This window comes from Kushneria avicenniae, from assembly GCF_900112585.1.
Taxonomy (GTDB): domain Bacteria; phylum Pseudomonadota; class Gammaproteobacteria; order Pseudomonadales; family Halomonadaceae; genus Kushneria; species Kushneria avicenniae.
This window is the reverse complement of sequence record NZ_FOLY01000006.1, coordinates 57672-113724: the sequence shown is the minus strand read 5'-3', so window position 1 is coordinate 113724 and position 56053 is coordinate 57672. Positions and strand designations below refer to the sequence as shown.

The following is a 56053-nucleotide window of genomic DNA, read 5'->3' as shown; positions in this document are numbered from 1 at the left end:
CTCCTTTTCGACAGACAGTGTCACCTGAACATTGGTGATGTTGTCGTAGTGACGTTCGAGCTTGGCGAGCTTCTGATTGACGTGCTCGCGCAGTGCATCGGTCAGTTCGACGTGGTGCCCGGTAATGTTTACCTGCATGGCATGCTCCCTGAATCGAAACGGATAATCGGCAGTACTTTAATGGCTGCCGGACCTGCAAGCCTCTCCGGCTACTCTCAGATTGTAACGCTTTTCCCGTTGGCGCAAACCCTGAATCATGTCGTTATTTACCTGATGCCCCTCAGGGGACCAGCTCGGGTCAGGCCAGACGCTTGCGCTCGCTGGAGGAGGGGATGCCCATCGCCTCGCGGTATTTGGCCACGGTACGCCTGGCCACCATGATGCCGCTGTCGGCCAGAAGCTGTACCAGCCGGGCATCGGAAAGCGGGCGGCGCGGCGTTTCATCGCCGATGAGCTTGCGGATGCGAGCACGGATGGCCGTGCTGGCATGGGCGTCTCCCTCCTGACCGACATGGCTTGAAAAGAAATACTTGAGTTCCATGATGCCGCGCGGGGTGTGAATGTACTTGCGCGTGGTGACCCGGGAGATGGTCGATTCGTGCATATCCACGGCCTGGGCAATATCGGCCAGCACCATCGGTTTCAGCCCTTCATCGCCGTGTTCAATGAACCCTGACTGGCGTGCCATGATCTCCTGGCCCACCCGCAGCAGGGTGTCGTTACGACTCGACAGGCTCTTGAGCAGCCAGCGCGCCTCCTGAAGGTGCTGCTTGAGAAAGGTATTGTCCTCGCTTTTGTCGGCGCGACGTACCAGAGCGGCGTAGTCGGGCTGAATGCGAAGTCGCGGTAGCGCCTCCTGATTGAGCTCGACCTGCCAGCCGTCACGACCGTGATAGCGAAGAATCAGATCCGGGGTCACCAGATGCTGGTCCACGGATTCAAAGGCCTGACCCGGTCGCGGATCAAACGAGCGTATGGTGCGGATCACGTCATCAAGTGCCTCGTCGTCAAGGCTCAGGCGACGCTTGAGAAGGCGACGATCGTTTTGGCCCAGCGGCTCGAGAAACTGGCGGATCATGCGTCGGGTCTGGGCAAGCCAGGGCGTGTCGGCCGGCAGTTGCCCGAGTTGAAGAAGCAGGCATTCGCGCAGATCGCGGGCAAAGACGCCGGTCGGTTCACACTGCTGCAGGCGCGCCAGCATACGTTCCATCTCGGAGGCTGACAGATCGCTCAGACCCTGATGGCGAAGCCCGTCGACCAGGTCTTCCAGATCAGCACCGAGATAGCCGCTGGTGTCAAGCGCATCCAGCAGGGTGTCGACCATCAACTGCTCACGGGCGTCCATGTCCATCAGCAGGATCTGCTCGCGTACGTGTGACGCCAGATCAGTTGCCGGAGCGTTGTGCTCGATGCTCCAGAGATCGTCCGTGGCGCCGGAAGCGCCGCTGCCGTTGGTGTAGACATCCTCCCAGCGAGCGTCGAGGGGCAGCTCTTCGGGAATGCTCTCGGCCCAGTCTTCCAAAGGCTCCGACACTTCCGACGTTTCGATGCTCTGCTCTTCCTCGACATCCAGCAGCGGATTGCTTTCCAGCGCCATCTGCAGCTCCTGCTGCAGATCCAGCGTGGACAGCTGCAGCAGGTGAATGGCCTGCTGGAGCTGCGGTGTCATGGTGAGGTGAGTGCCCGTGCGCAGCTGCAAGGCGGGTTTCATCATGGAGGTAACGCCTGGTCGCCAACGTTTAACGTCACGCTATCCAGTCCGTGGCAACCTTGCAAGTGCTGAAGATAATTCAACTGCAAATATCATGCCATCGGTTAATAAACCAATGGTGTCAAAGGCGAAATTCATGCCCGAGGTAAACGTCACGGACATGCTGGTTGTTCAGCACCGCGTTGGCATCGCCTTCGGCAATGATCAGACCGTTGCCGACGATGTAGGCGTTATCACAGATATCGAGCGTTTCACGCACATTGTGGTCGGTGATTAAAACGCCAATTCCCCGAGTGCGCAGCTGGCGAATGATGCCCTTGATCTCGCCGACCGAAATGGGGTCAACGCCGGCAAAGGGTTCATCGAGCAGGATAAAGGCAGGCTCGATGGCCAGTGCTCGGGCGATTTCGACGCGTCGCCGCTCGCCGCCGGACAGGCTCATGCCCATATTGTCCCGGATATGGGTGATGCTGAACTCTTCAAGCAACTGATCGAGGCGCTCACGGCGCTGCTGGCGGTCGAGATCCTTGCGCGTTTCAAGAATGGCCATGATGTTGTCGGCCACCGAAAGCTTGCGAAAGATGGAGGCTTCCTGCGGCAGATAGCTGATGCCGGCATGGGCGCGCTTGTGCATCGGGCGACGGCTCAGATCAACATCGTCGATGGCAACGCGACCCGCGTCGGCCTGAATCAGCCCCACGATCATGTAAAACGAGGTGGTCTTGCCCGCGCCGTTGGGACCCAGAAGCCCGACGATTTCACCCTGCTGGATGGACAGGCTGATGTCCTGAACGACACGGCGCCCCTTGAAGCTTTTGGCCAGATGGGCTGCGTGAAGGGTCTTCATCAATTGCTGCTGCCCTGTTGGTCCTCGGGAGTGAGCTGCATGCGCACACGGCCACTTGAGCTGCTGCCGGCATCGCTGCTGCCCTGAGCGCTCTGGTTGCCGCGCGCGTTGACCTGACGCGAGTCGAGGAAATATTCCACGTAGCCACCGTTGAAAGTGTCGCCGTTTTGATGAAGCTCGGCGTTACCGATCAGCTCCACGCGTCGGTCTCCGGCGTGATAGATAATGGTATTGCCCCAGCCCTTGGCCAGCGGGTCGCTGGGCGCCGGCTGCTGTTCGATATAGGCGCGGCCATCGCTGCCGCCCTTTGCCGTCAGGCTCGAGAGGCCGCCGCTCTGACCGCGCTTTAGCTCGACCCGGCTGGAGCGCAGCTTCATGGTGCCCTGATCGACCTCGACGGTGCCGGTATAAACGGCGGTACCGGCGCGATTATCGATATTGAGCTCATCGGCGCCGATATTGATGGGTTTCTGGCGATCACTTTCCAGAGCCATGGCCTGCTGACCGAGCAGTGCCAGCAGCAGGGCAGAGGTACACAGCAGCACAGGGCGCATCATGGGAAATCCTTGTCGTCATTCATGTAGTAAAGGGCGGCAATTACCGGCGAATGGGCGGGTGAAAGCCCTGAACATTGCCTTCCAGCGTCATGCGGTCCTCATTGACCCAGCCGTCAAAGCGGTCGCCGCGGGTGCGCTGCTCGTTCCGGGTGAAGACGGCCTCGCTATCGCTCCACGCGTGCTGCGACGGTACGTCATAATGCAGCACATCCGTTTCAAGTTGCCACCCGTCCGCCGGCTGGCGCAGTATGGCGTTGCCGGCCAGCTCGAACGTATTGGCACCGGGGCCGAGCGTGGCGCGCTCACCATCGGCTGTCCAGCGATTGCCGTCATCGCCCAGCAGGGTGAAATGCGGTGTGACGGCGCGGGTAACGTCGTCTTCCGGCGTGTGGGATACGCGCGGGCTTTCCATGGTCTGCGCCGTGCGACCCTGCTCGTTAAAGCGGGTATAGGACACGCCTTCAAGATAATAATCCGGAACACCTGCTTCGCTGTCCGGCGCAGGGCCGGGGGCCATCAGGGTGTTGCGCTGGTCGATCAGCGTCAGGACACCACCAAGCGCCAGTACCAGCACCAGAATGCCAAGGCGCGTTCGTGTTCGCCCGCTCGGGAGTCTGTCGCGAAGAGCCATTTGCATGTCCTGTCGGATAAACGGTATGGCCTCAGGGCCACTCGTGGGCACCAATGATAGCCTGCCAGTCACCTCGTGCACTCAGCAGCCATTCACAGAGTTCGCGAACCGCACCGTGACCGCCGGGTATACGGGTGACCCTGTCGGCCCGCTGACGAATATAGTCCGGCGCATCCGCTACCGTCACGCCAAGGCCGGCATACATGATCGCACCCAGGTCGGGTAGATCATCGCCGCAATAGCAGACTTCCCGTGGCTTCAGAGCCAGCTCTGTCATCAGGGTTTCAAGGGCGACCTGTTTGTCGTCACGCCCCTGAATGACATGACGAATGCCCAGCTCCTGCGCGCGTCGATCAACGGCAGGAGAGATTCGACCGGTAATCAGGGCAACATCAATGCCGGCCTGCATGATCAGCTTGAGGCCGAGCCCGTCACGGACGTGAAATACCTTGTCACCATCATCGTGGGGCTGCGAGGCGTATCGAAGCCGGCCGTCGGTCAGTATGCCGTCCACGTCGAGCGCCAGCAGTCGAATGGGTCGGGCGCGTTCATTCAGGTCAGCGGTCATGTCATCTGAACGTATCATGGCGTGTGCTGTCGGATCTCCGATGGGATAGTCGATGCTTGAAGCTGATGCAGATGTCGTCTGCCCTGTTTCCATGCGGGCAGATTCTTTGTCGGTCTTTGATAGACGTCGTTGCTAGACAATGCCGCTTCTCAAAAGATCATGCATCTTGAGCAGTCCGGTGGGCCGATGCTGATGATCCACGATGACCAGTGCTGTAATGCGATGGTCCTCCATGATCCTGACCGCTTCTGCTGCAAGCGTGTTGGCTTCAATGGTCCGCCCGCCGTGGGTCATGACCTCTCTGATCATCAGCTGGCGAACATCGCCGTGACGATCAATGGTGCGGCGCAGATCACCATCGGTGTAGATTCCGACAAGACGACCGGTGTGGTCGGTGACACAGGTAAATCCGTGTCCCTTGCGGGTCATTTCTATTAGTGCCTCACTGAGAAGCGCGTTTTCACCGATGACCGGAAGCTCGCTGTCGGTATGCATCAGATCCTCCACCCGCAGCAGCAGGCGTTTGCCCAGCGTGCCGCCCGGATGAGAGAGGGCGAAATCCTCAGGGCTGAATCGACGCGCCTCGAGCAGGGCGATCGCCAGCGCATCGCCTAGCGCCAGCGCTGCCGTGGTCGAGGAGGTCGGGGCCAGATTCAGCGGACAGGCTTCCTGCGCCACGCTGACGTCGAGGTGGACATCGGCGTGTCTGGCAAGGCTTGAGGCCGGGTTGCCGGTCATGGCAATCAAGGTAGTGCCCATGCGTTTGAACAGCGGCAGAAGGGCGGTCAGTTCGGCCGTTTCGCCGGAGTTGGAAAGCGCCAGCACAAGATCGTTGCGCACCAGCATCCCCAGGTCGCCGTGGCTGGCTTCGCCGGCATGCACGAAAAAGGCGGGAGTGCCGGTGCTGGCCAGCGTAGCGGCCATCTTGCGACCGATATGGCCGGACTTGCCAACGCCGGTCACCACCACGCGCCCGTGACATTCAAGCATGTGCCGGCAGGCGCGAGAAAAGGGGTCATCGAGGCGCTCACGCAGCGCCTCGAGGGCATTTTGCTCAAGCTGGAGCGTGCGTCGGGCGCTGGCCAGAAAATCGTGATCGGTGTCGGGTGTCATCATGGCATCGGATTCTGACGCCGGATGCCCCCGGGCACAAGCATCACCGAGGCTCGCATCACGTATGGCCGCCGCCTTCAGGAGCCCCCGATGGCATCGTATCCATTCGCGTTTTTATGCCTTTATGGCAGTCGTCGGCCGCGGGCACTGGTGGGGTCGGGTATAATTCGGATACGATGTTCGCTAACTCCATATCCTTTTGTGTCTACTCAGGAGTTGTATGTCTGACTCAACACTGGTCAGCGTCGAGAATCTTCATTTCTCGCGAGCTGGCAGACCCATTTTTTCGGGCGTGGATCTGGAGATTCCAAAGGGGCGCATCACCGCCATCATGGGACCCAGCGGCACTGGCAAGACAACCATGCTCAAGCTGATCGCCGGGCAGCTTACGCCGGATTCGGGCAGTGTGCATGTCGGCAATGACAATGTGCATCGGCTGTCACGCCAGGCGCTGTTCCGGATGCGACGCCGCATGGGCATGCTGTTTCAAAGCGGGGCGCTCTTTTCGGATCTGAACGTTTTTGAAAACGTGGCCTTTCCGCTGCGAGTTCATACGGACCTGCCCGAGCACATGATCCGCGATCTGGTATTGATCAAGCTGCAGGCCGTGGGTCTTCGTGGCGCTCGTGACCTCATGCCTGCCGAGCTGTCGGGCGGGATGACCCGTCGCGTGGCACTGGCCCGTGCCATCGCGCTTGACCCGGATCTGATCATGTATGATGAGCCCTTTGTCGGTCAGGACCCCATTTCCATGGGAGTTCTGGTCACACTGATCCGACGGCTCAACAGCGCCTTCAACATGACGGCCATCGTGGTTTCCCACGATATCAAGGAGACCCTGTCGATTGCTGACCATGTCTACGTAATCGCCGATGGCAAGGTGATGGCGAGCGGGTCGCCGGACTCCCTGCGCGATGCCAGAGATCCCCGGGTCAGTCAGTTTATACAGGGCAAGCCTGATGGGCCGGTGCCCTTTCATTATCCCTCGAAGGATTTCTACGAGGATATTCTTGCGCCATCGGAGGTGTCGTGATGTCACCGTTGACGTCTCTGGGGCACAAAACGCTGAATACGCTCGAGTCGCTGGGTCGCAGCGCCATCTTTCTGGTGCAGGCGCTCTTTCATCTTCCCCGGGCCGAGGGGGTTCGGCTGTGGCTGCGGCAGATGTATTTCGTGGGCGTCATGTCGCTGCCCATTGTGGCCGTTTCGGGCCTGTTCATTGGTATGGTCATTGCCCTGCAGGGGTATCTGGTCCTGTCGGGATTTGGCGCCGATGAGGCGCTGGGGCAGATGGTCGCTCTGTCGCTCCTGCGAGAGCTTGCGCCCGTTGTGACGGCGCTTTTGTTTGCCGGGCGTGCCGGGTCGGCGCTGACGGCCGAAATCGGGTTGATGAAGGCAACCGAGCAGCTCTCCAGCATGGAGATGATCGGCGTTGATCCTCTGCGTCGTGTCATTTCGCCGCGTCTCTGGGCCGGGTTTATCTCCATGCCGATTCTGACCGTCTTTTTCAGTGTGATCGGCATTGCCGGTGGCTATCTGGTCGGCGTGGACTGGCTGGGTGTGGATCAGGGCTCGTTCTGGGGCAACATGCAGGGCAGCGTCATCTTCCTGGACGACGTCATGAACGGCATGTTGAAAAGCGTGGTCTTTGGCGTCGTCGTGACATGGATCGCCGTCTTTCAGGGCTACGATCTCATACCAACCTCCGAGGGAATCTCGCGTGCCACGACTCGAACCGTCGTCTTTGGCTCGCTGGCCGTACTGGGGCTGGATTTCATTTTGACCGCGCTGATGTTTGGAGAATTCTGATGAAGCGCTCTAAGTGGCTTGAAGCCGGTGTTGGTGCCTTTGTGCTGGCCGGTTTTCTGGGACTCGTCTTTCTGGGTCTGCAGGTAAGTGGTCTGGCGCCTGGCCAGGCCGAGCAGAATTTCACGATACATGCGAACTTCAGCAACATCGGTGGGCTCAAGGAGCGCTCAAGGGTCACCATGGCAGGTGTCACCGTGGGGCGAATTACCGATATCGAGCTAGATCCTCAGTGGCTTGAAGGGCGTGTGACGATGAAAATCGACAGTGATGTTGGGGAAAAACTGACGGAAGATTCCACGGCATCTATTCTGACGGCAGGGCTTCTGGGTGAAAAATATATCGGCCTTTCCACCGGTGGCGCGCCTGAAATGATCAAGGATGGCGGCACGATTCGCGATACGCAGTCGGCACTGGTGCTTGAGGAGCTGATCCAGCAGTTTGTCTCGAACATGTCCAAGTAACCCGGGCAGATTCCGGATGCCGATGCAGGTCATCGGTGCCCGCGCCATTTGTTTAACCAGGAGGTGCAGTACATGAAAAAAGTCTCTCGCTATGTGGGCGTTCTGGTCGCCGCCATGCTCGGCATGGGTGTTGTGACTGCACAGGCGGCCAATCAGTCTCCGCATGAAGTGGTCAGTCAGAGCGTCGAGCAGCTGATGTCGAAACTTGACAACAATCAGCAGCGCTATCGCAACAATCCCGACGAGCTCAAGAAGGTTGTCGATCAGAACATTGATCCCATTGTTGACTGGCGCTACGCGTCGGCAAGCGTCATGGGCAAATATTTCCAGGCCGCTTCTCCCGAGCAGCGCAGCCGTTTTGCGCGCGTTTTCAAGCAGACCCTGATCGATACCTACGCTCAGGGCCTGGTGACGTTTGACTACAAGGACGTGCGCGTACTGGAGAACAACCAGAGCCAGCGCTATGACGATCAGGCCAGTGTCGATATGGAAGTCGTGGCTGCCAGCGGCGAGCGCTATCCGGTCTCCTATACGCTGCGTGAGCGTGACGGTGAATGGAAGGTGATCAATGTGGTGGTCAATGGCATCAATCTGGGGCTGACCTTCCGCAACCAGTTTGATCAGGCCATGCGTTCCAATAACCGCGACTTTGATGCGGTCATCAATGGCTGGTCGCCCGATGTCGATCTTGAAGACGGCGACGGAAACAATCAGAAGGCGCAGGGCTGATGAGCGACACGCTCTACAGTGATGATGCCGTTACCCTTGAAGCCCGCGATGCCGCCCTGTATCTAAAGGGGGCGCCGGGCTTTGATAACGCGCCGGCGCTGGCGACCGCCGGCATTGACTGGTTGCAGGGTTACGGCGGGACGCAGGTGTCCTTCAATCTGTGCGGCGTTGAACGAACCAGCAGCGCCACCATTTCGGTGCTGCTGGAATGGCTGCGCACTGCGCAGTCGAAACACCTGGAGGTGGATCGCATTACGCTCTCCGATCGCATGCGTGAGCTGATCGAGATGGCGGAGCTTGGCGATGTGTTTCCGGCGCACGAAACCTCGTTTGCCGCTGCCGGTGACAGCTGATCAAGTGAAAGTGCAGGCCTCATGATTTAAAAGCGGCGTTCATTGACGCCGCTTTTTTTGTTGTCCGTTCGCGCCGGGTCGTGCTTTTCATTTACCATTGGCGACCAACGAAACCGTGAAGGAGTCACCATGCAGCCTGATGAAGTCAAGCGCCTGCTCGAGGCGCGAGTCGAGTCCTGTGAATTTCGTGTTCAGGGAGAGGGATGCAACTTTCAGGTCACCGCCATTGGCGATGTCTTTGAAGGGATGACGCCGGTCAAGCGTCAGCAACTGATCTATTCGGCGCTTTCCGAAGAGATTGCCAGCGGTGCGCTGCATGCCATCAGCATTAAAACCATGACGCCGGCCCAGTTGGCCAAGGCGTCGCCCGATTCAGATCGTGCCTGATTGCCACGGAAGTCTGGTGAATGGATAAACTGATTATCAGCGGTGGTCGACCGCTGTCCGGCGAGGTCTGGACCTCGGGTGCCAAGAACTCGGCTCTGCCCATTCTGGCCGCCACGTTGCTGGCCGATGAGCCGATCACCATCGGCAACCTGCCTCATCTGCAGGACATTACCACTACGCTTGAGCTGCTCGGGCGTATGGGTGTCGAACCCGTCATGGGTGAGAAGATGAGCATTCAGCTCGGTGGCCGGGTCCGGGACTGTCATGCGCCCTATGATCTGGTCAAGAAAATGCGGGCCTCGATTCTGGTGCTGGGACCGCTGCTGGCGCATTTTGGTACCGCCGACGTGTCGCTGCCCGGAGGCTGTGCCATCGGCTCGCGTCCGGTGGATCTGCATATTCGCGGTCTGCAGGCGATGGGCGCCGATATTCGGGTCGAGGGCGGTTATATCCGGGCCAGAACGAATGGTGGCCTCAAGGGCGCTCATATCGTGCTGGATACGGTAACAGTAACGGGTACGGAAAATCTTCTGATGGCGGCCACGCTGGCGGAAGGGCGTACCGTACTGGAAAACGCCGCACGAGAACCAGAGATCGTGGATCTGGCCGAGTGCCTGATTGCGATGGGCGCCAGAATCAGTGGTCATGGCAGCAGCACCATCACCATTGATGGCGTCAAGCGTCTGCATGGCTGTCACTATGATGTCATGCCCGATCGTATCGAGACCGGTACCTTTCTGGTGGCTGCCGCGGCGACCCGTGGCAGGGTCCGGGTGCGTAACGCTCGTGCCGATACCATGGAAGCGGTGCTGCTCAAGCTCGAAGAGGCCGGCGCCGAGATCGACACCGGTGACGGCTGGATATCGCTGGACATGCACGGGCGTCGACCGAAAGCGGTCAATATCCGCACGGCCCCCTATCCGGCCTTTCCTACCGATATGCAGGCACAGTTTGTGGCCCTGAATGCCGTGGCGGAAGGCAATGGCCGCGTGGTGGAAACGATTTTTGAAAATCGTTTCATGCATGTGCAGGAAATCAACCGCATGGGCGCGGATATCTCCCTTGAGGGCAACACCGCTCTGGTCCGGGGCGTCGAGCACCTCAGCGGAGCACCGGTCATGGCGACCGACCTTCGCGCTTCGGCAAGCCTTGTGATTGCAGCGCTGGTGGCCGAAGGCGAAACCGTGGTGGATCGTATCTATCACATCGATCGCGGCTATGAGTGCATCGAGGAAAAGCTTCAGCTGATGGGGGCGCGTATTCGCCGAGTGCCGCGCTAGGACGGCACGGGTGCACGCCATGTCGATTCATTTTTGCAGCCATTGAAGATCACATGAGTAAACCGCTGATACTGGCGCTCTCCAAGGGACGTATCCTCGAAGAGACGCTGCCGCTGCTGGCTGCTGCCGGCATTGAGCCGCTGGAGCCGCTCGACAAGAGCCGCAAGCTTTTGTTCGATACCACGCTTGATAACGTCAAACTGGTCATTCTTCGCGCTGTCGACGTGCCGACCTACGTACAGATGGGAGCGGCTGATGCCGGCGTTGCCGGCAAGGATGTCCTGCTCGAGCATGGTGCTCAGGGGCTTTATGAACCTCTGGATCTGGATATTTCACGCTGTCGTCTGATGACGGCCGGCATCGAAGGCGTGACGCCCGGGCGGGCGCGGCGACGTGTGGCGACCAAGTTCGTCAATATCGCCCGGCGTTACTATTCGGGCCTGGGCATTCAGGCCGAGGTCATCAAGCTGTACGGGGCGATGGAGCTGGCGCCGCTCATGAACCTTGCCGACGAGATCGTGGATATTGTCGATACCGGCAATACCCTGCGAGCCAACGGTATGGTACCGCGCGAGCTGATCGCCGACATCAGTACGCGTCTGGTGGTCAACAAGGCGTCCATGACCGTACAGCATGCACGCCTTGGTCCGCTGATCGAGCGTCTGGGGCAGGCGGTAGCCGAACGCCAGCAGCGTGACACGGCCTCCTGAATCCGTGATGTTGTCGGTTTCTTGAGCAGATTACGCCAGGGCGTCGCGTCATCAGAGCAGCACGATACTCTCCGGCATGCGCCGGACCGCAAGGAGTCATTCAGGCGTAATGGACAAGCAGAGCATACATCGACTTTCTACATGCCAGCCGGATTTTGAATCCCGGCTGGAGGCGCTGCTGGACTGGGAAAGCGTGTCAAACGCCGAGGTTCAGCAAAGCGTCGATCGCATCATTGCCGATGTTCGCCGACGCGGTGATGCGGCCGTGATCGATCTCACCCGTCAGTTTGATCGCCTCGATGTCGATGACATGTCGGCGCTGACGCTGACAGCCGAGCGGCTGGAACAGGCCTGGCAGGGGTTGCCGGAGGAGCAGCGTCAGGCGCTGGCGGTGGCAGGAGATCGCATTCGCGCCTATCACGAGCGGCAAAAGCCCGAGTCCTGGTCGTATCAGGAGGCCGACGGCACCATGCTGGGGCAGAAGGTAACACCGCTGGACAGGGCAGGGGTCTACGTGCCCGGCGGCAAGGCGGCCTATCCCTCATCGGTCTTGATGAACGTCATTCCGGCACACGTGGCCGGCGTCGACGATATCATCATGGTGGTGCCGACACCGGATGGCGTGCTTAATGAGCTGGTGCTGGCGGCGGCGCACGTGGCGGGTGTTTCGCGCGTCTTTACCATCGGTGGTGCCCAGGCGGTCGCGGCGCTGGCCCATGGCACCGAGACAATCCCGAAGGTGGACAAGATCGTGGGGCCGGGCAATATCTTCGTGGCCACGGCCAAGCGCGCCGTGTTCGGTCAGGTTGGCATCGACATGATTGCCGGGCCGTCGGAAATTCTGGTGGTCTCCGATGGTGGCACTGATCCGGACTGGCTGGCGATGGACCTGTTCTCACAGGCCGAGCATGATGAAGATGCCCAGGCCATCCTGATCAGCTGGGACGCCCAGCATCTGGAAGCAGTCATGGAGAGTATCGATCGCCTGCTGCCCACGCTCGAGCGTGCCGACATCGTGCGTGAATCCATGGCCCGTCGTGGCGCCCTGATTCTGGTAGAGGACGAGGCTCAGGCCATAACGCTTGCCAATCGTATCGCGCCGGAGCATCTGGAGCTGTCGGTGGCCGAGCCCGAGCGACTGGCCGAGCAGGTTCGTCATGCCGGCGCCATTTTCATGGGGCGTTACACCGCCGAGGCGCTGGGTGACTACTGTGCCGGCCCCAATCACGTCCTGCCGACATCAGGCACGGCGCGTTTTTCCTCGCCGCTGGGCGTTTACGACTTTCAAAAGCGCTCGTCACTGATCCAGTGCTCGCCACAGGGGGCGTCAACGCTGGGCCGCACTGCCTCCGTTCTGGCACGGGGCGAATCGCTGACCGCACATGCGCGCTCGGCGGAGAACCGGATCGACCAGGACTAAGACAGCTCCGCGGAGCACCTTTCGTCACGGGTGGCCGGTCAGCTTTCGGGCTGAACCGGCGTCACCGGGCGGCTGGGGCGCTCCCCGACGCTCACATTGACACTGAAGCGCTTGCCGCTGCGATAAAGCTCTATCGGCAGCTCTCTGCCGGGGTCGATCTCTGCGATATCCACCATGGCAGTCTGGGCGTCAAGCAATGGCTTGCCATCGATCGACAGGATCAGGTCGCCGACCCGGATACCGGCCTTTGCCGCCGGCCCGCCTTCCACGACATCCGACACCACGACCCCGCGCGGGGCATTGATGTCCAGTGATGATGCCAGACTCGAGGTCACCTCCCGGGCCTCGATTCCCAGCCAGCCTCTGACCACTCGGCCGCGAGTGACCAGATCGTTGAGGATGCCGTGCGCCAGATTGGTGGGAATGGCAAAACCGATGCCCTGCGAGCCGCCGGTACGCGAGAAGATGGCCGTATTGATGCCGACCAGCGCGCCTTCAGCGTTGACCAGCGCCCCGCCCGAGTTGCCCGGATTAATGGCGGCATCTGTCTGGATGAAATCTTCGTAGGCATTAAGACCCAGATGGTTGCGGCCGGTAGCGCTGATGATGCCCATGGTGACGGTCTGGCCCACGCCAAAGGGATTGCCGATGGCCAGAGCGATATCGCCAACGCGGGTATTGGTGGCATCGGCCAGATCGATGACCGGAAGATTGTCCAGATCGATCTTGAGGACGGCCAGATCCGTTTCCGGATCGGTGCCGATAACGGTGGCCAGGGTTTCGCGACCATCCCGCAGTGCCACCTGTACCTGATCAGCGCCGCTGATGACGTGGTTGTTGGTCAGGATGTAGCCTTCGGCGCTAACGATGACGCCCGAGCCGAGGCTCGAAAGCATGCGCCGCCGCCCCGACTGACTGTTGCCAAAGAACTGTTCAAAAAAGGGATCCGACATCAGCGGGTGGTGATCGCGCTCGACCAGACGTGACGAATAGACATTGACCACGGCAGGCGCTGCCCGCTGCACGGCATCGGAGTAACTTGCCGTTCCGGGGCCGCGCTGTAACGGGGTGGCGTCACGGGTGACGGGGGGCGTGCGCTGCACCGGCGGCGTTGATGTCCGGGGTGTGGTTGGCGAGGGCGCCGCCTGATTGGAGACGCCATTGCCGGCCGGCTGGTCGCCGCCGTCAATGATCTGCGGCATGTGATCCAGCAATACCAGCGCCAGCAGCACACCGCAGACGACAGGCCAGATCAGCGGCACTAGGAGTCGGCGCATCACAACATCCTTTTGAAACAGGCAGCCCGGGGCTGCAGACTTGCAAAGTGTCTGGATACGGCAGGCAACCAAAGCGTATCGCTCTGTTGCCTGCCGATCACAATGTCCTGTAAGAGTGGGCGAGTTTATCACCGAGGTGTCGGCAATGTCCGATACGACGACGGTACTTTCAGCAATCGATGAACAGGAGAGCAACATGGTTGCGCGCAAGCTGCTGATGGACGACATGCACACGCTGTTGACGCCGGAGCGTTTCAAGGACTTTACCGTCAACGGTCTGCAGGTAGAGGGTGGCGACCGGGTACGTCGGGTCATGACTGGCGTGACGGCCAGTCAGGCGCTGCTGAACGAGGCCGTGGCCTGGCAGGCTGATATGGTGCTGGTACACCATGGTTATTTCTGGAAAAACGAGTCGGTGGCCATCACGGGCATGAAACAGCGTCGCATCGCCACGCTTCTGGCGCATGGCATCAATCTGGTGGCCTGGCATCTGCCGCTGGATGCTCATGCCACGCTTGGCAACAATGCGTTGCTGGCCGATCGCATGGACTGGCAGGTACAGGGTGTTCTCGACGGCGAGATGGGGCAGGGACTTTTGTACTACGGCGAGATGGCAGAGTGTTCACAGCAGGCGCTGGCCGAGCGGTTTGGCGAGCGTCTGGAGCGTCAGCCGCTGATGGTTTCCGGTCATGATCGTCCCGTTCGCAGTATTGCCTGGTGTACCGGCGGTGCGCAGGACATGATCATTCAGGCCGCGGAAGCGGGCATGGATGCGTTTGTTTCTGGTGAGATATCAGAGCGCACCACACATCTGGCGCGCGAGATGGGCATCACCTACTATGCGGCCGGTCATCATGCCACCGAACGTGACGGTATCCGCGCCCTGGGTGACTGGCTGGCGCAGCGCCATGGTGTCGAACATCGCTTTGTCGATATCGATAACCCGGTATAGCAGCTGCCGGCGTACCGGCAGCCCCGGTTGAATCAATATCTGGGCGGTTGCGGCTGTGTGCTGTCGCTGTCCTGTTTCGGATGCAGGCCGTAACCTTCGCCCAGAGTGCCATTGGTGTCGGCGTAGTCGCGAGGCGCATGAAGCGAGGACGGGTCTTCTTCGCTTTCATCCACTGCATCGACCTGACGGCGGCGCTTGAGGGCCGGGTCGCTGGCCAGAGTGCTGGCGTCGGTATCAAGCCGGTTTTGAAGCTCTTCGCTCTGACGGGTGAGGTTGCGCGCCAGTGTCGTGATATCGGCAAAATGCGTGTTCACGTTTTCCCGCAGCTCCTTGAGTTCGAGCTCGGTTTCGGCGAGTCGCTGCTTGAGTTTCTGGCTGGTGGCCCGCCGGTTGCCCGAGAAGTGACGGATCAGCGCGCCGATAGCGATGCCTGCCAGCAGTGCCACAATGGCGACTACCCAGTCGATATTGCCTTCGTTCACCAATATTCCCCTATTCGATACTGATTGCACGCACGACCGGCGTGACCATGAGATAGGCCATTATAGAAGGCGTCGTGTTGTCTGGGTCAATTCACTCGCGACATAATCTTGTGTATCAGCGCTGATAAATCACGCCGGCAGGACGAATCATGTCCTGTCACGCTGTACACTCATGGGTACCCGATTTTCTGCAAGGCACCAGATCACATGTCCAGACTTTCCCCGCGTCAGCAGTACCGTCAGGATCTTGAACGTGAAGGTTTTCAGTACGACAGCTCTCAGGAAAAGGCGGTCGAGCACCTGCAGCGTCTTTATGAAGCGCTGACGAGTCGGCCGCGTCCGACCCCGTCGACCACCACCGCATCAGACAGCGGACTCAAGTCGAAAATGTCGGGTTTTTTCGGCAAAAAGAGCGCGTCATCAGCGCCCACGGCGCCTGCCGAGCCGGACATCAAGGGGCTTTATTTCTGGGGCGGCGTGGGGCGAGGCAAGACATGGCTGGTCGACACCTTTCATGACAGCCTGCCCTTTGATGACAAGATGCGTACGCACTTTCATCGTTTCATGCAGCGTGTGCACAGGGAGCTGGAAGCTCACAAGGGACAGAAGAATCCGTTGACGCTGGTGGCGGCAAAGCTTGCCGGTGAAGCCCGGGTCATCTGTCTTGACGAGTTCTTTGTCAAGGACATTACCGATGCCATGATCCTGGGTAATCTGCTCGATGCACTTTTTGCTCAGGGCGTGGTGCTCGTGACCACGTCCAATATCGTACCGGATGAGCTCTACAAGAACGGTCTGCAGCGCGACCGGTTTCTGCCGGCCATCGATCTGCTCAACCGTCACTGTGAAGTGGTCAATGTCGATGCGGGCATCGATTATCGAATGCGCACTCTGACCCGCGAAGAGGTGTTTCATACGCCGGCCGATGACGGCGCCGATGAGGCCCTGCAGGAGAGCTTTGTACATCTGGCGGGAGCACCGGGAGAAGAAGAGACGCTACGCATTAACGGTCGAGCGCTTCAGGCCCGGCGCTGCCATGAAGGGGTGGTCTGGTTCGACTTCAAGACGCTGTGTGACGGCCCGCGCAGTCAGAATGACTACATTGAGCTTTCAAGGCAGTACCACAGCGTTCTGATCTCCAACGTGCCGGTCATGGGTGCGGCCATCGAGGACCAGGCACGACGTTTTATCAACATGGTCGATGAGTTTTATGACCGCGCCGTCAAGCTGGTCATGTCGGCAGATGCCGAGCCTGAATCGCTCTACAGCGGCGGCGAACTTGCGTTTGAATTCGAGCGAACGGTGTCGCGTCTGCAGGAGATGCAATCCAGTGAGTATCTGGCGTTGACGCACAAGCCCTGAATGTGATTATCCCCTTGTTCGGCGGGCGCCGGCTCTGTACAATGCGCGCTCGCTTATCGTTGTTGTGTCTGCCTGCAGGGGCAACAACCAAGAAAAATAGGGATTGGCAGGGCAGAAGCCATGCTCTCGCCACAACCATGGTGATTCACACATGAAGACGTTCAGCGCCAAACCGCAGTCCGTGCAGCGCGACTGGTATGTCATCGACGCGGAAGACAAGACTCTGGGTCGACTGGCTACCGAAATCGCTCGCCGCCTGCGTGGCAAGCACAAGCCCGAATATACACCTCACGTTGATACCGGCGATTACATCGTCGTCGTCAACGCCGAGAAGGTCCGTGTGACCGGCAAGAAGTCCTTTGCCAAGCAGTATTATCGCCACACCGGTTACCCGGGCGGCCTGCGCTCGATGAACTTCGAGCAGATGATCGATCATGCGCCGGAGCGCGTTATCGAAATCGCTGTCAAGGGAATGCTGCCCAAGGGTCCGCTGGGTCGCGCCATGTATTCCAAGCTCAAGGTTTATGCCGGTGGTGAGCATCCCCACGCAGCGCAGCAACCCCAGGCACTGAATCTCTAAAGGAACATTTCCCATGGCACAGCAGCAGTACTACGGCACAGGCCGCCGCAAGACCTCTACCGCACGCGTTTTTCTGCGTCCGGGCAGTGGCAGGATCACGGTCAACAAGCGTGAGCTCAACGAATACTTTGGCCGCGTTACCGCACAGATGGTGGTTCGCCAGCCGCTCGAGCTGACCGAGCTGACCAACCAGTTCGATATCTACGTCACCGTTCAGGGTGGCGGCGGCTCTGCACAGGCAGGCGCCATTCGTCACGGCATCACTCGTGCCCTGATGGAATACAACGAAGAACTGCGCGCACCGCTGCGCAGCGCCGGCTACGTCACGCGTGATGCGCGTATGGTCGAGCGCAAGAAGGTGGGTCTGCGCAAGGCACGTCGTCGTCCCCAGTTCTCCAAGCGTTAAGCTTCGACGTCATGTCTCAGGACGCCCGGGTGTTTCCCCGGGCGTTTTTGTGTCTGCAGGGCAATTGTCATGTCAGCTGCATCCCTGCGGTTGCCAATCGGACAACCCGGGTGCGTGCTCCCGTGTTATCATCCAGCTCGTCATTAAAGTGAGGACTTTCTATGGGTGTTGTGGCCAAACGATCGTCAATGACGTTTTATACCGGCAGTGACGACCATTACAGCCATCGCGTCAGGATCGTGCTGGCCGAGAAGGGGATTTCCGTTGACATCATCGAAGTCAACGATGCGCATCAGCCGGCAGAACTGACCGATCTCAATCCCTATAACAGCGTGCCGACCCTGATCGATCGTGACCTTGTTCTTTATGAGTCCAAGGTCATGATGGAGTATCTGGATGAGCGTTTTCCGCATCCGCCGCTGTTGCCGGTCTATCCTGTCGCGCGAGCCCAGAGCCGGCTGTGGATGCATCGCATCGAGCGTGAATGGTGCCCGATGGTGGAGCGCATTCAGTCGCCGGGTTCTAAAAAGGAAGTCGAGCAGGCACGCAAGGAGTTGCGTGAAAGCCTGATTGGTATCAGTCCGATCTTTGAAGACATTCCGTTTTTCATGAGCGAAGAGTTTTCGCTGGTGGATTGCTGTCTGGCCCCCATCCTCTGGCGTCTACCGGCGCTGGGCGTCGAGCTGCCCGAACAGCAGGTCAAGCCGCTGATGGGCTATATGGAAAGGCTGTTCGCGCGGGATGCCTTCAGGGCGTCGCTTCTCGAGTCGGAGCGCGAGCTTCGTACCTGATGCGCTGATTGCTGCAGGTGCACGCCATCTGCAGCAAAACGACTGATTGATGCGCAGGGTCTGATAATTCGATGCGTTCTTCAGTGAGGTAAAAACATGCATTCCAGCCGTCCCTATCTGATTCGTGCGTTGTATCAGTGGCTGCTGGACAACGACTGCACGCCCTATGTCGTTGTCGATGCCGAACGTACGGGCGTCGTGGTACCGGAACAGTTCATACAGAACGGCCAGATTGTTCTCAATATCGGACCGGGTGCCGTACGGGAACTTTTCATGGAAAACGACATGGTGGCGTTCAACGCGCGTTTTGGCGGTCAGCCCATGACTGTCGAGCTGCCGATTGATGCGATCATTGCCATCTATGCACGTGAAAACGGCGTGGGGATGGTGTTTGGTCAGGAGCCGGTCATGCCGGATGATGCCTCGGACGTGGCCGAGCCCGACAGTGAGGATGCCGACGAGCGCGATTCACATCTGGGCGCAGTGGCTAGAACGGACGAAGACGCCGGCGAGGATCACGACGATGACGACGACAACGATCGTCCACGCAAGGGTCGCCCGTCCCTGAAGGTCATCAAGTAGATGACTGGATCAAGTCGTATCAATGTAACGAACCCGCCTTGATGGCGGGTTCGTTTTTTATGTCGGCTCAGGGGGCCGAATGATCTGCAGGTGTTAGCCGTTGAGGTATTCGAACGCCTTGACGATACGGTCAACGCCGCTGGTCTGTGATACCAGCCGGACGAGATAGTCCGCCTCGCTGTAACGAACCAGTCCCATCAGATACACCGTACCGTTCTCGGTCAGCACCCTGATGCGGTCACTGTCGATATGATTGCTGGTCGTCAGACGTGTCTTGACGCGTGAGGTAATCCAGGTGTCCTGCAGACGCTGCTGGGTCGAGCTGTTGGGGCCAATACTCAGCTCATTGCTCAGATGGCGAACGCCGTGAAGGTTTTTGGCCAGCTCGCCTGCCCGTGATTTCTGGGCATCGCTACCCGCCTGGCCTGTCAGGAGCACAAAGCCGTTGTACACGTCCACATTGATGTGGGTGCCATCAAGACTCTCATCGGTGCGGATGCTGTCCCAGAGCGCACGCGCGATCCGGGTATCCTGCTCGATGGCGTAGCTGGTGCGGGTGCCATAACCGCTGCTGCCGGTAATGGTGCTGCAGCCACTGATGCCAAGCGCTGCGCCAAGCAGCAGTACGCCGGCCAGTCGGGGAAGCGTGCGCTTATTCATTGCTGCCAAAGAGTTGATGATCGATCAGGTCGCAGAGACAGTGGATGGCCAGCAGATGGACTTCCTGAATGCGGGCCGTCACGGTGGCCGGTACGCGAATTTCACAGTCTTCCTGGCCTAAAAGGGAGGCCATGTTGCCGCCGTCGCGACCGGTCAGGGCGACAACGATCATTTCACGATCGTGCGCTGCCTGAATGGCCTGGATAACGTTGGCAGAATTGCCGCTGGTCGAGATGGCCAGCAGAACGTCTCCGGGCTGGCCCAGCGCTCGAATCTGCTTGGAAAAGACGTCGTTGTAGCTGTAGTCATTGGCAATCGAGGTGATGGTCGAGGAGTCGGTGGTCAAGGCCAGTGCCGGCAGGCTCGGACGCTCACGCTCAAAGCGGTTGAGCAGCTCGGAGGAGAAGTGCTGAGCGTCGCCGGCGCTGCCACCATTGCCGCATGTCAGGATCTTGCCGTCGTTGATCAGGCTCTGGACCATGATCTGGCTGGCCGCTTCGATGAAGGGGGGGAGAACCTCGCTCGACCAGGTCTTGACGTCGATGCTGGCGTTGAAGTGATCGATGATGCGTGATTGAAAGTCCATGGCACTCTTCAGATGGTCAATGGCTCAGGTGGTCAATGGCGTCGTATTCCCGCTGCCTCACCAGAAAATCAGAAAGCGTCAAAGGCGCTTTTGATCCATTCAAAGTGCAGGCCCTCGGGAGGCTCGCCCGTAACTCCGACCGCGTCAAAGCGGCAGGGGCATGATAACCGCTTGTCGAGCAGATAAAAACGCGCTGCGCGGATCAGCTTTCGCTGCTTGGCAGGCGTAATGGTTTCAAGTGGAGAGCCGTGAGACGTGCTGGCGCGATAGCGAACTTCCACAAACACCAGAGTATCGCCATCGCGCATGATGAGATCGGTTTCGCCGCCCCGGATATGATGGTTGCGGGCGATGGTGCACAGACCCTGTCGCTCCAGCCACCGCGCGGTCAGCGACTCGATGTCGTGACCGCGCTGGCGATTGCTGAAGGGACGCAGTGCCATGCTGGGTCAGGGCAGCGTCGGCTGGCCGTTACGGAATATCGCCCAGGGCAGGGTTCGCACCACCCGACCATCCTGGGCCGGCGTCAGTCGACCGGTGGCCCCGTACAGCTCGAAACCGCCAATGGCACGCATGACCGGCAAACGCCGCGCCAGTTCAAAGGCGTCCACGCCCATGGCATGCAGCTTGATCAGTGCCGGTTGGTCATCCTGCATGAGACGCTCGCGGGTAGACTCAAAGGGCAGGGCATCGCTGCCGCCGGCAGCGGCTTCGGGGATCAGCCAGGGAATATCCACGAACATCACGTCGTCAAGGTCATGATCCATTCTGGGCTGTGGCGAGCCTTCATAGGCATGCGAGGTCGCATAGATGGGCAGATTCGCTGCGTCATAGTAATCCAGAGTCGGCGGCACCTGGCGGGCGTAGCCGGGCAGTGCGAGCAAAAACAGCATGTCGGGTCGGCCGCGGCCGTTGTGGAGCACCGATTTGACCGCCGAAGTAGCGGACGCCGACGGGTCATAGTTCTGAACGCTGACCAGATCGCCACCCTCCTGCTGCCATTGCTGCTGGAAGGCACTCAGTACGCGGCTGCCCCATTCGTTGTTGGGCACCATGACGCCGGCACTGTGATGGCCATCAAGCTGCGCACGCTGTGCGGCCTGGCGGGCTTCGTCCTCGGCAGACAGACCATACTGGAACAGATTGCGGGCACTGTTGCGATCGTGAGTGCCATAGTTGAGCGCCAGCGTCGGCAGGGTGACCTGATCTCGGGTTTCCAGCTGCGAGACCTGCTCCTTGCTGAGCGGTCCGATCACGGCCTGGGCGCCCTCCATGGTGGCTCGCGCATAGAGGCTCTCGATGTCCTGACCGGCCGTATCGTAAAAGGCCAGCTCCGGCACCTGACCGCCCTGGCTGCGGACATCATCGGCGCGTGTCTGGATGCCTTCGCGTACCGCCGTGGCAATCGATTCCAGCGGGCCGCTCTGGGGCAGAAAGACGGCGATTTTATGGATCTCCTGATCCCGGATCTCGTCCAGCGCGGTGAGATCGCTGGGCAGGCGGCGCGATGCCGGATGGCTTGAATTGCTGGACTGCCAGCGGCTGATGGCATCGGTCAGGGCGCCGATGTTGGCGCCCTGCTGACGCTGCAGTCGTGCCAGTTCGACCCAGCCAGCCGCAACGCGGCCCTGTGTGGCGAGCTGATCAAGCTGACCCGGGTCGAGACGGTTGAGCTGACGCCAGATAGTGTCGTTGAGCTGCGTATTGTCCGTGCGCTCCTGAAGGGCGGTCAGAAGACTGGCTGCCTCGAAGGGCTCGTTGTTCATGGCCAGTGCCAGGCCGCGCCGCTCAAGCAGCGTGTTTCTCTCACTGTCCGGCAGTGCCACATTGCTGTTCACGATGGCCGTGGCGTCCAGCACGGTCTGCGCATCCTGCAGTTCCATCGCGGCGCGCGAGGTCAGAAGTGCCCATTGAAGCTGCTGGTCGGAAGGCAGGACCGAGCGGTCAATGTTTCCGGCGACTTCCAGAGCGCGCTCGTTGTTGCCCTGACGCTGTAGCAGTTCGGCCGCCTGAAGGCGTGTGGCGGCGGCTTCACTGCCCTGTTGCTGCTGGGCCTGACGCAGGAGATCGTCGGAGGACTGGCCGCCGAAGCGGTCGATCATGCCCGATGTGCCGGCACAGCCTGCCAGTGTCAGTGCCACCATGGCCGCACCGGCCAGTCTGGTAAGAGATGTTCGCATGCCTGGCATTTCCTTTTCTTGCCGGTCTCCGTGATGGCGCCACGGCGTGGCGTCCATGAGCTGCACGGCGTAACATGCAGCTCCAGTCGGGCCTGTAGCGATTTTGATCATGACACAGGCCAATTCGAAAGCAATGACGCGTCCGAACCAGTGTAGTGTGATGACATGAATAGTTTTAGCAAGGGCGCATTGTACGTGGTTGCCACACCGATTGGTAACCTCGATGACCTTTCCAGACGTGCCATGGATACCCTGGCACAGGCCGATCTGATTGCGGCGGAGGACACGCGTCACAGCGTGCGTCTGCTCGATCACATTGGTGTGCGTGTGCCGCTGATCTCTCTCCATGAGCACAACGAAACCTCGCGCATCGAGCGCATCCGGCAGGCACTGGATGCCGGCCAGCAGGTGGCCCTGATCAGTGACGCCGGTACGCCCCTGATTTCGGATCCGGGCTATCGCCTGGTGCAGGCGCTGCGCTCGGCGGATTACACCATCATTCCCGTGCCGGGGCCCAGCGCATTGATTGCGGCATTGAGCGCGGCCGGGCTGCCGACCGAGCGCTTTCTGTTTGAAGGCTTTCTGCCGGCAAAGGGTGCCGGGCGGCGCCAGCGCCTGAGCGATGTCGTTGATTTGCCGGTCACGCTGGTCCTGTATGAGTCGCCCCATCGCATTCGTCAGCTTCTTGAAGACATCGAAACCGTCTGCGGTGAGCGCCATGTGGTCATCGCGCGCGAGCTGACCAAGACTTTTGAAACCTTTTTGCAGGGCTCGGCGCGCAGCCTGCTCGAGCGCATGGCCGACGATGCCGACCAGATGAGAGGGGAGTTCGTGGTCATGCTGGCGCCACCGCCGCCGAAAGAGCTTGCCGACAGCGGCCAGGTCGACGGCGATCAGCTTTTGTCCTCGCTTCTGGAAGAGGGCGTCGGGGTCAAACAGGCGGCCGGTGTGGCAGCGCGGCTTCTGGGTGGGCGCAAGGGAGACTGGTATCAGCGCGCCCAGACGCTCAAGGATGGCGATGTTCGTAAATAATTGTTGTCAGGGCGTCACGGATCGCCGGTCAGGACGATAAAAATGGTTAACGCGCTTGGAGGCGGGGTTCGGCACTGATATTCTTGCGCGCTTGGGAGTCGGCCGGACAGTCGCCGCCGAACCTTCGGGTTCGGGGGAGGAAAGTCCGGGCTCCACAGGGCAGGATGCCAGGTAACCCCTGGGCGGCGTGAGCCGACGGAAAGTGCAGCAGAGAGTAGACCGCCCAAGCGGCATCAATACGCTTGATGCCGACGGCAAGGGTGAAAGGGTGCGGTAAGAGCGCACCGCACGCCTGGTAACAGGTCGTGGCACGGTAAACCCCATCCGGAGCAAGACCGAATAGGAACCCATTGGCGTGGCCCGCGTCGGGTTCGGGTAGGTTGCTTGAGGCGTTCGGTGACGAACGTCCTAGAGGAATGACTGTTCTCGACAGAACCCGGCTTACAGGCCGACTCCCCCCTGTTTTTCCTTGAAACATTCCTTGAGCCTTCATGAATCAGACCCCAGGTATCCGGCAAGACCACAAGCATGAAAGCGTCCTGCTTGAGGGTGCCGTCGATGCCCTCGTTCAGCGACCGGATGGCCTCTATCTCGATGGTACCTTCGGACGTGGCGGGCACTCCCGCGCCATTCTTGACCGCCTGGACGACCGGGGCCGCCTTTTTGCCATCGATCGTGACCCCGATGCGCTGGCTGCTGCCTCCATTATCAACGATCCGCGCTTTTGCATGACCCGTGCCACCTTCGCTGACCTGGGTGAAGTGGCTCATCAGCAGGGTGTCCATGGCAGGCTCTCCGGCATTTTGCTGGATGTCGGTGTTTCTTCTCCTCAGCTGGATGATGCCGATCGTGGCTTCAGCTTCATGCGTGATGGCCCGCTGGACATGCGCATGGACCCTGATGCCGGTATCAGCGCGGCCCAGTGGGTCGCCGAAACGCCGGAGCGTGAGATCGCCGACGTTTTCAAGCGTCTGGGCGAGGAGCGCTTTGCCAAACGTCTGGCGCGCGCCGTGGTCGAACGGCGAAAGGAAAACCCCATCACGCGGACCGTGGAGCTGGCCGAGATTTTAAAAACGGCCCATCCGGCGTGGGAGAAGGGGCGCCATCCCGCAACTCGTGCCTTCCAGGCCATCCGCATCCATCTGAACGACGAGCTGGGTCAGCTCGAGCGGGCCCTTGATGCCGCACTCGAGGCGCTGGCGCCGGACGGTCGTCTGGTGGTGATCAGCTTCCATTCTCTGGAGGATCGTCTGGTCAAGCGCTTCATTCGCGACAAATCTCGCGGCGATCAGCATCTGCCGCGCAATATGCCGCTGCGGGAGGATCAGATTCGCCGCGACATGGCGCCCATTGGCAAGGCGATCCGCCCCGGTGAGCAGGAAACCGGTCTCAATGTTCGCGCCCGCAGCGCGGTCATGCGCGTGGCAAGAAAGCTGGGTCAGGAGAGCTAGGCACCATGGTTGAGCGCACCTCGGGATCATCGTCGCGCGGACACTGGCAGTGGCCCTTTCGCCTTCGTCTGGGATTCATGCATGGCGTCATTGTGGTGCTTCTGGTCCTGATGATTCTTTCGGCGCTGGGCGTTATCAGCACGGCCTATCACACGCGCTCCCAGTATGCGCGGCTGCAGACCATGGAGCGCCAGCACGATCAGCTTCAGACGGTGTGGAGCCGTCTGCTGCTGGAAGAGAGCACCTGGTCCACCCCCTCACGTATTGAAAATCTGGCCCGTGATCGCCTCGAGATGCATGTGCCGGACGTTCACCACACCAGAGTCATGCGGCCATGAGCGAACAACCACGTCGAGTCGGGCGCAATGCACGCATGTACGGCAACGAGACGGCGGCCAGTCATGTCGCGTCGATGCCGATCTGGCGCTATCGGTTTGTACTGGCCATTATCTTCATGGCCATGGCGGTGCTGGTAGGGCGAATCGTTTACCTGCAGGTATTTGATCATCAGTTCCTTCAGGGGCAGGGAGACTCCAGAACCATCCGGGTGCAGAGCATTGATGCCCACCGCGGCATGATTACCGACCGCGATGGCGAGCCGCTGGCAGTTTCCACGCCGGTTGTGACGCTATGGGCCAATCCGCAGGATCTCCCCGAGGATCCGGTACAGCTGACTCGCCTGGCAAAAGCGCTGGATGAGCGTCCGGCTGATTTCATGACACGAGTCAAGAGCTATCGTGACAAGGAGTTCATGTATCTCAAGCGTCGCGTGACGCCCGAGCCGGCGGCGAAGGTACTGGCGCTTGATATCCCCGGTGTACACGGGCGACATGAATACAAGCGCTATTATCCGGCCGGTGAGGTCACCTCGCAGCTGGTGGGCATGACCAATATCGACGATCACGGTCAGGAAGGGCTTGAGCTTGCCTTTGATCGCTATCTGTCCGGTCGTCCGGGGCAGCGCCGGGTGCTGCAGGACCGCAAGGGGCAGCTGGTACGCGATCTGCACATGATCCGCGAGGCTCATCCGGGCGGAGACGTGACCCTCTCGGTCAATCTGCGCCTGCAGTATCTGGCCTATCGCGAACTCAAGGCTGCCGTTAACGAGCATAATGCCGACAGCGGCACGCTGGTGATGATGGATGCCCACACGGGTGAAGTGCTGGCCATGGTCAGCCTGCCATCCTATAACCCCAACAATCGTACCAGCGTGGATCCGGCGGGATTGCGCAACCGCTCGCTCACCGATGCCTTCGAGCCCGGTTCGGTCATGAAGCCGCTGGCCATGAGTGCGGGGCTCGAGTCGGGCAAGTTCACTCCGGATACGCCCATGGATACCAGCCCCGGCTGGATGATGGTGGATGGATACACCATCAAGGACACCCGCAATTTCGGCAAGCTGGACATGACCGGCGTGATTACCCACTCCTCCAATATCGGCATGACTCACATGGCGCTGTCGCTGCCGGATGATGCGATCTGGAACGTCTATGACTCGATGAAGCTGGGTCACCCTACCGGGCTTGGTTTTCCGGGCGAAGCCACCGGCAGTCTGCCTTCGCCGTTCAGCTGGTCCAGGGCCAAGCGGGCCACGCTTTCCTACGGCTACGGCCTGTCGGTCAATGCGGTACAGCTGGCCAGCGCCTACACGGCCATTACCAATGACGGCAAGCAGCTGCCGCCCTCGCTGCTCAAGCTCAACAAACCGCCCGAAGGTCATCGCGTCATGTCATCAAAGACCTCTCACGAGCTGATCAAGATGATGGAGACCGTTGTCGAGCCGGGCGGTGGTGGCACGCGGGCCGCGCTGGACGGCTATCGGGTGGCCGGCAAGACCGGTACGGTACGCAAGATCGGCAACACCGGCTATCAGAAGGAAGCCTATCGCTCCAATTTCGTGGGCATTGCGCCGGCGAGCAATCCGCGCATTGTGACGGTCATCTCGATTGATAACCCGAAGGGCAAGGAGTATTACGGCGGTCTGGTCGCAGCGCCCATCTTCTCCAGAGTGGCCGGCAACGCGCTGCGCCTGCTGGATGTTCCTCCCGACGATCAGAGCAAGGAGTCGCCAGGTGCCTGATTTGCCGATTTGTACCGTGGCCGAGGCCATTGCACGGCTGTGGCCCGACGCCGGCGCTGTGCATCTGCCGGTCAGCGCGAGACTGGTGCTGGATTCACGCCATGTTCAACCCGGCGATGTCTTTGTCGCGCTGCCCGGCACAAGCGTCGACGGTCGTCGGTATATCGATCAGGCGCGTGACCGGGGGGCTGCGCTGTCGTTGGTGGCCGCTCCCTGGCAGGAAAGCGCAGACGATCTTCTGGTGCTGGAGCATCTGTCAGAACGACTCGGCAAGCTGGCAGCGCTGGTCATGGGCGTGCCGGATTCGCTTGAGCAGATCGCCGTGACCGGCACCAACGGCAAGAGTTCGGTAACGCATTATATCGCCTCGCTCAGTGAGGCACTGGCAACCCCGGCCGGCATGATCGGGACGCTGGGCAGCGGTCGCCCCGGCAGGCTCGATCACGCCGGACTGACCACACCGGATGCCATTTCATTGCAGCAGCGCCTGCGTGAGCTGGCCCTGTCGGGTGCCGAGCGTGTGGCGCTCGAGGCGTCCTCGCACGCGCTGGATCAGCACCGTTTGAGCGGTTGTCGAATCAGGGCGGCAGTCTTCACCAATCTGAGCCGCGACCACCTGGACTATCATCCTGGCATGGCGGCCTACGCCGCTGCCAAGGCCCGTCTCTTTCAGCGTCCCGAGCTCGAGCTTGCCGTGGTCAACGCCGACGACGCGCTGGCCCGCCTGATGCTGGCAGGAGCACACGGTAATGTCCGGGTTCTGAAAGTGGGCAGCGAGGACAGCCACGACTTTCAGGTGCGTCGCTGGCGGGCGAAACGTACCGGGCTTGAGGCTACCATTGTGACGCCGGAGGGCGAGCGGATGCTGCGGCTTTCGCTGATGGGGCGTTTCAATCTGGACAATGTCCTGCTGGCTATCGCGACCCTTTACGGGCTTGGTAGCCCACTGGAGACGCTGATCAAGGCTGCTGAACAACTCGCGCCCGTGCCTGGTCGGATGCAGCTGCTGGCACGTTCCGGTGCGCCCGCGGTGGTGGTGGATTATGCCCATACCCCTGATGCGCTTCGCAACGCGCTGTTGGCCCTGCGTGAGCATGTGCCGGGCCGGCTCTGGTGTGTACTGGGCTGTGGTGGGGACCGGGATACCGGCAAGCGTCCCCTGATGGGCGGTGTGGCGGCACTGTTGGCGGATGAAGTCTTGGTGACAGACGACAACCCCCGCAGTGAGCCGCCGGAAGAAATTCGGCGCATGGTCATGTCCGAGATGCCTGAAGGGGCGCACGTTCGAGAAGTGGCCGGACGTGCGCGCGCCATTGCCGATGTCGTGGCCAGTGCGGGTGCAGACGACGTTATCCTGCTGGCTGGCAAGGGGCATGAAGACTACCAGGAGATTCAAGGCGTGCGTCATCCGTTCAGCGACACGGATGTGGCGTCTCTGGCACTGGAGGCACACTGGCATGAGTAATACGCCGGAGCAGATCATCAAGGCACTGCGTCTGACCGACGATGCCATCGTCGATGGGCAGGGTGCGTTCAGGCGTGCCCCTTCTTGTCGGATCGTCACCGATACGCGCAGCCTGCAGGCGGGAGATGTGTTTCTGGCGCTTCGAGGCGAGCGCTTTAATGGTCATGACTTTCTCGAGATAGCCCATGAGAGAGGCGCTATTGCCGCCATCGTTGATACCCCGGCCGAGGCCGATATCGCACAGCTGATCGTGGCGGATACACGCCTGGCACTCGGACTGCTGGCGCGTCATCACCGTCTTGGCTGGAAGGGGCGTCTGGCGGCCATTACGGGCAACAGCGGAAAAACCACTGTGCGTGCCCTGTGCGAGGCGATCCTGTCGCGCAGTGCGCCAACACATGCTACCCGTGGCAATCTCAACAACGACATCGGTGTGCCGCTGACGCTTTTGCAGCTTGATGATCGCTGTCGTCAGGCCGTGATCGAGGCCGGGGCCAATCACACCGGCGAAATCGCCTGGACGGCGTCACTGGCCTGTCCGGATGTGGTACTGATCAATAACGTGACTGACGCCCACATCGGCGAGTTCGGCAGCGCCGGGCATATTGCTCAGGCCAAGGCAGAGCTTCTGACGGGGTTGTCACCCGAGGGTGTGGCGGTGCTCAACCGCAACGATCGGTTTTACCCGGTCTGGTCATCACTGGCTTCAAGACACGAGATACTCGATTTCGGCGTCGACGTACCGGCGCGCGTGCAGGCGCTCGATATGGTCAGCGATGAGGGTTTTTACCACTTTACGCTTACCATCGATGGCGCTGCGCTGGGTCAGGTTGCTCTGCCATTGATGGGGCGTCATAACGTCATGAATGCCCTGGGGGCAGCGGCCGTGGCGCACGCCATGGGCTGTGAGCCGGTTCACATCCTGGCTGGTCTGAATGGTGCCGAGGGCGTGGCCCGCCGGATGGTGATGGTCGAGGGCATTCGCAATACCACGCTGATCGATGACAGCTACAACGCCAACCCCGGTGCCATGCGGGCCTCTCTGGATACGCTGGTGCAGCGCCCGGGGCCGCGCTGGTGCTTTCTGGGGGCCATGGGGGAACTGGGTGATTACAGCGCACGTGCACATGAGGCGCTGGGTCAGTATGCGCACGATCTCGATATTGATCGGGTGATTACCATCGGCGAGCCTGCCAGAGCCATCTCAACGGCTGCAGGCGCGCGCGGACGCCATTTCGAGGACTGGAACGCAATGATCGATTTTGCCCGACACGCCCTGCCATCGGATGCCAGCGTATTGATCAAGGGATCCCTCAGCGCCGGGATGGACCGTCTGGTCAACGCTCTTCGATCAGAATCTTCAGGTGATGACTCATAATGTTGCTCTTTCTTGCCGAACTGCTTTCCTCCATTCAAACCAGCTTCAGCGTATTCGGGTATCTGACCCTGCGCATGATTCTGGCCACACTGACAGCACTTTTGATCTCACTGATCATCGGACCTTGGGTCATTCGCCGGCTGGTGGCCGGTCAGATCGGCCAGGCCATTCGCGATGATGGCCCGCAGTCACACCTGTCCAAGGCGGGCACGCCCACCATGGGCGGCGTCATGATCCTTCTGTCGATTGCGATCTCCACGCTGCTATGGGCCGATCTTGGCAACCATTATGTCTGGCTGGTGCTGCTGGTGACGCTGGGATTCGGCGCCATTGGCTGGGTCGATGACTATCGCAAGGTGGTCGAAAAAAATCCACGCGGGCTGCCGGCCAGATGGAAGTATCTGTGGCAGTCGGTGATCGGCCTGACCGTGGCCGTGGCGCTGTATGTCACCTCGGCTTCGCCGGTCGAGACCAGCCTGATCGTGCCGTTTTTCAAAAGCATCGTGATTCAGCTCGGTCCGTTTTTTATCCTGCTGACCTATCTGGTCATCGTGGGCAGCTCCAACGCCGTCAATCTGACCGACGGTCTGGATGGGCTGGCGATCATGCCGACCGTACTGGTAGCGATGGGGCTCGGCGTATTTGCCTATGCCAGCGGTAATGCCATGTTTGCCGAATATCTGCATATTCCCTCGGTACCGGGTGCCGGTGAAATGGCGGTGTTCTGCGGCACCATCATCGGCGCGGGTCTGGGATTTCTCTGGTTCAACACCTATCCCGCTCAGGTCTTCATGGGCGATGTTGGAGCGCTGGCGCTCGGGGCGGCACTGGGTATGGTGGCCGTGGCCGTTCGTCAGGAGATCGTGCTGTTCATCATGGGCGGCGTTTTTGTCATGGAGACGGTCTCGGTCATTCTTCAGGTGGCTTCGTTCAAGCTGACCGGTCGACGCATCTTTCGCATGGCGCCGCTGCATCACCACTTCGAGTTGAAGGGGTGGCCCGAACCGCGCGTCATTATCCGTTTCTGGATCATTACCGTGGTGCTGGTTCTGCTGGGCCTGGCCACTCTGAAAATTCGCTGACAGGGCGGCGACTGACATGTTGATCGGGTCACACCATAGCGTGGTTGTCGGGCTGGGTCGTTCCGGCCTGGCGATCGCCGAGCATCTGACGCGCCGGGGCGAGGCCTTCATCATGGCCGATACTCGCGCACAGCCGGCCGGTCTTGACGAGTTCAGGCGTCGCTTTCCGGGCGTTGAGGTGCACTGCGGCGATCTGCAGGCGCTCGATCTCCAGTCCGCCGGACGGGTCATTGTCAGCCCCGGCGTGGACATTCGAACGCCAGGGTTGGCCGGTATCGAGGTGGTGGGCGAAACGGCGCTGTTTGTCGAGGCGCTCGGTGAGTTGCCGCAGCGTCCCATGCTGATCGCCATTACCGGCTCCAATGCCAAGTCAACGGTGACCACCCTGGTAGGGGACATGGCCCGGGCCTGTGACATCGATGTGGCCGTGGGAGGCAATCTCGGAACACCGGCACTGACGCTTCTGTCACAACATCCGACGGCCGAATGCTTTGTGCTTGAGCTCTCTTCCTTTCAGCTGGAAACGACGCCGCAGCTGGGTGGCGACATTGCTGTCTATCTTAACCTCAGCAGTGACCATCTGGACCGGCATGATGGCATGGCCGGATATGCCCGTGCCAAGCAGCAGATTTTCAACGGTGCCGGCGTTGCCGTCATTAATCGCGATGATCCTGCCACAATGCCGCAAAATATGGCGCATAGGCCGCGCCTGGTCTCCTTTGGCAGCGACTATCCGGATGGCGATCAGGCCTGGGGCCTTGCCGAGCGAGATGACGTGCTCTGGCTCGTCAATGGCGAACAAGCGGTCATGGCCGCGCGCGATGTTCTGATGCCGGGACAGCACAATCTTTTGAACGTTCTGGCCGCACTGGCGGTGGGGCATGAGGCAGGCTGGCCGTTTGATGCCATGATCAGCACGGTGGCGCGCTTTACGGGACTGGCGCATCGAGCGCAGCGGGTCGCCGATATTAATGGCGTGACCTGGATCAACGACTCCAAAGGGACCAACGTGGGGGCAACGCTTGCCGCCATCGAGGGCATCGGCGTCACGCTGACCGGACGACTGATCCTTTTGGCGGGCGGTGTGGGGAAGGGGGCCGACTTTACGCCGCTGGCCGATCCGCTGGCCCGTCATGCGCGTACCGTGGTGGTTTACGGCCGCGATCGCGAGCTGCTGGCACGCGCACTGGGTGATGCCGTCACGGTGGTGGTCGTGGACACGCTTGAACAGGCCATGCAACATGCGATGGGCGTGGCACTGCCGGGCGATGCTGTACTGCTGTCTCCGGCCTGCGCCAGTCTCGATCAGTTCGATAACTTTGAAGCGCGCGGTGAAGCCTTCTGCGCGTGGCTCAAACAGTGGCAGTCTCATTCATGAAACCTCTGGCAGAACGTTTTTCCACCGAGCGCCATGCCATCGATGGCTGGCTGGTGCTCTCGGCCATTACCCTGATGGTCATCGGCTGGATCATGGTGACGTCCGCATCCACGGAGATCGCCAGCAGTCAGACCGGTAATCCTTGGTACTACAGCATTCGTCACGGCATTTTTGTGCTGGCGTCCATAAGTATTGCGCTTTTCGTGATGCGTATTCCCTCGGTGTGGTGGCGGGCCAATGGGCCCACCCTGTTGCTGGTGGCAGCCATTTTGCTGGCCGCCGTGTTGATCGTGGGAAGAGAGGTCAACGGCAGCCGCCGCTGGATTCACCTTGGTCCCATCAACCTGCAGGCCTCCGAGGTCGCCAAGTTCTGCCTGATCATTTATGTCGCCGGCTATACCGAGCGGCATCTGACGCGCCTGCGCCGCAGCTGGTGGGGCTTCATGGCGCCCTTGATGCTGACCTTTTCGCTGGGCATCCTGCTGATTCTGGAGCCGGACTACGGTGCTGCGGTCGTGATGCTGGCCGCCACCATGGGCGTACTGCTACTGGCCGGGGCATCGCTCTGGCGCTTTGTGCTGCTGACCGGTGGTGTGGTGACACTTGGCGCCTTCGTGGCGATATCGGAACCCTATCGTCTGGCCCGTATTGCCAGCTTTCTTGACCCTTGGGCTAACCAGTACGGTTCGGGCTATCAGCTTACTCAGGCATTGATCGCTTTCGGTCGAGGCGGCTGGAGCGGTCTGGGACTGGGCAACAGTGTGCAGAAACTCTTTTATCTGCCCGAGGCGCATACCGACTTCGTCTTTTCGGTGCTGGCCGAAGAGCTCGGCATGCTGGGCGCCGTCGGGGCAGTCGGACTTTTTGCCATTCTGGTGTATCGCTGCTTTCGCATCGGACGCAACGCCGAGGAGAGCGGCCATCTTTTCGCAGCTTATGTCTGCTATGGCATCGGTATCATTTTCGCCTCGCAATCCTTTATCAATGTGGCGGTCAACGCCGGTCTGCTGCCGACCAAGGGATTGACGCTGCCGCTTCTGAGCTATGGCGGGTCGAGTCTGATGATCAGCGGTGCCATGGTGGGACTGCTGCTGCGTGTGGACGGCGAAAACAGGGGACGACGACGGGCCACACGCAAGCGCGCTCGCAGTACGGCGTCCGAGGTGCCCGCATGAGCAAAAGGGTACTGATCATGGCTGGCGGCACAGGCGGGCACGTTGTCCCGGCGCTGTCGCTGGCACGCGCGCTGCAGGCAAGAGGCATCGAGGTGCACTGGCTGGGCACACCACGCGGTATTGAAAATACATTGGTCCCCGAGGCGGGCATTCCCCTGCATCACGTCTCGATTGTCGGGCTGCGGGGCAACGGTGCGCTCGGCTGGCTGAAAGCGCCGTGGCGGCTCTGGATGGCAGTGGCGCAGGCGCGGCGGATCATCAGATCGCTGGAGGTCTCGCTGGTGGTCGGTCTGGGCGGCTTTGCCAGCGGTCCCGGCGGGCTTGCCGCCTGGTCAATGAAAAAGCCGCTGATCATTCATGAACAGAATGCGTTGCCGGGAATGACCAACAAGGCGCTGGCCTATCTGGCCCGTCGCGTTTATGCCGCCTTCCCGAACGCTTTTGATGCGGCAAGGAATCCGGTCGTGATCGGCAATCCGGTACGCGCGGAGATTGCCTCTATCGGCGAAACGCCGCGTGACCTTGAAATGCTGTCAGGGCGTCCGCTCAGGTTGCTGGTGGTTGGTGGGTCACTGGGGGCACAGGTGCTCAACGAGCGTGTTCCGGCAGCTCTTGGTTTGATGGCTGCCGACGTTCGACCTGAAGTGCGCCATCAGGCCGGACGACACAAGGAAGCCGCCACCATTGAGGCCTATCAGGAGGCCGGCGTCGAGGCGAACGTCTCCGATTTTATTGGCGATATGGCACAGGCCTACGAATGGGCTGATCTGGTGGTCTGTCGCAGCGGTGCGCTGACCGTGACTGAACTGGCAGCAGCGGGCAGAGCATCGCTTCTGGTGCCTTTTCCACACGCGGTGGATGACCATCAGACCATCAATGCAAACTATCTGGTCCAGGCCGGTGCGGCGCAGCTGATTTCGCAGTCACAGATGAGTGTGCAGGTATTGAGCGACAGGCTCGGTGAATTGCTGGACGCGCATCAACTGCTGGAAATGGGGCAGCGTGCCAGAAGCGTGGCGCAGCTGGAGGCGACCGACATCATGGTTCAGGGCTGTATGGAGACAGGTTTTGAGTAATCAGGTGCAGGCACGCAGCGGTATGCGTCGCATACGCTGTATTCACTTTGTAGGCATCGGCGGTTCCGGCATGTGCGGCATTGCCGAAGTGCTGGCCAATCAGGGATTCTGCGTCAGCGGTAGTGATCTTCGCGAATCCTCGGTCGTGGCGCATCTGCGCCAGTGCGGTATTCGCGTGGCCATCGGCCATCACGGTGACAACGTGCGCGATGCCGATGTAGTAGTGGTGTCAAGTGCCGTGGATCCGAACAATCCGGAAGTCGTACACGCGCGCGAGCATCGGGTGCCTGTCGTACGTCGTGCAGAGATGCTGGCCGAGCTGATGCGCTTTCGTCATGGCATTGCCGTGGCAGGGACTCATGGCAAGACCACGACCACCAGTCTGACGGCCACGCTTCTGGCCGAGGGCGGGCTGGATCCGACCTTCGTGATCGGTGGTCGACTCACCAGTGCCGGCAGCAATGCGCAACTGGGAGAGGGTGAATATCTGGTCGCCGAGGCGGACGAATCCGATGCTTCATTTCTGCATCTGCAGCCGATGACGGCCATCGTGACCAATATCGATGCCGACCATATGGCGACCTATGAAGGAGATTTCGGTCGTCTGCAGGACACCTTCATCGAGTTCATGCATAACCTGCCCTTTTATGGAATGGCCATCGTCTGTCTGGACGATCCCGTTGTATGCGAGCTACTGCCCAGGGTTCAACGTCAGTTTGTCACCTACGGCTTTGACGAGGCGGCTGATTACCGGATTACCGAGTTTTCGCAGCAGGGCGATACCATTTCGTTTACCGCCTGCCGGCCCGCGCCACATGCGCCGATCGTTATTCGGCTGGGCATGCCGGGGCGTCACAACGCGCTCAACGCCATGGCCGCGATTGCGGTGGCCACCGATGCCGGCGTCGGCGACGCCTCGATTGTTCAGGCTCTGGCGGGCTTTGCCGGCGTTGGGCGTCGTTTCCAGGTGCAGGGTCATTATCGTTTGCCTGGCAGTACCGGTGATGCACTGCCGGTAATGCTGGTGGATGACTACGGCCACCACCCCCGTGAGGTGGAAATGGTGATTCGCGCCGTGCGCGAGGGCTGGCCGGACCGTCGACTGGTCATGATTTATCAGCCGCATCGCTATTCCAGAACCCACGACCTTTACGAGGATTTTGTGCGCGTGCTGTCGGGTGTGGATCAGCTGCTGCTGCTGGACGTCTACAGCGCCGGCGAGTCGCCCATCACCGGTGCTGATTCACGCGCGCTGGCAGGCTCCATCCGGCAGCGCGGTCAGACGTCACCGCTTTTTGTCGAAAGTCGTGAAGTGCTTGGCGACATTCTGGATAACGTACTGGATGACAACGACATCCTGATTACTCAGGGTGCCGGAGATATCGGCGGTATCAGCAACGCGCTGGCCCGCTGTGAGCTCAGATTCAAGGGGGGCACCCTGTAATGCCCCGGCTTTTCGAGATCTGCTCTGCGGTGCAGGACGTGCAATGACAACGGCTACTTCCAATCGCCTGCTGGGGCTGATACTGATTGTGGCGCTGCTGGTGGCCGGCGGGCGTACGCTGTGGGTCTGGCTGGACAAGCCTATCGAGCGCGTCTCCATCCGGGGAGATCTGGAATACGTCAATGCCGGCTACCTGCAGGATCAGCTGGCGCCGTTGATTGCCGGTCAGAGCTGGCTATCGGTGGATATCGGCCAGCTTCGCAGCGAAGCGCTCGAAGTGCCTTGGCTCAAGGACGTTCGCCTTTCAAGACGGTGGCCGGATGCGCTGACCTTTGAGCTTTACGAGCAGCGCCCCGTGGCCTGGTGGAACGATGGTTTCCTACTGAACGCACAGGGTGAGGCCTTTGCGGCCGGGCCCATCAGCAATGTAGGGGATAAACCCTGGCTTGCGGGGCCGCAGGGGAGTGGTTCTGAAGTGCTGGCCTATTACGATGCCCTGAAAAAGCAGTTTTCAACGCTTGGAATGACCATTACCCAGTTGCGTCTTGAACCACGAGGTGCCTGGCGTGTTCAGCTCGATAATGCCTTCTGGATCATGCTGGGAAGAACCGATCTGGACATGCGGCTTGAGCGTTTCATGACGGCATGGCAGCGTGGGCTTTCCGAATATCGCAATGATATTCGATATATTGATCTGCGTTATCCAAACGGCGTGTCAGTGGCTTGGCATGGCGAAAATGACACTGAAGATGATAAATCAGAGCAATAAATGAAACGTTCTCGTTAAGTTGCGTAAAAACACGGGGAATCACCGGGAATGGGTATTTCTTTCACATTGAAATCACCGTATTCTCGGGAAGGATTTTCAGTATTATTAACGCGTAATTACGCCAGTTACTTTTTTAATTGGATGCGATCGAGATAATTGTGCGTATTAACAGGTTGATCAGGGAGTAGGCCCGACCTATGGCAGGAGACACCAACGCTTCCAATAATATGGTAGTCGGGCTGGATATCGGAACATCCAAGGTTGTGGCCATTGTTGGACAACCCACTGATGACGGCGGTATCGAAATTGCCGGCATCGGTTCCCACCCCTCGCACGGTATGAAAAAGGGGGTGGTCATCAATATTGAATCCACGGTGCAGTCGATTCAGCGTGCCGTGGAAGAAGCCGAACTCATGGCGGGATGTGACATCCACTCCGTTTATGTCGGTATCGCGGGTAGTCATATCAGCTCCATGAATTCCGATGGCGTTGTGGCCATCAAGGAACGTGAAGTGGCGCCATCCGATATCGATCGGGTCATCGATTCCGCTCGGGCACGTGCCATTTCCGAAGGTCAGCGCATTCTGCATGTACTGCCGCAGGAGTATGCCATCGATACTCAGGAAGGCATTCGTGAACCGCTGGGCATGTCGGGCGTGCGCCTTGAGGCGCGAGTCCACTTGGTTACGGCAGCGCTCAATGCTGTCCAGAACATCGAAAAATGCGTGCGTCGATGCGGTCTTGAAGTCGACGACATCATCCTCGAGCAGCTGGCATCAAGCCATGCCGTTCTGACCGAGGATGAGCGCGAGCTGGGGGTCTGCATGGTGGATATCGGTGGCGGCACAACCGATATTGCCGTATTTACCGAGGGCGCCATTCGGCATACGGCTGTCATCCCCATTGCCGGTGACCAGGTGACCAACGATATCGCCATGGCGCTGCGTACGCCGACCCAGTACGCCGAAGACATCAAGGTCAAGTACGCCTGTGCGCTGACGCAGCTGGCGTCCAGCGACGAGATGATCAAGGTGCCAAGCGTTGGTGATCGTCCGGCGCGTGATCTTTCCAGACAGCATCTGGCCGAGGTCGTCGAGCCTCGCTATGAAGAACTTTTTACCCTGGTGCGCGATGAACTTCGCCGTAGTGGGTATGAAGATCTGGTGGCTGCCGGTATCGTGTTGACAGGCGGTACGTCAAGAATGGAAGGGGTAGGGGAGCTGGCAGAAGAGATATTTCACATGCCGGTGCGCATTGCCTGTCCGCAGAACGTGCGTGGGCTGGCTGATGTCGTGCGCAATCCAATTTATTCGACCGGCGTTGGTTTGTTACTCTACGGCATGAAATATTCTCGCTACTCGCGTTCTACGGCCCAACCCCGCCGGGATGAGCAGCCAAGACGTTACCAGTCCGAGCGCCAGGACAACGAGCGGCTCTCCTCAACCATTACGCGGATCAAGGGCTGGTTAAAAGGAAATTTCTGACAGGACTGCCTTGGCGGTCCAGGAGACGGGGTTATGTTTGAGCTTGTAGACAATGCGCCATCCAGCAGCGCGGTAATCAAGGTAATCGGCGTAGGTGGTGGTGGCGGCAACGCTGTCAACCATATGGTCGAGAGCAATATCGAAGGCGTTGAATTCATCTGCGCGAACACCGATGCGCAGGCGCTGAAGAGAGTTGCTGCCAAGACCGTTCTGCAACTGGGCAGTGAAATTACCAAGGGACTTGGTGCCGGTGCAAACCCGGAAGTCGGCCGTCAGGCCGCCATGGAAGATCGCGAGCGTATTGCCGAGCTCCTGCAGGGTGCCGACATGGTCTTTATTACCGCCGGCATGGGCGGTGGTACTGGTACCGGCGGTGCGCCAGTCGTGGCGCAGGTGGCCAAGGAACTGGGTATTCTGACCGTAGCGGTTGTCACGCGCCCCTTCCCTTTTGAAGGGCCAAAGCGTCAGCGTGCTGCCGAGGAGGGCATGAAGGAGCTTTCAGAACATGTCGACTCCCTGATCACCATTCCCAACGAAAAGCTGCTGACGGTGCTGGGCAAGAACGCCAGTCTGCTGACAGCCTTCAGCGCTGCCAATGATGTGCTTCTGGGTGCCGTTCAGGGCATCGCGGAGCTGATCACAAGCCCCGGTATCATCAACGTCGACTTTGCCGACGTTCGAACCGTGATGTCCGAGATGGGCATGGCCATGATGGGTACCGGTACGGCGATGGGCGAAAATCGCGCCCGCGAAGCCGCCGAAAAGGCCATTCGCAGCCCGCTGCTGGAAGATATCGATCTCAACGGCGCGCGCGGCATTCTGGTCAACATCACGGCCGGTCCGGATCTCTCCATCGGTGAGTTCAATGATGTGGGCGCGACGGTGCAGGAATTTGCCTCTCAGGATGCCACCATCGTGGTGGGTACGGCCATCGATATGGAGATGACCGACGATCTGCGCGTGACCGTTGTGGCAGCAGGCCTTGATGGTCGTGTCGAGAAGGCCGCGCCGCGTCAGACCCAGACATCACGCAGCAGCGATCAGGCCGACTATCGTCGCATGGCGCGACAGCCGGCAGTGTCGCGCCAGCAGGCAGCTTCTCGCGAGCGTGACAAGGAGAAGGAAAAGGAGCAGCAGAAAGCCTCTCGTGAACGTCGTCAGAAATCGCAGGAAATGGACGATTACCTCGACATCCCGGCCTTTTTGCGCCGTCAGGCAGACTGATTTGATCCGGCGGCCTCGAGGGGCCGCCGAATTTTGTGGTAACCGCAGTGACATGAACATCGACTAATCGAACACTGTTCGTTGTCGAATCCATGGGGAGCTGTTACCATACAAACAACTGTTTGAATGTTTTCTGCCTGGTAGCCCAGACTATGATCCGTCAAAGAACACTACAGAACACCATTCGCGCGACAGGTGTTGGTCTGCATTCTGGTAAAAAGGTTTACCTGACACTGCGTCCGGCACCGGCCAATACCGGTATCGTGTTCGTGCGTACCGATCTTGACCCTGTTGTGCGTATTCCGGCGCATCCGGAAAATGTCCATTTCACGACCATGTGCACTGCCGTTGCGATAGGCGATGTACGTGTTTCCACCGTCGAGCACTTGATGTCTGCGTTCGCAGGCCTGGGCATCGATAACGCCTTCGTTGATCTCAGCGAGCCCGAAGTACCCATCATGGATGGCAGTGCCGGCCCGTTTGTGTTCCTGATTCAGTCGGCCGGTATTGCCGAGCAGGAAGCGGCGAAGAAGTTTATCCGCATCAAGCAGGAACTGACGGTCAAGGATGGCGACAAATACGCGACCTTCCTGCCGTATGACGGCTTCAAGGTCAGTTTTGCCATCGACTTTGATCACCCGGTCTTTGCCAGCCAGAAGCAGACCACCAGCGTTGATTTCTCGACCACATCGTTTGTGAAGGAAGTCAGCCGCGCGCGCACCTTTGGTTTTATGCGTGATATCGAATTCCTGCGTTCGCAGAATCTGGCACTCGGCGGCAGTCTGGACAACGCCATTGTGGTCGATGAGTACCGCATTCTGAACGAGGACGGTCTTCGCTACGAAGACGAGTTCGTGCGTCATAAGGTGCTTGATGCCATCGGCGATCTCTACCAGCTCGGCTATAGCCTGATTGGGGAGTTCCGTGGCTACAAGTCCGGGCACGGGCTCAATAATCAGCTGGTGCGTGCGCTGCTTCAGCATCAGGAAGCGTTTGAAATCGTGACCTTCGAGGATCGTGAAACCTCGCCGATTTCCTATTCCGAGCCAGCCATGGCCATGTAAGCTTCTGGTGACGCCAGCAGGACTTCAACAGCAAAAGGCACCGATTTATGATCGGTGCCTTTTTTATGAGCGTTTTTTTATTGGCGGGTTTTTAGCCGGGGCAACAACGGTTACCTGCTGTTTTGACCGGCGTGCGACGCCAGACGTTCAAGCGATTTTTTAAGACGAGGGCTGGTGGTATCGCGGGCGCATTCGCGAAGCTGGTCGGCCGCTGCCTCGGGGAGCTCCCGGGTTCTCGCCTGTGGCGTATAGTCGGGGCGAATGGGGCGGACCTTGAAGGTCAGGCCTTCAATGGCGTGAAAGGCGGGGAGCTGTCGCAGCAGGGTCAGCAGGCGCTGGCGTTCAAAGCGCAGCCATGTCAGCCAGACGGCGCGATCGGTGATCAGTGTCAGATGACCCTCATGATAACCGCCGACGCGCACATGATCCCTGATCTCCTCGGGCAGGGCGCTGACAAGATGCTCCTGCGCCTCAAAAAGAGTGTTCGCTGTCTGAATCAGGGGCGCCAGTGAACCGCGGGTACGTAACAATTGCCCCACGGGCTGGGCGCGTACTCCTTTACCCTTTATACTCATGGCCCTGCCGCGCGATCATCAACAATGGCGCCAATTTATCACGGCTGATCCTCAGATTGACAGCATGACCCATCCTGCTCGTACATTCCGTCTGCCACGCAGCCTCAGAACCCGATGGTGGCTGGCCGGCATCCTGATCGGCTGTCTCTTGCCGATCGGCATGGCAGAGCCTCGTTTCGATGATGCTGCGGCACGACTGATCCGGATCTGTTTTCATTCACCGGAACACATCCGCGCAGAATCTCGTCGGCGTTATCGCCTGAGACGTCTGGTCTGGCGCCTCTGGTCTCTACCGACAGCGTTGACCGATGTCATGCGCATGGCGCTGCCTGCTCGACCCTGGCTTGCCATGTCGACAGGTCATGATGTGCTGTCACGCCGCGGCCCGCCTTCGACGTGTCATTACCCTTGCCGATGACATGACACGACGACACAGGATAAAGAAATGCTGAATACGCTGTTACGCAAGATGGTCGGCAGCAAGAACGACCGTGAAATCAGACGCATGCGCAAGGCAGTGGTGCGTATCAATGCGCTGGAAGAATCCATGACGGCGCTGGATGATCAGGCGCTGCAGCAGCAGACGGCCCTGTTTCGCGAGCGCATTGCCAATGGTGAAACGCTTGAAAAGCTGCTGCCTGAAGCCTTTGCTACCGTGCGGGAAGCGACTCGGCGCGTGATGGGCATGCGCCAGTTTGATGTCCAGATGATTGGCGGCATGGCACTTAACGAAGGCCGCATCGCCGAGATGAAAACCGGCGAGGGCAAGACGCTGGTCGCAACGCTTGCTGTCTATCTCAATGCGCTGCCCGGACTGGGCGTGCATGTGGTCACGGTCAACGACTATCTGGCACGCCGTGACGCCGACTGGATGCGCCCGCTATATGAGTTTCTGGGCCTGTCCGTAGGCGTTATCTACGCCGGTCAGCAGCCGCGCGACAAGCGCAGTGCCTATGCCTGCGACATTACCTACGGCACCAACAACGAATATGGTTTTGACTATCTGCGCGACAACATGGCCTTTTCGCAAGCCGAGAAGGTCCAGCGCAAGCTCAACTACGCCATTATCGATGAGGTGGACTCGATTCTGATCGATGAGGCGCGTACGCCCCTGATCATTTCTGGTCCGGTAGATGAAAATGTCGATATCTATCGCACCATTCATCAGCTGGTCGCACCGCTGGTCCCTAGCGAGGACCCCGAGGACCCGGAAACCGGCGATTTCATCATTGATGAAAAGCAAAAGCAGATCGAGTTGACCGAGCGCGGCCACAACGAGATTGAAATGATTCTGCGCCAGGCCAATCTGCTGCCCGAGGAAGACTCGCTGTATGCCGCGCACAATCTGGGACTCTTGCATCACGTGTCGGCAGCGCTGAGGGCCAAGCATCTTTTCCAGCGTGACGTCGATTATGTTGTGGCCAAAGGCGAGGTCATCATCGTCGATGAGCACACCGGGCGCACCATGCACGGGCGTCGCTGGTCGGAAGGCCTTCATCAGGCGGTGGAAGCCAAGGAAAATGTGGAAATCCAGAAGGAGAGCCAGACCCTGGCCTCGACCACCTTCCAGAATTATTTCCGCCTTTATGAAAAGCTTTCCGGCATGACCGGTACGGCCGATACCGAGGCCTTCGAGTTCCGCCAGATCTATGACCTGGACGTGCTGGTCATTCCGACCAACAAGCCGCGGGCACGCAAGGACCTCAACGATCTGATCTTCATGACGACCGTCGAGAAATTCGAGGCCATCATTGAAGACATCAAGGAGAAGCAGGCCGAGGGCCGGCCGGTGCTGGTCGGTACGGCCTCGATCGAAAGCTCCGAGGTGCTTTCGGAGATGATGCGCAAGCAGCAGCTTCCCCATAACGTGCTCAACGCCAAGCAGCACGACCGTGAGGCCGAGGTCATTGCTCAGGCCGGTCGGCCGGGGTCCGTGACCATTGCCACCAACATGGCCGGTCGCGGTACTGACATCATGCTGGGGGGCAACTGGGAGTCCGAAGTGGCTGCCCTTGACGAGCCGGGTGATGCTGCCATCGACGCCATCAAGACCGAATGGAAAAAGCGCCACGATGCGGTTATCGAAGCGGGCGGTCTGCATGTGATCGGCAGCGAGCGTCACGAGTCGCGCCGTATCGACAACCAGCTGCGCGGTCGCTCAGGCCGTCAGGGGGACCCGGGCTCCACCCGTTTCTTCCTGTCGCTGGAGGACAACCTGATGCGTCTGTTCGGATCGGAACGGGTGCAGAAGATGATGGGTGTGCTGGGTCTTGAGAAGGGTGAGGCCATCGAACACAAGATGGTCAGCAACGCTGTGGAGCGCGCCCAGCGCAAGGTTGAAGGTCGCAACTTCGATATGCGCAAGCAGCTGCTGGAATATGATGACGTGGCCAACGATCAGCGTCGCGTCGTCTATGACCAGCGCGACGAGATTCTGGCCTCTGATAACGTCTCTGATAACGTGCAGGGCCTGCGTGTCGAGATGCTCGATTACGCCATTTCGAGCTATGTGCCGCCCCAGAGCCTGGCCGAGCAGTGGGATCTACCCGGTCTCGAAGAGCATCTGCGTCAGGAGTTCAATCTCGAGGCGCCGGTCACGACCTGGGCTCGCGAAGATGAAGACTTCCATGAGGAGATGCTGCGCGAGAAGCTTCACGAACAGCTTCGCATGGCCTGGGCGGCCAAGGAAGAAAGCGTTGGCGAAGAGACCATGCGTCGCTTCGAGAAGCAGGTCATGCTGCAGGTGCTTGATACCCGCTGGAAGGAGCATCTCCAGTCGATGGACCATCTGCGTCGCGGCATTCACCTTCGTGGCTATGCGCAGAAAAATCCCAAGCAGGAGTACAAGCGCGAATCCTTCGAGCTTTTCCAGACGCTGCTGCACAACATCAAATCCGATGTCGTCAGGATTCTCAGCCACGTTCAGGTGCGCCAGCAGGCCGATCCCGAAACACTGGAACGCGAACGGCGTGAAAACCTGCAGCGTGAGCAACAGGCCAGCGAGCTGACGCGTACCGATGTTGCTCATGAAGACGCACCGGCTCCCGAGGTCAGTGAAGAGGCCGTGGCAGCTGCTGAGGCGGTGCAGAATCCGACCGTGCGTCGCGATGACCCCAAGGTCGGGCGCAACGATCCTTGTCCGTGCGGGTCAGGTAAAAAATACAAGCACTGTCATGGCAGCCTCAACAAATAGCCACTGGTGCAGCAATGTAACCCGGCCCCTCGACGGGTGCCGGGTCGACAACAATGACGGCAAGGGGAGTGATCATGGCCGTAGGTAAAGCGCATTTTCCCGATATGCCCTGCATCGACGGGTTGCGGCTGGGCACTGCCTGTGCCGGCATCAAAAAGGCCGATCGCCGTGATCTGGTCGTGTTTGAACTGGTCGAGGGCAGCCACATGGCCGCGACCTTCACCCGTAATGCCTTTTGCGCGGCGCCTGTACATGTGGCAAGGCGTCATCTGGCAGATGGTGCGCCGCGCTATCTGCTGATCAATACCGGTAATGCCAATGCCGGTACCGGTGATCAGGGCATGCAGGATGCTCTGGCCTGCTGTGCGGCGCTGGCCGAGCGGGCCGACGTACTGCCGGAGCAGGTGCTGCCCTTTTCCACCGGTGTGATCGGCGAGCCACTGCCGGTCGAGCGGATTCGGGGCGGGCTGGATGAGGCACTGACCTCGCTGGATGGCGGTCAGTGGCAGGCCGCGGCCGAAGGCATCATGACCACCGATACGCGCCCCAAGGGGGCCACGCGGACCATTACGGTCGAGGGCCAGCCGGTCACCATCAACGGCATTTCCAAGGGTGCCGGCATGATCTGTCCCAACATGGCCACCATGCTGGCCTTTGTGGCCACCGACGCCGCCATCGGTCATGACATGCTGCAGAAGCTGCTGCGGGAAAGCGTTGATCGCAGCTTCAATCGCATCACCATAGATTCCGATACGTCGACCAATGATGCCTGCACGCTGGTAGCGACGGGGCGTGGCGCGACCGTCGAAAGCGACGAGGCGCTTGCCGGGTTTGCCCGTGCACTGGACGATGTGCTGCTGACGCTGGCGCAGGCCATCGTGCGCGACGGCGAAGGCGCCACCAAGTTTGTTACCGTCATCATCGAGGAGGCTGCCAGCCAGGACGAGGCGCTGGCCGTTGCCTTCAGCGTGGCGCATTCACCGCTGGTCAAGACGGCGCTTTACGCCAGCGACGCCAACTGGGGCCGTCTGCTGATGGCGGTCGGCAAGGTGCCCATCGACGATTTCGATGTCAGTCAGGTGGCGATCGATATCAACGGCGTTACCATCGCCCGACAGGGCGGTCGCGCCGCGGAATATCGCGAGGAAGCCGGCGCCGCCGTCATGGCCGAGGAAGAGATTACCATTGCGATTCGTCTGGGACGTGGTACGGCGAAAGAGCGGGTCTGGACATCGGATCTCTCTCACGATTACGTCTCCATCAACGCCGATTACCGCAGCTGACACGCGCCGGGCGCTGTCGCTATCACGTTTCGGGGCATGGCAGGGTTATGCCATCCCCTCTATCGATTGATATTCACGCATCAGAAAGGTCATGCCAGCATGCCGAAAAGAAGGGTACACGTCGCCGCTGCGGCCATTTTCAACGATCAGGGCCAGGTGCTGATTGCGCGGCGGCCATCGATTGCCGATCAGGGCGGACTGTGGGAATTCCCCGGCGGCAAGCTGGCCCCTTATGAAACCGGGCTTGAGGCGCTGCGCCGTGAGCTGCGCGAAGAGCTTGGCATCAGCATTCAGCGTGCTCAGCCGTTGATCCGCGTTCATCATGAATATCCTGACAAGCACATTCTGCTCGATGTCTGGGAAACGCATGATTTCGAGGGAGACCCCTGGGGACGTGAAGGACAGGCCGTTCGCTGGGTCAGTCCCGACGATCTGGGGCGCTATGCCTTCCCGGCCGCCAATGGCCCCATTATCCGTGCTGTTACTCTGCCTCACGACTATCTGATCACCGGTGAGGCCGATGATGAAGCCGATTTTGATCGCAGGCTCGAGCGCGCGCTGGTGGAAGACGGCATCAGACTGGTACAGCTGCGGGCCCATGATCTGGACGAAAGAGCCTACCGCGCCCGCGCCGAACGCGCGCTGACCGCCTGTCGCGAGCACGGTGCATCGCTGATACTCAACTGTTCGCTGGACACCTTCCATGCTGTGGGTGCTGATGGTCTGCATCTGCCCAGCCGCGAGCTGATGGCGCTGACCCATCGGCCCGTCGATAATGGCAAATGGCTGGCAGCCTCGACGCACAACGAGGAGCAGCTTGCTCAGGCCCAGCGACTGGGCTGTGATTTTGCGACGCTGTCACCGGTACGTGAAACCCCCAGTCATCCGGGCGCCGTCACCATTGGCTGGCATGACCTGCAGCAGATGGTCGAGGAGGTTACCATGCCGGTATATGCACTGGGGGGCACCTCGCGTGATGACAATGACCGTGCCCGCGCCGTGGGCGCACAGGGGATCGCCTCGATTCGCGAATTCTGGCACTGATGCCGGTTGTTGTGCCGCAAGCAGGTCGTCATGCCACAAAAAGGGCCACCCCATCGGGGTGGCCCTTTTGTCCTTCCGGTGCCTGACAGGGCATCTGATGTGACTAGTCGCCGCGTTCGATGCGGTTCATGAGTTCATCAAGGCTGGCATCATCCATGGCCGGCTCGCCGGCAATGCGATGCGACTCATCGGCCCAGGCGCCCAGATCGAGCGTTCTGCAGCGTTTGGAGCAGAACGGACGCCAGGGGTTGTCGCTGGTCCAGTAAAGTCGCTTGCCGCACTGGGGGCAGGGCACTACGGGGGTCTTGCTCTCATCATTCATGGGCGTTGTACTGGCTGGCAAGCTGGCGATAGAAAAGATCAAGCCGGTCGATGCAGGCATCGACGGCATGAAAGCTGCCGACATTGTCGATAACGTCATCGGCACTGGCAAGTCGCCGATTGCGTGACATCTGGGCCTCCACGATAGCGCGCGCCTGAGCCTCGGGCACACCATCACGCTCGCAGGTTCTTCTGATCTGCTCCTCCGGCGGTACATCAATCACCAGAATCCGGTTGACCAGTTGATGCTGGTCGGTTTCCAGCAGCAGCGGCGACACCAGCAGGGCGTAGGGCCCCGTCAGCGTCCCGAGGCGCGATATCAGTCGTTCGCGAATACGCGGGTGGGTAATGGCTTCAAGATCATGACGAGCGTTTGCATCGTTGAAAATGATTTCTCTCAGCGCCGCGCGGTCCAGCGCCCCGTGCTCGGTCAGAACAGTATCGCCAAAGCGTTTGCGAATGTCGGCCAGTGCGGGCTCGCCGGGCATCACCACCTCGCGGGCCAGATGATCTACATCGACCCAGGCCGCGCCGCGTCGCGCAAAGGCTTCAGCGATGGTGGTCTTGCCGGCGGCGATACCACCGGTCAGGCCGATAATCAGCATGACAGCTCCCTTTGATGATCGTTGTGGTGCCCGAAGGCAACAATGGTGTCCATGGATGTCTATATCGAAGAGAGGCCGATAAGGTGGTGATACAGCTCGATCACCCTATCACCTCCCAGCAACAGCAGCATGCCTGCCGCGCTCAGAAAGGGGCCAAAAGGCATCGGAGCACCCCTGAGCCGGGGGATGGCCAGCTGCATGAGAATACCGATCACCGCCCCTGTGGTGGCCGAGAGCACCAGAATCAGCGGCAGGGCCTGCCAGCCACACCAGGCCCCAAGCGCTGCCAGCAGCTTGAAATCACCGCGACCCAGACCCTCCCTTCCAGTGGTCAGTCGAAAACACCAGTAAAATCCCCAGGCGATACCATAACCTGCGACGACGCCAATGACCGATTCGGCCAGACGGTCAGGATGATCGATCAGCTGATACACGAGCCCGCCCCACAGCAGGGGCAGCGTCAGCACATCAGGCAGCAGCAGGGTGCGAACATCGATGACAGCCAGCGCCAGAAGCGTCAGACAGGCCAGTGACAGTGCCAGGGCGCTTACGGTCAGGCCGTGGTGCCAGACGATCCAGAGCACCAGCACCAGACTGGCCGCCTCGACCAGCGGGTACCGCGCGCTGATAGGGGACCGGCACTGCGCGCAGCGCCCCCCACGCTTGAAATATCCCACCAGCGGAAGATTGTCATGCCAGGCAATGGCCGTGTCACATGTCGGGCAGTGCGAGCGCGGCAGGAGCAGGTTGTATCTCTCATGCGTCGGCGGCACAAGCGCCAGCGTCTGATGGGCTTCCCGGGTCCACTGTCGTGACAGCATGACGGGCAGCCGGGCGATCACGACGTTGAGAAAGCTGCCCAGCGTCAGCGCAAGCAGTGCCACAATGATCAGTAAAAGAGGGTCGGTAAGCGATGACATGATCATGTTCCTATATTGCGCTGCCGAGATCGAAAACGGGCAGATACATCGAGACCACTACGCCGCCGACCAGAGTGCCCAGCACCACAATGATCAGGGGTTCCATCAGCGTGGTTAGCGTGTCCACACGGCTTTCAACCTCATCATCATAAAAGTCGGCCACACGGTTCAGCATGGCTTCCAGCGAGCCCGACTCCTCGCCGATGGCGACCATCTGCAGCGCCATGGGCGTAAAAAGTCCCGTGGTGCGCATGGCAAAGTGAAGTTGTTGACCGGCACTGACGTCATGACGCACGCGCTCGATGGCCTGCTCGAACACCAGATTGCCGCAGACACCGCCGGCCGTTTCCAGCGCCGACATCAGCGGCACGCCGGCGGCAAAGGTGGTCGCCAGTGTCCGTGAAAAGCGCGCAATGGCAGCACGCTCGATGACCGGTCCAAGTACGGGAAGTCTGAGCATCAGGCGACTTGCCTGAAAAGCAAGTGCCGGCGAGCGTCTCACCATGCGTCGCGCCAGCCATCCGAAGGTCGTCGCCGCCAGCAGCATCTGCCACCAGAGATGCTGTGCGGCCTCTGAAAGCGCGATGGTCATTCGAGTCGGGGCCGGCAGCTCGGCCCCGAAGCTTTCGAACATGTTTTCGAACTGCGGCACGACCTTGATCAGCAGCAGCGCCGTGACGCCGATGCCTACGGCTACCACAGCGGCGGGGTAATACATTGCCTTGCGAACACGGGCCCGGAGATGTTCAAGACGCTCCTTGTGCGTTGCCACGCGATCCAGCATGCGATCAAGGGCGCCGGCCTGTTCGCCCGCCTCGATCAGATGCACAAAGAGCTGATCGATATGGCGTGGATGCGCCGCCAGTGCCCGGGAAAAACTCATGCCGCTCGAGACGTCCTGCTTGAGGGTCTCGACGAAATGGCGTAGTGCCGGTCGATTGGTGCCGTTGGCCACTGAATCGAGCGACTGCAACAGGGGCACGCCGGCACGAATCAGAGTGGCCATCTGGCGGGCAAAAAGCGTGATGTCCTGGCCCCTGATGCGATGCCCCATGCCCGGCAGGGTGCGCTTGCGAGTCAGGCGGGTCACGATCACGCCCTGCGAGGAGAGCTGACGACGAATATCGTGGTCGCTGACACCGTGCATCTCACCCCGAACCCGCTCGCCGCGAGCATTCTTGCCCATCCAGCGGAAGGTAGTGACGTCGCTGACGGCAGCGCTTGTGCGCTTTGACAGGGCGAAAGGCGCCATGATGGTGATTACTCCCGAATAATGCGGTTGAGTTCTTCCAGAGTGGTCAGCCCCGCCAGTACCTTGTCGAGACCGCTGCGACGCAGGTCATGATGGCCCTCGCGTTCAGCCTGCTCGGCCAGTGCCATGGCGCCGGCATCCTGCATGATCAGATGGCTCATGGCCTGAGAAATCGGCAGCATTTCATAGATGCCCACGCGCCCCCGATAGCCATGGGTACAGTGCTCGCAGCCTACTGCCTGATAGAGCGTTGCCTGCTCGATGTCATCCTCCTTGAGGCCCTGACGGCTGAGCACTTCATGCGGCAGGGTGACCGGCTGGCGACAGCGCTGGCACAGCCGGCGGGCCAGGCGCTGGGCAATGATCAGACTGGTGGAGGTCGCAATGTTGAAACCGGCCACGCCCATATTGCCCAGTCGGGTCAGGGTTTCGGCCGCTGAATTGGTATGCAGCGTCGACAGCACCAGATGGCCGGTCTGGGCGGCCTTGATGGCAACCTCCGCCGTTTCCAGATCGCGAATTTCGCCCACCATCACCACATCAGGATCCTGACGCAAAAAGGCACGCAGGGCGGCAGCAAAATCAAAGCCGATCTGCGGGCGAACGTTGACCTGGTTGATGCCCTCGAGCTTGATTTCGACCGGGTCTTCGGCGGTGGCGATATTGCGCGCCTCGGTATTGAGCAGGTTGAGCGCAGTGTAAAGGGTGACCGTCTTGCCGCTGCCGGTAGGGCCGGTGACCAGAATCATGCCCTGTGGCTGAGCGATCGCCTGCTCGAAAATGCCGCGCTGGGTTGGTGTAAATCCCAGCGCATCGATGCCCATGCGCGCGCTTTCCGGATCCAGCAGACGCATGACAATCTTTTCGCCGAAAAGTGTGGGCAGGGTGTTGACGCGAAACTCGACATGACGCCTTGTCGACAGCTTCAGCCGGACGCTGCCGTCCTGTGGCAGGCGTCGCTCCGAGATGTCCAGTTTTGCCATCACCTTGATGCGTGCCGCGATACGCTGGCGCAGCTGTGCCGGCGGTCGGGAGGCTTCCATGAGAATGCCGTCGATGCGAAAGCGGATGCGAAAGGTCTCCTCGAACGGCTCGAAGTGAATGTCAGAGGCGCCGCGGCGAATGCCGTCGAGCAGGACCTGCTTGACGAAGCGCACCACCGGCGCGTCATCGCTGGACTGGATGGAGGCGTCCTCGGCATGCTCCGTGATATCGCCTTCTTCGAGCGCCAGCGTCTCGATGGCATTTTGACCCGCCAGCAGGGCCAGCGCGCCCTCGCCGTGGATATTCAGATACTGCTCGAGTCTGGGCGTAATCTGCTCGGTCGGGACCAGCACCGCTTCAACGCTCATGCCGATCGCGAACTGAAGCTCATCCAGCGAAGAGAGCCGCGTAGGGTCATCCACTGCCACGACCAGACAGTGTTCACGACGTACCAGGGGCAGGGCGCCAAGCCGCCTGAGAAGCGATTCCGGCAGCCCCGGCACTGGCGGCAGGCGCGTGACCACAATGGCTTCCAGATCGACGCAGCCAAGCCCGAACACCCAGCCGGCACTCTGCAGCGCGTCGCGCTGCAATACGCCGCCCTCTTGGGTGACTACCTCGAGCAGCGCCCTTTGTTCCTGATGCGCCTGTGCCTCGAGTTTTAGCGCGTGGTCGGCGTCCAGCAGGCCATCCTCGACCAGCTGATGGGCAAGGCTGCGCAGGGGATTGGCAGAAAGCTGTGCAAGAGCATCCGACATGAAATCAGGTCCATAGGGTCAGAGAGGATGGCGACTTGCTTCATGTTATCGGCGGGCGTTCGTTTCTCTAAAGTTCCGGCTGTTTATGTCGTTAAGGGCTCTGCGCCGTTCAACAAACAGGCGCTCAATATACCGTTATCCTGTCTATCAGGCAGGAGCGCATGCATTCAATCAGGAAGGACATGTTCATGGCAGGCAGGCAGGGTGGTTTTACGTTGATCGAACTGATGATCGTGGTCGCCATTATCGGTGTACTGGCGGCCATTGCCGTGCCGCGCTATCAGGACTATGTGGCAAGGTCCGAGGCAGCTACAGGCCTTGCTTCACTAAGAGGTTATCAAACTGCGGTTGAGGAAAGAGTGCTGACAGGCCGTACAGTCGATGAAACAGAGCTTGGTATTGATAACAGTACTGATAAAGATGCATTAGGTACCATTTCTGTTAAAGCTGCGACCACTAATACAGGAGATAGCAGCAAGCCTACTGGCGCTGTCACCATGACTTATCTTTATACATCAGGCGCCAATAATGGTAATAAAATTGAGTTGGCACGTGATAGTAAGGGTGACTGGAGCTGTAAAACAGATATTCCTGAGGCAAATCGTCCCAAAGGCTGTACAGTCGCCTCAACTTGAAAATTCTTTAAAAGCCGGCCCTACGCCGGCTTTTGTTTTTATAAGCCTTCCCGGCTGCGTCCCTTTCCACGAACCGCTATAGTAGCGCGCACCTGTTGATCACTCTGGATGCGATGCATGCTGCGTCTGCCCCTTTTTCGTAATCCGGCCGGTATGGGCCCCATTCTGCGTATCCTGGCCATGCTGCTGCTGGTCCTGTCGCTGTTCATGCTGATTCCGCTGTTTTTGCTGGCGTTGGAAGGCGACGGGCAGATGTGGCCCTTTCTGTGGGCCTTTGCAACCACCTTCGGGACAGGCGTCGTGGTCATTCTGCTGACCTGGGGGGTGCACATCGAGCTGCGGCCCCGGCAGATGTTCATTCTGACCACGTCCAGCTGGGTGGTGATGTCGGCCTTTTCCAGCCTGCCGATGCAGTTCGGCGCACCGCGCCTGTCGATGGCCGATGCGGTGTTCGAGTCGGTGTCTGCCATCACCACGACCGGCGCCACCGTGCTGGTCGGCATCGAGCATCTCTCTGATGGCCTGAAACTCTGGCGTGGCCTGATGCAGTGGGTCGGCGGGGTCGGCATCATCGTGATGGCCATCGCCGTGCTGCCGTTTCTGCGTGTGGGCGGCATGCGACTGTTCCAGACCGAATCCTCCGACTGGTCGGACAAGGTGCTGCCGCGGGCCGGGACGGTCGCCAAGGCAATCGGGCTGGTGTATGTCGGCTTCACGATCGTCTCGATCATCAGCTACTGGCTGGCCGGCATGCTGCCGCTGGATGCCGTAGTGCACGGCATGACCTCGGTCGCCACTGGCGGCTTTGCCAACTACGACGCCTCCTTTGGGCAGTATGCCGACAATCCCGTGATTTTGTGGCTGAGCGTTCTCTCCATGCTGACCGGGGCGCTGCCCTTTGTGCTCTATATCCGCATGGCGCGCGAGCGCTCGGGCGTGCTCTGGAAGGATCAGCAGGTCAGAGGGCTGCTGGCGTTGCTGGTGGTGGTCATTGCGCTTTTGACCCTGTATCGAACCATACGTGGCATGGAGTTTTTTGATGCGCTGACGCAGGTGGCCTTCAACGTGGTCTCGGTGGTCACTACCACCGGTTACGCCACCGATGACTATACGGTCTGGGGGCCTCTATCGGCGGCGGCTTTTTTCTATCTGACCTTTGTCGGGGGCTGTTCGGGGTCGACCAGCGGCGGCATGAAGGTTTTTCGCTTTCAGGTGGGGCTGATCATGCTGGTTAACCAGCTGCGCTATCTGGTCCATGCCAACGGCGTCTTTGTCCAGCGCTATAACGGCCGCGTGCTGACCGATGATCAGATCCGTGGGGTTATCGCCTTTTCCTTCTTCTTCTTCTTTACCGTGGCGGTGCTGGCGCTGGGCCTGTCTCTGATGGGGCTTGATCTGATCACGGCGCTTTCCGGCGCCGCCACTGCGGTGGCCAATGTTGGCCCGGGCATTGGCGATGTGATCGGCCCATCAGGCAATTTTGCCTCGCTGCCGGATGCCGCCAAGTGGATGCTCAGCATCGGCATGTTGATGGGGCGTCTGGAGATTCTGACCGTGTTGGTGCTGCTGACGCCGACCTTCTGGCGCAAGTAACCGACTCTTGCCGGTGCCCTGACGTCTGATCGCCGTTCAGGGCCCTTCAGCGCAAATGGGGAGCGGGGCGCTAGAGGGTATCGCGCCCGGCCAGATTGAGTACGGGGTTGGCGTACTGACACAGCCACCACGGGTGAAGCTCTTCGGGCACCTGCGCCAGACGCTCGTTGAACGCTTGTCGATCTTCGGGAGTGATTTTGCTTTCGTCGACCAGTTCCGGGGCGTGGCCGGTAGCTTCCAGTGCCAGATAATGGCTGGGGAACAGCGTGTAATTGCCCAGCACCTGGCGGTCGATTTCCTGTGCGGCGCTGTCATAGCTGTCGTGTTCGGCCTCAAGCGGCGTCCCGAAGACAAGTCTGACGCGACCCTTGTGCCCGGTGATGCCGGCAGCGATGGACAGGATGTCCTCGTAGGCGATCTTTTCATACGCCAGCCCGTCATGACGCGCCTTGAGCTCGCGCGCCTTCTGTTGATCGCAGGGATCAAATTCGTAGCTGATGGAAACGGGCACGATACGCAGTTCGGCGATCGTGTCGCTGACCAGGGCGTCCTTGTTGGTCATGCGTCGGGCCATGCCCAGCATCTTGATGATTGCACTGCCGGTGCGGTCCACGCCGTTTTTGGCGCGCCCCTCGCGCTGGGCCAGCCAGATCGGGTGGTTGTCCTCGACAATCGAGTGGCGAATATAGTTGGAGAGCTGCTGGTAGGCCGCCACCATTGCTCGCTTGCCGCGTGCCGAGCGGGGCACGATAAAGCTCTTGTTGAGCCGCATGAGATCGGTGACATAGGGCTTTTGCAGCAGATTGTCGCCAATGGCGATACGCACGGTCGAGCGTCCGCTATGGTAAAGCGCGTAGTTGACGAAGGCTGGATCAAGGGCGATATCGCGATGGTTGCCGATGAAGAGACAGGCTTTGTGATGATCCAGGTGCTCAAGCCCTTCCACCGTAAAGGTCTCGGTCGTGTTCTGGATCATGCGATCCATGTAATGGGCGATATGATCCTGAAAGTCGCTGACCGAATGAATGTCACGCACGGCGCGTCTGAGACCGTATCGTGCTACTGCTCGCGCCACTCGCGGGGCGAAACGGGCCAGCTTCGGCAGACGGTAGCGCGTGATGGTGTCGATGAATTCATCGTTGCGCACCAGGCGCGCCAGCGTCTCGACAACCTCGTCGTCGTTGTAGGGACGTATGGCTTCGAAGTCGTCCACCGGCGGCAGCACTTCCGGGGATGAGGTCATCTCGTTTTCCGGATCGTCAGACGTTGGGTTCATGAGGTGGCAGGGACCGTTGTCGCTTCGCCGCCCAGCCACTGCATCAGTCGCTCGGCCGTATCACCCAGCACATGCGCCATGAGCGCAAACTCGGTCTCCATCTGAAGGATGGGATTGTCGTCGCTGTCGGTGTCGTCGATCTCCTTGAGCACGGCATCGGCAAAGCGGATCGATTTGATCGACATGTCCTCCTGCAGTACCAGCGACATCTGCTCCTCGATGTTCAGCGCCAGCTTGCTGGCCTGACGTCCTACCTCCAGCGACATGCGCACCTCTTCACCATCGGGATCAATGCTGCGCGCACGCAGAATGCCGTCATCGCCCTTGGCTCGAAGCTCGATCTGATCGCCCAGTATCACGCCTTCCGGACGGCTGGTCGGGTCGGTCAGCCAGGTGGTCATGGTGCGTCCGGCCGGCGTCTGGGGTGCCAGTGGAATCACCTTGAGCGTTCCCAGCGACTCGCGCAGCACATCAAGAATCTCCTCGGCGCGTTTGGCGCTCGAGGCGTTGATGCCGATCAGCCTGCGCTTCGTGTCCCACCAGAGGTCGGTTCGGGTGGTGCGGGTAAAGGCGCGCGGCAGTAGCTCCTCGACAATGCGCTCCTTGAGCGCCAGCTTGTCGCGCCGGCCGGGCGGGTAGCCCTGCTGGGCGGTCAGGGCTTCAACGCGCTCGTCGAGCGTCTCCTTGACCACGGCATTGGGGAGCAGTCGTTCCTGACGCAGCAACGTCATCAGTCGATGCCCCTGAACCTCATGGATCAGCTCATTGCCGTGACGCCCGGCGGGCGCTGCCCACCCCACGCGACGGGCCTGGGTCTCGGTGACCGGCGCAAAGCGATAAGTGTCGAGGGCCTGGGTGAGCTGGTCCAGTGACCAGTCCTGCTCATCGAGCAGGCGATAGAGTTGTAAATGCTTGAACCACATAGCGTCCTTTCCTTGAAGGCGCACATTATGTCGAATGGCAGGCGCGGGTGCCAGCGCTGGCATCTCCTGATGGCTTGCTCCTGGACTATCCGATAATGATCACCGTCAGTAGAGGGCTTTACGGCACCGCCCTTGACGGACATCTGAATTGCCCT

56 protein-coding genes and 1 other RNA gene (1 of these 57 running past the window's edge) are annotated in these 56053 nt (G+C 60.0%); 36 read left to right on the top strand and 21 right to left on the bottom strand.

All coding sequences use genetic code 11. From position 1 onward, the window contains the following. The 7 genes from hpf to BM079_RS14030 form a co-directional block, all read right to left on the bottom strand. On the bottom strand, positions 1–138 hold the 5' end (the start) of the coding sequence (gene hpf, locus BM079_RS14060) for a ribosome hibernation-promoting factor, HPF/YfiA family (protein WP_090135316.1). 174 nt of this gene lie to the left of the window's left edge; only the first 138 of its 312 coding nucleotides appear in the window; the start codon lies at positions 136–138; the stop codon falls past the left edge of the window. Positions 139–298: 160 nt separating this feature from the next. After that, positions 299–1714, bottom strand: a complete 1416-nt coding sequence (locus tag BM079_RS14055; RefSeq protein ID WP_090135314.1) for an RNA polymerase factor sigma-54 — start codon at positions 1712–1714, stop codon at positions 299–301. Between the two features lie 118 nt (positions 1715–1832). Then, positions 1833–2558 carry an LPS export ABC transporter ATP-binding protein gene (lptB, locus tag BM079_RS14050; RefSeq protein ID WP_090135311.1) on the bottom strand — a complete coding sequence of 242 codons (726 nt, stop codon included), beginning with the start codon at positions 2556–2558 and terminating at the stop codon, positions 1833–1835. Next, on the bottom strand, positions 2558–3115 hold the full coding sequence (gene lptA, locus BM079_RS14045) for a lipopolysaccharide transport periplasmic protein LptA (RefSeq protein ID WP_090135309.1): 558 nt from the start codon (positions 3113–3115) through the stop codon (positions 2558–2560). The genes lptB and lptA overlap by 1 nt, the downstream gene beginning before the upstream one ends. 40 nt (positions 3116–3155) lie before the next feature. Then, a complete protein-coding gene (lptC, locus tag BM079_RS14040) occupies positions 3156–3746 on the bottom strand; it encodes an LPS export ABC transporter periplasmic protein LptC (protein WP_090135307.1) in 591 nt (196 codons plus the stop codon). 31 nt (positions 3747–3777) lie between these two features. After that, entirely contained in the window at positions 3778–4332 is a 555-nt protein-coding gene (locus tag BM079_RS14035) for a KdsC family phosphatase (protein WP_245743082.1), read from the bottom strand. Between the two features lie 114 nt (positions 4333–4446). After that, positions 4447–5427, bottom strand: coding sequence for a KpsF/GutQ family sugar-phosphate isomerase (locus BM079_RS14030; protein ID WP_175489721.1), 981 nt, complete (start codon positions 5425–5427; stop codon positions 4447–4449). Positions 5428–5647: 220 nt separating this feature from the next. Between BM079_RS14030 and BM079_RS14025 the strand changes: the two genes are divergently transcribed. The 9 genes from BM079_RS14025 to hisD all read left to right on the top strand — a co-directional run bounded on the left by BM079_RS14025 (position 5648) and on the right by hisD (position 12576). Next, entirely contained in the window at positions 5648–6460 is an 813-nt protein-coding gene (locus BM079_RS14025; RefSeq protein WP_090135301.1) for an ABC transporter ATP-binding protein, read from the top strand. Next, positions 6460–7236: a lipid asymmetry maintenance ABC transporter permease subunit MlaE gene (gene mlaE, locus BM079_RS14020; RefSeq protein WP_090135299.1), complete on the top strand. Its 777-nt coding sequence runs from the start codon at positions 6460–6462 to the stop codon at positions 7234–7236. The genes BM079_RS14025 and mlaE overlap by 1 nt, the downstream gene beginning before the upstream one ends. Then, positions 7236–7697, top strand: coding sequence for an outer membrane lipid asymmetry maintenance protein MlaD (mlaD, locus tag BM079_RS14015; RefSeq protein ID WP_090135298.1), 462 nt, complete (start codon positions 7236–7238; stop codon positions 7695–7697). Before mlaE ends, mlaD begins: the two co-directional genes overlap by 1 nt. A 72-nt stretch (positions 7698–7769) precedes the next feature. Continuing rightward, on the top strand, positions 7770–8426 hold the full coding sequence (locus BM079_RS14010; RefSeq protein ID WP_090135297.1) for an MlaC/ttg2D family ABC transporter substrate-binding protein: 657 nt from the start codon (positions 7770–7772) through the stop codon (positions 8424–8426). After that, positions 8426–8779 carry an STAS domain-containing protein gene (locus BM079_RS14005; RefSeq protein WP_090135295.1) on the top strand — a complete coding sequence of 118 codons (354 nt, stop codon included), beginning with the start codon at positions 8426–8428 and terminating at the stop codon, positions 8777–8779. Before BM079_RS14010 ends, BM079_RS14005 begins: the two co-directional genes overlap by 1 nt. A gap of 129 nt (positions 8780–8908) precedes the next feature. After that, entirely contained in the window at positions 8909–9166 is a 258-nt protein-coding gene (locus tag BM079_RS14000) for a BolA family protein (protein ID WP_090135293.1), read from the top strand. A 20-nt stretch (positions 9167–9186) separates the two neighbouring features. Then, positions 9187–10446: a UDP-N-acetylglucosamine 1-carboxyvinyltransferase gene (gene murA / locus BM079_RS13995; RefSeq protein WP_090135291.1), complete on the top strand. Its 1260-nt coding sequence runs from the start codon at positions 9187–9189 to the stop codon at positions 10444–10446. A 53-nt stretch (positions 10447–10499) separates the two neighbouring features. Continuing rightward, complete coding sequence (gene hisG, locus BM079_RS13990) at positions 10500–11156, top strand: ATP phosphoribosyltransferase (protein WP_090135289.1); 657 nt, start codon at positions 10500–10502, stop codon at positions 11154–11156. 109 nt (positions 11157–11265) lie between these two features. Further along, positions 11266–12576 (top strand): histidinol dehydrogenase, encoded by a 1311-nt coding sequence (gene hisD, locus BM079_RS13985; RefSeq protein WP_090135286.1) that lies wholly within the window; start codon positions 11266–11268, stop codon positions 12574–12576. A gap of 38 nt (positions 12577–12614) precedes the next feature. Here the strand turns inward: hisD and BM079_RS13980 are convergent, their stop codons facing one another. Continuing rightward, the gene (locus BM079_RS13980; RefSeq protein ID WP_090135284.1) at positions 12615–13853 is read right to left on the bottom strand and encodes a Do family serine endopeptidase; all 1239 of its coding nucleotides are present in this window, start codon (positions 13851–13853) and stop codon (positions 12615–12617) included. Positions 13854–14049: 196 nt separating this feature from the next. Between BM079_RS13980 and BM079_RS13975 the strand changes: the two genes are divergently transcribed. Continuing rightward, positions 14050–14805 carry a Nif3-like dinuclear metal center hexameric protein gene (locus BM079_RS13975; protein ID WP_090135282.1) on the top strand — a complete coding sequence of 252 codons (756 nt, stop codon included), beginning with the start codon at positions 14050–14052 and terminating at the stop codon, positions 14803–14805. A gap of 32 nt (positions 14806–14837) precedes the next feature. On the opposite strand, the gene BM079_RS13970 is transcribed toward BM079_RS13975, so the two are convergent. Beyond that, positions 14838–15287: a YhcB family protein gene (locus tag BM079_RS13970; RefSeq protein ID WP_175489712.1), complete on the bottom strand. Its 450-nt coding sequence runs from the start codon at positions 15285–15287 to the stop codon at positions 14838–14840. A 207-nt stretch (positions 15288–15494) separates the two neighbouring features. Here BM079_RS13970 and zapE point away from each other — a divergent pair, with 207 nt between their 5' ends. The 5 genes from zapE (at position 15495) to BM079_RS13945 (ending at position 19008) form a co-directional block, all read left to right on the top strand. Continuing rightward, entirely contained in the window at positions 15495–16649 is a 1155-nt protein-coding gene (gene zapE, locus BM079_RS13965) for a cell division protein ZapE (RefSeq protein WP_090135277.1), read from the top strand. A 151-nt stretch (positions 16650–16800) separates the two neighbouring features. After that, positions 16801–17229, top strand: a complete 429-nt coding sequence (rplM, locus tag BM079_RS13960) for a 50S ribosomal protein L13 (RefSeq protein WP_086623117.1) — start codon at positions 16801–16803, stop codon at positions 17227–17229. A 13-nt stretch (positions 17230–17242) separates the two neighbouring features. Beyond that, a complete protein-coding gene (gene rpsI, locus BM079_RS13955) occupies positions 17243–17635 on the top strand; it encodes a 30S ribosomal protein S9 (protein WP_090135275.1) in 393 nt (130 codons plus the stop codon). A 161-nt stretch (positions 17636–17796) separates the two neighbouring features. Next, on the top strand, positions 17797–18426 hold the full coding sequence (gene sspA, locus BM079_RS13950; RefSeq protein WP_090135273.1) for a stringent starvation protein SspA: 630 nt from the start codon (positions 17797–17799) through the stop codon (positions 18424–18426). 96 nt (positions 18427–18522) lie between these two features. Further along, positions 18523–19008: a ClpXP protease specificity-enhancing factor gene (locus BM079_RS13945; protein ID WP_090135271.1), complete on the top strand. Its 486-nt coding sequence runs from the start codon at positions 18523–18525 to the stop codon at positions 19006–19008. Positions 19009–19101: 93 nt separating this feature from the next. Here BM079_RS13945 and BM079_RS13940 read toward each other — a convergent pair whose 3' ends face one another. From BM079_RS13940 to BM079_RS13925, 4 genes are all read right to left on the bottom strand, one after another. Then, positions 19102–19668, bottom strand: coding sequence for a BON domain-containing protein (locus tag BM079_RS13940; RefSeq protein ID WP_090135269.1), 567 nt, complete (start codon positions 19666–19668; stop codon positions 19102–19104). Then, the gene (locus BM079_RS13935) at positions 19661–20254 is read right to left on the bottom strand and encodes a phosphoheptose isomerase (protein WP_090135267.1); all 594 of its coding nucleotides are present in this window, start codon (positions 20252–20254) and stop codon (positions 19661–19663) included. Before BM079_RS13935 ends, BM079_RS13940 begins: the two co-directional genes overlap by 8 nt. A 68-nt stretch (positions 20255–20322) precedes the next feature. Then, positions 20323–20697 (bottom strand): YraN family protein, encoded by a 375-nt coding sequence (locus BM079_RS13930; protein WP_090135265.1) that lies wholly within the window; start codon positions 20695–20697, stop codon positions 20323–20325. A 6-nt stretch (positions 20698–20703) separates the two neighbouring features. Beyond that, a complete protein-coding gene (locus BM079_RS13925; RefSeq protein WP_090135263.1) occupies positions 20704–22434 on the bottom strand; it encodes a penicillin-binding protein activator in 1731 nt (576 codons plus the stop codon). Positions 22435–22599: 165 nt separating this feature from the next. Between BM079_RS13925 and rsmI the strand changes: the two genes are divergently transcribed. The 16 genes from rsmI to lpxC all read left to right on the top strand — a co-directional run bounded on the left by rsmI (position 22600) and on the right by lpxC (position 40536). Next, a complete protein-coding gene (rsmI, locus tag BM079_RS13920; protein ID WP_090135261.1) occupies positions 22600–23466 on the top strand; it encodes a 16S rRNA (cytidine(1402)-2'-O)-methyltransferase in 867 nt (288 codons plus the stop codon). 94 nt (positions 23467–23560) lie between these two features. Then, an RNA gene (gene rnpB / locus BM079_RS13915) (RNase P RNA component class A) lies at positions 23561–23926 on the top strand. Between the two features lie 31 nt (positions 23927–23957). Continuing rightward, positions 23958–24917: a 16S rRNA (cytosine(1402)-N(4))-methyltransferase RsmH gene (gene rsmH / locus BM079_RS13910; protein WP_090135260.1), complete on the top strand. Its 960-nt coding sequence runs from the start codon at positions 23958–23960 to the stop codon at positions 24915–24917. A 5-nt stretch (positions 24918–24922) separates the two neighbouring features. Beyond that, positions 24923–25255 carry a cell division protein FtsL gene (gene ftsL / locus BM079_RS13905; protein WP_090135258.1) on the top strand — a complete coding sequence of 111 codons (333 nt, stop codon included), beginning with the start codon at positions 24923–24925 and terminating at the stop codon, positions 25253–25255. After that, a complete protein-coding gene (locus tag BM079_RS13900; RefSeq protein ID WP_090135256.1) occupies positions 25252–26997 on the top strand; it encodes a peptidoglycan D,D-transpeptidase FtsI family protein in 1746 nt (581 codons plus the stop codon). The genes ftsL and BM079_RS13900 overlap by 4 nt, the downstream gene beginning before the upstream one ends. Continuing rightward, entirely contained in the window at positions 26990–28462 is a 1473-nt protein-coding gene (locus BM079_RS13895; RefSeq protein ID WP_245743080.1) for a UDP-N-acetylmuramoyl-L-alanyl-D-glutamate--2,6-diaminopimelate ligase, read from the top strand. Before BM079_RS13900 ends, BM079_RS13895 begins: the two co-directional genes overlap by 8 nt. Continuing rightward, complete coding sequence (locus BM079_RS13890) at positions 28455–29840, top strand: UDP-N-acetylmuramoyl-tripeptide--D-alanyl-D-alanine ligase (RefSeq protein WP_090135252.1); 1386 nt, start codon at positions 28455–28457, stop codon at positions 29838–29840. Before BM079_RS13895 ends, BM079_RS13890 begins: the two co-directional genes overlap by 8 nt. Continuing rightward, positions 29840–30922 carry a phospho-N-acetylmuramoyl-pentapeptide-transferase gene (gene mraY, locus BM079_RS13885; RefSeq protein WP_090135250.1) on the top strand — a complete coding sequence of 361 codons (1083 nt, stop codon included), beginning with the start codon at positions 29840–29842 and terminating at the stop codon, positions 30920–30922. Before BM079_RS13890 ends, mraY begins: the two co-directional genes overlap by 1 nt. 16 nt (positions 30923–30938) lie before the next feature. Beyond that, positions 30939–32300 (top strand): UDP-N-acetylmuramoyl-L-alanine--D-glutamate ligase, encoded by a 1362-nt coding sequence (gene murD / locus BM079_RS13880; RefSeq protein WP_090135248.1) that lies wholly within the window; start codon positions 30939–30941, stop codon positions 32298–32300. Continuing rightward, complete coding sequence (ftsW, locus tag BM079_RS13875) at positions 32297–33475, top strand: putative lipid II flippase FtsW (RefSeq protein ID WP_090135246.1); 1179 nt, start codon at positions 32297–32299, stop codon at positions 33473–33475. The genes murD and ftsW overlap by 4 nt, the downstream gene beginning before the upstream one ends. Continuing rightward, positions 33472–34551 carry an undecaprenyldiphospho-muramoylpentapeptide beta-N-acetylglucosaminyltransferase gene (gene murG / locus BM079_RS13870; protein ID WP_090135244.1) on the top strand — a complete coding sequence of 360 codons (1080 nt, stop codon included), beginning with the start codon at positions 33472–33474 and terminating at the stop codon, positions 34549–34551. The genes ftsW and murG overlap by 4 nt, the downstream gene beginning before the upstream one ends. A 22-nt stretch (positions 34552–34573) precedes the next feature. Beyond that, a complete protein-coding gene (gene murC / locus BM079_RS13865; RefSeq protein ID WP_090135523.1) occupies positions 34574–35995 on the top strand; it encodes a UDP-N-acetylmuramate--L-alanine ligase in 1422 nt (473 codons plus the stop codon). A gap of 43 nt (positions 35996–36038) precedes the next feature. After that, positions 36039–36764 (top strand): cell division protein FtsQ/DivIB, encoded by a 726-nt coding sequence (locus BM079_RS13860; protein WP_090135242.1) that lies wholly within the window; start codon positions 36039–36041, stop codon positions 36762–36764. A gap of 197 nt (positions 36765–36961) precedes the next feature. Then, complete coding sequence (gene ftsA, locus BM079_RS13855) at positions 36962–38248, top strand: cell division protein FtsA (protein ID WP_090135240.1); 1287 nt, start codon at positions 36962–36964, stop codon at positions 38246–38248. Between the two features lie 33 nt (positions 38249–38281). Beyond that, positions 38282–39472, top strand: a complete 1191-nt coding sequence (ftsZ, locus tag BM079_RS13850) for a cell division protein FtsZ (RefSeq protein ID WP_090135238.1) — start codon at positions 38282–38284, stop codon at positions 39470–39472. Positions 39473–39624: 152 nt separating this feature from the next. Then, positions 39625–40536: a UDP-3-O-acyl-N-acetylglucosamine deacetylase gene (lpxC, locus tag BM079_RS13845; protein ID WP_090135236.1), complete on the top strand. Its 912-nt coding sequence runs from the start codon at positions 39625–39627 to the stop codon at positions 40534–40536. A gap of 110 nt (positions 40537–40646) precedes the next feature. Here the strand turns inward: lpxC and BM079_RS13840 are convergent, their stop codons facing one another. Beyond that, positions 40647–41111, bottom strand: coding sequence for a DUF721 domain-containing protein (locus BM079_RS13840; protein ID WP_090135234.1), 465 nt, complete (start codon positions 41109–41111; stop codon positions 40647–40649). Positions 41112–41556: 445 nt separating this feature from the next. Between BM079_RS13840 and secA the strand changes: the two genes are divergently transcribed. The 3 genes from secA to BM079_RS13820 all read left to right on the top strand — a co-directional run bounded on the left by secA (position 41557) and on the right by BM079_RS13820 (position 46631). Continuing rightward, positions 41557–44304 (top strand): preprotein translocase subunit SecA, encoded by a 2748-nt coding sequence (gene secA, locus BM079_RS13830; RefSeq protein WP_090135232.1) that lies wholly within the window; start codon positions 41557–41559, stop codon positions 44302–44304. A 74-nt stretch (positions 44305–44378) separates the two neighbouring features. Next, entirely contained in the window at positions 44379–45587 is a 1209-nt protein-coding gene (gene argJ, locus BM079_RS13825; RefSeq protein WP_090135230.1) for a bifunctional glutamate N-acetyltransferase/amino-acid acetyltransferase ArgJ, read from the top strand. A gap of 99 nt (positions 45588–45686) precedes the next feature. Continuing rightward, positions 45687–46631 (top strand): Nudix family hydrolase, encoded by a 945-nt coding sequence (locus BM079_RS13820; RefSeq protein ID WP_090135519.1) that lies wholly within the window; start codon positions 45687–45689, stop codon positions 46629–46631. 103 nt (positions 46632–46734) lie between these two features. On the opposite strand, the gene BM079_RS13815 is transcribed toward BM079_RS13820, so the two are convergent. From BM079_RS13815 to pilB, 5 genes are read right to left on the bottom strand one after another with little or no spacing between them, the layout of a single operon-like run. Next, positions 46735–46953: a DNA gyrase inhibitor YacG gene (locus BM079_RS13815; RefSeq protein ID WP_090135228.1), complete on the bottom strand. Its 219-nt coding sequence runs from the start codon at positions 46951–46953 to the stop codon at positions 46735–46737. Further along, positions 46946–47557, bottom strand: a complete 612-nt coding sequence (coaE, locus tag BM079_RS13810; RefSeq protein ID WP_090135226.1) for a dephospho-CoA kinase — start codon at positions 47555–47557, stop codon at positions 46946–46948. The genes BM079_RS13815 and coaE overlap by 8 nt, the downstream gene beginning before the upstream one ends. 59 nt (positions 47558–47616) lie before the next feature. Next, complete coding sequence (locus tag BM079_RS13805) at positions 47617–48477, bottom strand: prepilin peptidase (protein ID WP_322787945.1); 861 nt, start codon at positions 48475–48477, stop codon at positions 47617–47619. Between the two features lie 10 nt (positions 48478–48487). Next, positions 48488–49729: a type II secretion system F family protein gene (locus BM079_RS13800; protein ID WP_090135222.1), complete on the bottom strand. Its 1242-nt coding sequence runs from the start codon at positions 49727–49729 to the stop codon at positions 48488–48490. 8 nt (positions 49730–49737) lie between these two features. Continuing rightward, positions 49738–51471 carry a type IV-A pilus assembly ATPase PilB gene (gene pilB, locus BM079_RS13795; protein WP_090135221.1) on the bottom strand — a complete coding sequence of 578 codons (1734 nt, stop codon included), beginning with the start codon at positions 51469–51471 and terminating at the stop codon, positions 49738–49740. Positions 51472–51659: 188 nt separating this feature from the next. On the opposite strand from pilB, the gene BM079_RS13790 reads away from it, so the two are divergent. Next, positions 51660–52106: a pilin gene (locus BM079_RS13790; protein ID WP_139215318.1), complete on the top strand. Its 447-nt coding sequence runs from the start codon at positions 51660–51662 to the stop codon at positions 52104–52106. A gap of 117 nt (positions 52107–52223) precedes the next feature. Beyond that, positions 52224–53699 (top strand): TrkH family potassium uptake protein, encoded by a 1476-nt coding sequence (locus BM079_RS13785; RefSeq protein WP_090135219.1) that lies wholly within the window; start codon positions 52224–52226, stop codon positions 53697–53699. Positions 53700–53769: 70 nt separating this feature from the next. Here BM079_RS13785 and BM079_RS13780 read toward each other — a convergent pair whose 3' ends face one another. Then, a complete protein-coding gene (locus BM079_RS13780; RefSeq protein WP_090135217.1) occupies positions 53770–54942 on the bottom strand; it encodes a 1-acyl-sn-glycerol-3-phosphate acyltransferase in 1173 nt (390 codons plus the stop codon). Between the two features lie 29 nt (positions 54943–54971). Next, positions 54972–55898 (bottom strand): recombination-associated protein RdgC, encoded by a 927-nt coding sequence (locus BM079_RS13775; RefSeq protein ID WP_090135214.1) that lies wholly within the window; start codon positions 55896–55898, stop codon positions 54972–54974. Between the last annotated feature and the right edge of the window lie 155 nt (positions 55899–56053).

What these genes read in the sequence shown, in the direction of transcription:
- BM079_RS14055 (WP_090135314.1), bottom strand. Translation starts at nt 1,714, where the DNA reads ATGATGAAACCCGCCTTGCAGCTGCGCACGGGCACTCACCTCACCATG.
- lptB (WP_090135311.1), bottom strand. Translation starts at nt 2,558, where the DNA reads ATGAAGACCCTTCACGCAGCCCATCTGGCCAAAAGCTTCAAGGGGCGC.
- lptA (WP_090135309.1), bottom strand. Translation starts at nt 3,115, where the DNA reads ATGATGCGCCCTGTGCTGCTGTGTACCTCTGCCCTGCTGCTGGCACTG.
- lptC (WP_090135307.1), bottom strand. Translation starts at nt 3,746, where the DNA reads ATGGCTCTTCGCGACAGACTCCCGAGCGGGCGAACACGAACGCGCCTT.
- BM079_RS14035 (WP_245743082.1), bottom strand. Translation starts at nt 4,332, where the DNA reads ATGATACGTTCAGATGACATGACCGCTGACCTGAATGAACGCGCCCGA.
- BM079_RS14030 (WP_175489721.1), bottom strand. Translation starts at nt 5,427, where the DNA reads ATGACACCCGACACCGATCACGATTTTCTGGCCAGCGCCCGACGCACG.
- BM079_RS14025 (WP_090135301.1), top strand. Translation starts at nt 5,648, where the DNA reads ATGTCTGACTCAACACTGGTCAGCGTCGAGAATCTTCATTTCTCGCGA.
- mlaE (WP_090135299.1), top strand. Translation starts at nt 6,460, where the DNA reads ATGTCACCGTTGACGTCTCTGGGGCACAAAACGCTGAATACGCTCGAG.
- mlaD (WP_090135298.1), top strand. Translation starts at nt 7,236, where the DNA reads ATGAAGCGCTCTAAGTGGCTTGAAGCCGGTGTTGGTGCCTTTGTGCTG.
- BM079_RS14010 (WP_090135297.1), top strand. Translation starts at nt 7,770, where the DNA reads ATGAAAAAAGTCTCTCGCTATGTGGGCGTTCTGGTCGCCGCCATGCTC.
- BM079_RS14005 (WP_090135295.1), top strand. Translation starts at nt 8,426, where the DNA reads ATGAGCGACACGCTCTACAGTGATGATGCCGTTACCCTTGAAGCCCGC.
- BM079_RS14000 (WP_090135293.1), top strand. Translation starts at nt 8,909, where the DNA reads ATGCAGCCTGATGAAGTCAAGCGCCTGCTCGAGGCGCGAGTCGAGTCC.
- murA (WP_090135291.1), top strand. Translation starts at nt 9,187, where the DNA reads ATGGATAAACTGATTATCAGCGGTGGTCGACCGCTGTCCGGCGAGGTC.
- hisG (WP_090135289.1), top strand. Translation starts at nt 10,500, where the DNA reads ATGAGTAAACCGCTGATACTGGCGCTCTCCAAGGGACGTATCCTCGAA.
- hisD (WP_090135286.1), top strand. Translation starts at nt 11,266, where the DNA reads ATGGACAAGCAGAGCATACATCGACTTTCTACATGCCAGCCGGATTTT.
- BM079_RS13980 (WP_090135284.1), bottom strand. Translation starts at nt 13,853, where the DNA reads ATGCGCCGACTCCTAGTGCCGCTGATCTGGCCTGTCGTCTGCGGTGTG.
- BM079_RS13975 (WP_090135282.1), top strand. Translation starts at nt 14,050, where the DNA reads ATGGTTGCGCGCAAGCTGCTGATGGACGACATGCACACGCTGTTGACG.
- zapE (WP_090135277.1), top strand. Translation starts at nt 15,495, where the DNA reads ATGTCCAGACTTTCCCCGCGTCAGCAGTACCGTCAGGATCTTGAACGT.
- rplM (WP_086623117.1), top strand. Translation starts at nt 16,801, where the DNA reads ATGAAGACGTTCAGCGCCAAACCGCAGTCCGTGCAGCGCGACTGGTAT.
- rpsI (WP_090135275.1), top strand. Translation starts at nt 17,243, where the DNA reads ATGGCACAGCAGCAGTACTACGGCACAGGCCGCCGCAAGACCTCTACC.
- sspA (WP_090135273.1), top strand. Translation starts at nt 17,797, where the DNA reads ATGGGTGTTGTGGCCAAACGATCGTCAATGACGTTTTATACCGGCAGT.
- BM079_RS13945 (WP_090135271.1), top strand. Translation starts at nt 18,523, where the DNA reads ATGCATTCCAGCCGTCCCTATCTGATTCGTGCGTTGTATCAGTGGCTG.
- BM079_RS13940 (WP_090135269.1), bottom strand. Translation starts at nt 19,668, where the DNA reads ATGAATAAGCGCACGCTTCCCCGACTGGCCGGCGTACTGCTGCTTGGC.
- BM079_RS13935 (WP_090135267.1), bottom strand. Translation starts at nt 20,254, where the DNA reads ATGGACTTTCAATCACGCATCATCGATCACTTCAACGCCAGCATCGAC.
- BM079_RS13930 (WP_090135265.1), bottom strand. Translation starts at nt 20,697, where the DNA reads ATGGCACTGCGTCCCTTCAGCAATCGCCAGCGCGGTCACGACATCGAG.
- BM079_RS13925 (WP_090135263.1), bottom strand. Translation starts at nt 22,434, where the DNA reads ATGCGAACATCTCTTACCAGACTGGCCGGTGCGGCCATGGTGGCACTG.
- rsmI (WP_090135261.1), top strand. Translation starts at nt 22,600, where the DNA reads ATGAATAGTTTTAGCAAGGGCGCATTGTACGTGGTTGCCACACCGATT.
- rsmH (WP_090135260.1), top strand. Translation starts at nt 23,958, where the DNA reads ATGAATCAGACCCCAGGTATCCGGCAAGACCACAAGCATGAAAGCGTC.
- ftsL (WP_090135258.1), top strand. Translation starts at nt 24,923, where the DNA reads ATGGTTGAGCGCACCTCGGGATCATCGTCGCGCGGACACTGGCAGTGG.
- BM079_RS13900 (WP_090135256.1), top strand. Translation starts at nt 25,252, where the DNA reads ATGAGCGAACAACCACGTCGAGTCGGGCGCAATGCACGCATGTACGGC.
- BM079_RS13890 (WP_090135252.1), top strand. Translation starts at nt 28,455, where the DNA reads ATGAGTAATACGCCGGAGCAGATCATCAAGGCACTGCGTCTGACCGAC.
- mraY (WP_090135250.1), top strand. Translation starts at nt 29,840, where the DNA reads ATGTTGCTCTTTCTTGCCGAACTGCTTTCCTCCATTCAAACCAGCTTC.
- murD (WP_090135248.1), top strand. Translation starts at nt 30,939, where the DNA reads ATGTTGATCGGGTCACACCATAGCGTGGTTGTCGGGCTGGGTCGTTCC.
- ftsW (WP_090135246.1), top strand. Translation starts at nt 32,297, where the DNA reads ATGAAACCTCTGGCAGAACGTTTTTCCACCGAGCGCCATGCCATCGAT.
- murG (WP_090135244.1), top strand. Translation starts at nt 33,472, where the DNA reads ATGAGCAAAAGGGTACTGATCATGGCTGGCGGCACAGGCGGGCACGTT.
- murC (WP_090135523.1), top strand. Translation starts at nt 34,574, where the DNA reads ATGCGTCGCATACGCTGTATTCACTTTGTAGGCATCGGCGGTTCCGGC.
- BM079_RS13860 (WP_090135242.1), top strand. Translation starts at nt 36,039, where the DNA reads ATGACAACGGCTACTTCCAATCGCCTGCTGGGGCTGATACTGATTGTG.
- ftsA (WP_090135240.1), top strand. Translation starts at nt 36,962, where the DNA reads ATGGCAGGAGACACCAACGCTTCCAATAATATGGTAGTCGGGCTGGAT.
- ftsZ (WP_090135238.1), top strand. Translation starts at nt 38,282, where the DNA reads ATGTTTGAGCTTGTAGACAATGCGCCATCCAGCAGCGCGGTAATCAAG.
- lpxC (WP_090135236.1), top strand. Translation starts at nt 39,625, where the DNA reads ATGATCCGTCAAAGAACACTACAGAACACCATTCGCGCGACAGGTGTT.
- BM079_RS13840 (WP_090135234.1), bottom strand. Translation starts at nt 41,111, where the DNA reads ATGAGTATAAAGGGTAAAGGAGTACGCGCCCAGCCCGTGGGGCAATTG.
- secA (WP_090135232.1), top strand. Translation starts at nt 41,557, where the DNA reads ATGCTGAATACGCTGTTACGCAAGATGGTCGGCAGCAAGAACGACCGT.
- argJ (WP_090135230.1), top strand. Translation starts at nt 44,379, where the DNA reads ATGGCCGTAGGTAAAGCGCATTTTCCCGATATGCCCTGCATCGACGGG.
- BM079_RS13820 (WP_090135519.1), top strand. Translation starts at nt 45,687, where the DNA reads ATGCCGAAAAGAAGGGTACACGTCGCCGCTGCGGCCATTTTCAACGAT.
- BM079_RS13815 (WP_090135228.1), bottom strand. Translation starts at nt 46,953, where the DNA reads ATGAATGATGAGAGCAAGACCCCCGTAGTGCCCTGCCCCCAGTGCGGC.
- coaE (WP_090135226.1), bottom strand. Translation starts at nt 47,557, where the DNA reads ATGCTGATTATCGGCCTGACCGGTGGTATCGCCGCCGGCAAGACCACC.
- BM079_RS13805 (WP_322787945.1), bottom strand. Translation starts at nt 48,477, where the DNA reads ATGTCATCGCTTACCGACCCTCTTTTACTGATCATTGTGGCACTGCTT.
- BM079_RS13800 (WP_090135222.1), bottom strand. Translation starts at nt 49,729, where the DNA reads ATGGCGCCTTTCGCCCTGTCAAAGCGCACAAGCGCTGCCGTCAGCGAC.
- pilB (WP_090135221.1), bottom strand. Translation starts at nt 51,471, where the DNA reads ATGTCGGATGCTCTTGCACAGCTTTCTGCCAATCCCCTGCGCAGCCTT.
- BM079_RS13790 (WP_139215318.1), top strand. Translation starts at nt 51,660, where the DNA reads ATGGCAGGCAGGCAGGGTGGTTTTACGTTGATCGAACTGATGATCGTG.
- BM079_RS13785 (WP_090135219.1), top strand. Translation starts at nt 52,224, where the DNA reads ATGCTGCGTCTGCCCCTTTTTCGTAATCCGGCCGGTATGGGCCCCATT.
- BM079_RS13780 (WP_090135217.1), bottom strand. Translation starts at nt 54,942, where the DNA reads ATGACCTCATCCCCGGAAGTGCTGCCGCCGGTGGACGACTTCGAAGCC.
- BM079_RS13775 (WP_090135214.1), bottom strand. Translation starts at nt 55,898, where the DNA reads ATGTGGTTCAAGCATTTACAACTCTATCGCCTGCTCGATGAGCAGGAC.